Raw genomic sequence first — 56,932 nt, forward strand, 5'->3', positions numbered from 1 at the left:
ACCATTCAGCACCAACTCATGGCCCCTTCCAAGGTCGTATTTGAATTGGACCAAGCCTTCAGAAAGATGCAGATCGGCTGCGGCAGGGAATTTGACAAAATAGGCATAGCCGCTGGGCAATGCGACAAATGCGGTATATAGCAGGGCCATCCAGAGGAATACCGCGTTCCGTCTGTACGTTCGCAGAACCACACGCCAAATTTTCTGCACTATTTCCCTTTTTTTCACGGCATTGGAGGACAAATGAATGCGGATCAAGAAACTTGTGCAGTTGGCATGGGAATGGCGTGGTGAAGCGGGCCAGGAACGAACCCACGGCCTTCACGGCGACTCTAATCGGGTCCGCTCCCATTTCTTCTCCTCACCCTATCTACCCACTCGCAAAACAGGAGTCCGAACAGCATCAGAACGGACGCAAATAGCGCGTCGTTCTTTGCGCTCTCCCTTTCCGATTGAAGCCTTTTCTCCAAATATCCGGCTGGCAATTGACTGGCCCCTTCGTACCGTATGTCAACCACCCTTCTAACGGAGTCAAACAAATGGGCGGACTGCTGGAACCAGAGAACAGTGACTATCTTCCCTTCCAAAAATTCGCGCCGTTCGACACCTTCGGCGAGATAAAAACAACTGGGATCGGCATTTAGATACAGCCCGCCGCAGGTGTAGTCATCTCCATTTATCAGAAGCATGTAGCCCTGCTTCATCCGGTATTGAAAATGTGCCACCCCTTCCGACTCAAGCACTTGCTCGTGGCTCGGGGGCTTGCCAAAATAGGAATATCCGAAAGGGATGCCAAAGGCGAAGAGATATCCGAAAAGAAACATCAGCCGCAAGCCATTCCTGCCGCCGATTCTCTTTGGAATTTTTTTCAGTCTTGGCAACGCGTCGCCTCTCGCAATCGCTAACACGCACAAGCCAGCGCGTAAGGTCGGAGAGGATACGAAAGGCAATTGAAGGAATAATGACAAGATCCAACGTGACAAGGAAAACGCTGTCACAATCGGACAACTCGCGCGCATTACGAACTTGGCACGATCACATGCGAAAAAGCTGGTGTGCTTGGCACACTGCGGCTCTCACCCAACGTCCGTCTCGCAGATTATCTAGCTAGATATCGGCACGATGCCTATTCAGATCTTTCCCGCAGCCGATCAAGCCCGCAGCTTGGCCTGGCCGGTTTGGAATGAATGTGAACGATTCCCGGTATTTAAGGCGCGGTGACGAAACCTTGGCAACGACGCCGCGCCCGCAGTCCGTCCGGGCGGAAACCGTCCGACACACGCGGCACACCGTTCCATTTCCTGATTGCCGCGCGCCAATGGCGTGCGCCGGCAGGGCAATCCCGCATTCCTTCGGCCGGCGCCGCTCCTCTATCCTGGGACTCTGTCCCTGGTGTCGCCCCGGCCTTCGCGCCCGCGCCGGCCGGGACGCGCCGCCACTACAAGGAGCCGCCATGTCCAGCCAGGCCTCGATGCTCAAGCCTGTGTTGTGGGAACGCCTGTTCGAACGGGAAAGCGCCCCCAACCTCAGCCTGCAGGGCCGTGTGCGGCAGATGCTGGTGTCGGCGATCCTCAGCGGTCACCTGCCGCCGGGCGCGCCGGTGCCGTCCAGCCGCTATCTGGCGGACCAGTTGCGCATCGCCCGCAACACCGTCGTGTTCGCCTACCAGCAGCTGGTCAGCGAGGGTTACCTGGAATCGCGCGAGCGCAGCGGCCACTTCGTCCATGACGGCGTGCTGGAAGGCCGCGCCGCGCCGCCCGCGGCGCAAGCGGATGCGGCGCCATCCGCCGACCACGTGCGCTGGGACGAGCGGCTGCGCTTTCGCCCCAGCCGCCAGCGCAACATCGTCAAGCCGCGCGACTGGCAGAAACAGCCCTACCCGTTCGTCTACGGCCAATTCGACCAGGACCTGTTCCCCACCGCCGAATGGCGCGAATGCTGCATCAAGGCCCTGTCGGTGCTGGATATCCGCAGCTGGGCGCCCGACCTCATCACGCATGACGATCCCGCGCTGATCGAGCAGATCCGCACCCAGGTGCTGCCGCGCCGCGGCGTCTGGGCCGATGCCGAGGAAATCGTCATCACCGTCGGCGCCCAGCATGCGCTCTATCTGCTGGCGGACCTGCTGGTCAACGAGGACACCGTGGTCGGCATGGAAGACCCCGGCTACCCCGATGCGCGCAACATCTTCGCCAGCCACACGCGCCACCTGCTGCCGCTGCCGGTGGACGACCAGGGCCTGCGCACCGGCACCCACCTGCTGGGCTGCGACTACGTGTTCGTCACGCCCGGCCACCAGTGCCCCACCACCGTAACCCTGTCGCCGGCGCGGCGCGAGGAACTGCTGACGCTGGCGCGCCAGGCCGACAGTCTCATCATCGAAGACGATTTCGAAAGCGAAAGCCGCTGGGGCGACGGCGCCATCCCGGCGCTCAAGAGCCTGGACCGCGACGGCCGCGTGATCTACGTCGGCAGCCTGGCCAAATCATTCGCGCCCGGCCTGCGCATCGGCTATATCGTCGCGCCGCGCGAACTCACCGCCGAGCTGCGTGCGCTGCGCCGCCTGATGCTGCGCCATCCGTCCGCCTACATCCAGCGCGCGTTCTCGTTGTTCATCTCGCTGGGCCACCACCATTCGCTGCTGCGGCGGCAATCGCAGGCCTATCAAAAGCGCGGCGCGGAACTGGCGCAGGCGCTGGCGCGCTCGCTGCCCGACTTCACCGCCGTGCCCATCACGGGCTCGTCCTCCTGCTGGCTCGAAGGCCCGGCATGGCTGGACGCCACCGAGCTGGCGCAGGCCGCGCTGGCCGAAGGCGTGGTGGTCGAACCGGGGCAGGTGTTCTTCATGGACGCCGGCGGCGCGCCGCGCAACTTCCTGCGGGTCGGCTTCACTTCGATCCGCGCCGAACAGATCGGGCCGGGCATCGAACGGCTGGCGCAGGTGGTGCGCCGTTTCCGCTTGCGCGCGGCCGCGTGAGACCGCTGTTCGCGGCGGCATCGCCGTGATGCGTGGCCGGCGTCGCCGCCACCGGCCGCGGCGCCATGGCCTCGCATGCCACCATACGAGTCATCGTATGGAAAATAATATTTTTTCATTGGAACTCGCATGGCCGGGTCCAGATAATGGCTCCACATAAGAAAACCATACGGAGACATCAAGATGACCAAGCCATGCATGGCGAGGCGCTTGCGGCTGGGCGCCGCCATCGCACTCGCCCTGGGCTTTTCCCCTGCCTGGGCCCAGGCCCCCTATCCCGCCAAACCCATCACGCTGGTCGTCCCCTTCGCCGCGGGCGGCGGCGCGGACGTCGTGGCCCGCCTGGTGGCGGCGAAATTGCCGCAGCAGCTGGGCGGCCAATCCGTCATCGTCGACAACAAGCCGGGCGCCTCGGGCAACATCGGCGCGCAGCAGGTGGCGCGCGCGGCGCCTGACGGCTATACCTTCCTGTTGACCAACAGCACCCTGACGATCAACGCCGCCCTGCAGATGCGCGGCACGCCGGACGTGAAGAAGAGCCTGGCGCCGATTTCGCTGCTGGTCTCGGCGCCCGTCGCGCTGGGCGTGAACCCGGCCATTCCCGCCAGGACGGTGCCGGAACTGGTCGCCTACATCCAGCAGAACAAGGACAAGCTGAGCTATTCGTCCTGCGGCAACGGCACGCCCCAGCATTTCGTGGGCGAATCGGTCAAGCAGATGGCGAAGCTGGACATCGTCCACGTGCCCTACAAGGGTTGCGCGCCCGCCATCAACGACGGGCTGGGCAACCAGGTGCCGGTGCTGTTCAGCACCATTCCCAACCTGGCGCCGCACGCGGACGCCGGCAAGCTGCGGATGATCGCGGTGGCGTCCAGGCAGCGGGTCTCGTTCCTGCCGAACGTGCCCGCCATCGCCGAGACCGCGCCCTTCGGCGACCTCGACATCTCCGTCTGGTTCGGCATCCTCGGCCCGCGCGATCTGCCGGCGGACGTGAAAGCGAAGTTCGAGCAGGCCGTTGCCGAGACGATGAAGAATCCCGCGGTGCAACAGGAATTCCGCGACCGCTACTACGAGGTGGTCCAGACCGGCCCGGCCGCGATGGCGCGGCAGCTTGACGGCGATCTCGGCCTGTACAGCGCGCTGGCCAGCAAATCGGGCATCTCGCTGGACCAGCAGTAGCCATCACACAACATAAGGGAAGAATCTCGTGAGCCCCCCCATCCAGCACCAACAGGTCATCGACGACCTGGTCACCGCCAACCGCATCCTGGCGCGTTTCGGCGTTCTCGACGGCTTCGGCCATGTCAGCGTCCGCCACCCGGGCAATCCCGCGCACTTCCTGCTGTCGCGCTCGCTCGCGCCGGAACTGGTGACCGCGCAGGACATCATGGAATTCGACGAATCCTCCGAACCCGCCAACGCGGACGCGCGCAAGCCCTATCTGGAACGCTACATCCACGGCGAGATCTACCGCGCGCGCCCCGACGTGCAGGCGATCGTCCACAGCCATTCGCCGTCGGTCATCCCCTATGCCGGATCGAATGTGCGGCTGCGCCCGATCTACCACATGGCCGGATTCCTTGGCGCCGGCGCGCCGGTGTTCGACATCCGTTGCTGCTTCGGCCACACCGACATGCTCGTCAGGAACCGCGACCATGGCCGCGAACTGGCGCAAACGCTGGGGCAGAGCAAGGTCTCGCTGATGCGCGGACATGGTTTCGTCGCGGTCGGCGGCGACATTCCGGTGGCAGTCTACCGCGCCATCTACACGGAGATGAACGCCGCGCTCCAGCAGAAAGCCATCGGCCTGAACGGCGAGATCACATATCTGTCGGACGAGGAAGCCGCCATGGCCGACGACATGATGGCGGGCGTCATGAACCGTCCCTGGGAGCTGTGGAAGAAGCAGGTATCCGCGCAGGCGTGATCGCCCCCTGGCGACGGGCTCGCCGGCGGCGCGGAGCCCGCGCGCCGGCCGTTCGCCGCCACCGCTACAGCACTTCGTCGCGCAGGTAGTACCAGCGATACAGCAGCGCCTGCCCCAGCCGGCGGAACGGCGCGAACAGATGGCCGGGCAGCGGCGAGCCGTAGATCGGCAGGTTCCACGACAGGCCGTCCTGGCCCATCATGCGCTGCGCCAGGCGGCGGCCGGCATGGGCCGAGAACGACACGCCATTGCCGCCATAGCCGAAGGCGTAGTACACCTGCCGCGCCGGGTCCGGCTGGGTGATGCGCGGCATCATGTCGTGGCTGACGTCGACCCAGCCCGTCCATGCATAGTCCAGCTCGATGCCGCGCAGCGACGGGAACTTGCGCGCCAGGCCTTCGCGCAACAGCGCCAGGTGGCGCGGGTGCTGCGCGTCGGCGCCGCGCAAGGCGCTGCGGCTGCCGATCTGCATGCGGCCATCCGGCAGCAGCCGGTAGTAGAACCTCAAGGTGCGCGTGTCGGTGATGAATACCGTGCTCTTGATGCCGGCGCGGGCGCGTTCGTCCGGCGTCAACACGCGCGTCACCATGGAATTGGACAAGATCGGCATGATGCGGTTGTCCAGCAACCGATTCACGCCCTGCGCGGTATAACCGCCAGTGGCAAAGCCAACCCGCTTGGCGCGCACCGTGCCGCCGGGCGTTTGCAGGCGGTAGCCGCCGCCCTCCTCGGTCCAGCCCAGCACCGGGCTGCCCGGATGCAGGCGCGCGCCCAGCGCCCGGGCCTGGCGCATGTAGCCATAGGCGAGCTTCAAGGGATGCACGCCGATGCCGTCCGGCTCGTGCAGGGCGCCGACCGCCTCGTGGTCATCGACGTAGCGCTCGCGCAGTTCCTCCTTGGTCAGCATGCGCGTGTCGTAGCCGAACAGCTCGCGCATGACCCGCGCTTCGTTGCGCAGGAACGCCATCTTCTTCTCGCGATGCGCGGTGTACAGATGGCCGCCGGGTTGCGCGTCGCAGTCGATCTGCGCCACCAGGCTCTTCCAGTAATCGAAGCCTTCGTGGATCTCGGCATCCAGGCGCCGCGCGGTGTCCAGCCCCCAACGTTCGATCCATTGCGAGCGGTACAGGCGTCCCGACGCGTTCTGCCCTTGCCCGCCATTGCGGCTGGTGCAGCCCCATACGGCGCGGTTGGCCTCCAGCACCACCGCGCGCACGCCGTAGTCGCGCGCCAGCGCCAACGCCGCCGACAGGCCCGTGAACCCCGAGCCGACGATGACAACGTCGGCCTCGATGTCGCCCCGGATCGGGCCGTCGTCCGCGGGCGGCGGCCCGGCCGTGGCGACCCAGTAGGTCGGCGCGTACTCCTGCCCGCGTCCCGGCGCCGACACCAGCGGATCGTAGAGCGGGTCGTAGGCGCTGACGGCCGGGCTGGCGGCCGCCGGCGCGGCCGGCATGCCGGCGGGGTCGATGAGGGTACCGGCGGTATTCGACGGATCGGAAGACATAGCGGCATCCATGGGGCGGTATCCGGTGGCGGCGTCGGCTCAGGCGCGGGCCGGCAAGGCCGGGCGTTGCTTGCGGAAGGCGTTCTTGACGCGGATCTTGCCGTCCTGGAACGTGAAGACGTCGACCATGTCGGCCTCGACTCGCGAGCCGTCCGCGGCCGTGCCGGTAAAGGTGCTTTCCGACACGCCGCGCTCGCCCGCCACCCAGTGGCGGCCGTTGTTCCACTGCGCATCCGGGAAGTTCTTCCAGGCCGCCTCGAAGGCGGCGCGGACCGCCTCGCGGCCGCTGTGCCGGGCGCCCCAGCGCTCGGGGCCGCCCACCGTTTCGAAGACGCAGTCCTCGCTCATGAAAGACATCAGGGCGTCGATATCGTGGCGGTTCCAGGCGGCCGCGAACTCGGCCAGCATGTCCACGGTGACGGTCTTTTGCATTGCCTACCCTCCTCGATCGCCGGGCGCGACGTGCGCCCAGGCTCCATGCCCAAGGTACGCGGGGGGCTGGGCACGGTCTAGAACCAGACGCGGCAAATCGCTTGCACCAGAACGGCCCCGCCGGCGCGGCGCCTGCTTTCACGACGCCTCACGTAGCGCCTGACGTAGCGCCTGACGTAGCGCCTGACGTGGCGGCGGGCGTGGCGGCGGGCGCCAGCCGCGCGCGCAATTCACTGCCTTGCGCCATGCCGCGCATGCCGATGAAGACCAGCGATGGCGACCGCGCCCCGGCGGGGCGCGCCGCCCGCGTATCGAAGCGCACCCGGCGTCCGGCCAGCTGCACCAGCACCCAGCCATGGCGTTCGGTGCGCACCCAGCCCTTGGCCCGCAGCCAATGGCGCGGCAACTGCCGCAGCGCATCGGCCAGGCGGTCGGCATGCAGCATGGCGGGCGCGGGCCAGAGCCAGCTCTGGAACGGATGTTGCGGCTCGTCGGCGTCCATGGCGTGCGCCGGTCCGGCCGCCGCGTGGCGGTGCGCCGGATCGCAGCAATGCGCCGCGCAGGTTTCATGGCCGCGATCGCCCGCGCCAAGCAATGCGCCCAGGTCCACCCGCGCCTCGCGCGTCGTTACGACCGGCGCCTCGCCGGCCTGCGTCCGCAGCCAGTCGCGCAGCGCCGGCAACGCGGCGGCGGGCAACAGGTCCGTCTTGTTCAGCACCAGCAGGTCGGCGGCGCGCAATTGGCGTTGCGCCGTGTCGGCCAGCAGCGGATCGGCAAGCGTCTCGCGGATGGCGCCAGCGTCCACCAGCACCACCACCGCCTCCAGTTGCAGCAGCGGATCCGACAGCCCCACCTGCGCGATGCGGCCCGGGTCGGACACGCCGCTGGCCTCGATCACGATCCACCCGGGCGCCGGATCCAGCGCCAGCACCCGCGCCAGCGCGTCGTCCAGGCCGCCCGCCATCGAACAACAGACGCAACCGTTGGCCAGCCGGATCACGTTGTCGGCGCGCTCGGCCAGCAGGCCGGCGTCGATATCGACCGGTCCGAAATCGTTGACCAGCACCGCGGCGCGGCGGGCGCCGTGCGCCAGCACATGGTTCAGCAAGGTGGTCTTGCCCGCGCCCAGGAAGCCGCCCACCACGGTCAGCGGAATGCGCGCCATCTCAGGCGGCCCGCGGCGCCAGCGGGCGGCCGCCGATGACGGTGCCCAGCACTTCGATGTCCTTGAGCCGTGACGGCGGCACGTCCAGCGGATCGTCGCGCAGCACGCAGAAATCGGCGTGCTTGCCGACCTCGATCGAGCCGACCAGATGGTCCATGTGGAGCGTGTAGGCGGCCCCCAGGGTGATGGCATGCAACGCTGCTTCGACGCTGATGCGCTCGGACTCGCCCAGCACGCGGCCGGAGGCGGTCTGGCGGTTGACCGCGCACCAGGCGGTGAACAGCGGCCCCAGCGGCGTGATGGGCGCATCCGAGTGAATGGCGAACGGCACGCCCGCGCGCGCGGCCGAGGCGCAGGCATCCATGCGGTTGGCGCGATCCGGCCCCATGGTCAGCGCGTAGTGGGCGTCGCCCCAGTAGAAAATGTGGTTGGCGAACAGGTTCACGCACATGCCCAGGCTGGCCATGCGGCGAAACTGCGCCGCGTCCGCCATCTGGCAATGCTGCAGGGTGTGGCGGTGATCGCGTCGCGGGCTGCGGCGCAGCGCGCGGTCGATGGCGTCGATGGCCAGTTCGGTGGCCTCGTCGCCATTGGTGTGGATGTGCAACTGCGCGCCGGCGTCGTGATAGGCCTGCACCAGCCCGTCCAGCTCGCCCGGCGCGATCACCCAGATGCCGTTGGGCGCGCCGTTGTAATAGCCCGGCCAGCGCACCCTGGCGGTGAAGCCCTGGATGGAGCCGTCCACCACCAGCTTGACCATGCCCAGGCGCAGCTTGCCATGATTGAGCCGGCCCGCCTCGCGCAGCTTCGCCAGGCAGGCGGCCGGGTCGCCGGCGTAGGTCAGCGCCGACGCCGCCGGCACGATGCGCACCGGATAGTCGGGCTCGGCCGTGACCCGCGCCAGCGTCGCCAGGCCCTCGTCGCCCAGCTCGTTGACGAGATCCGTGGCGGTGGTGACGCCGGCCCACTGCGCCACCTTGCCGAACATGCGCAGGCCGCTTTCCGACAGGCCCACGGTGCGGAACGGATTGCCGATCAGCCGCATCACCGGAAACATGGCGGCGAACTCGCACAACTCGCCGCTGGGCTGGCCGTCGGCGAAACGGCTGATGCCTTCGATATCCGTATCGCGGTCGATGCCGGCGCGGGACAGCATCGGCGTGTTCACATTCATCAGATGCATGCTGGCGTGCATCACCACCACCGGCCGGTCGGCCGACACCGCGTCCAGGTCGCGCACGCTCATGCGCTGGCCGCCGAAGAAGATGGGATCGAAGCCCCAGCCGATCAGCGTCTGGTCCGGCGCGAGGCCGGCGGCGAATTCACGCAGGCGCGCCGCCACCGCCTCGAAGCTTTGCAGGCCCGGCCACATACGGCCGTCGGGCCCGCGGCGGTCGTAGTAGCCGACGTAGGCGAACTGCCACATGCCGCCTTCCGGCAGATGGCAGTGGCCCTCCACCAGCCCCGGCATCAGGATGTGGTCGGCGTAGCGCTCGTCCAGCTCGGCCGGTCCCCAGCCGGCCAGGTCTTCGCGGCTGCCCACGCCCAGGATGCGGCCATCGCGCACCGCCACGTGCGTGGCGCGCGGCTGGGCCGGGTTCATCGTCAGGATGGCGCGGGCGGCAAAAATGGTGGTGCCGGCGGCTTGGGGCGGTCCCGGATGCGGGGTGTCATGCATGCTGCTTGCTCCTGGTTGTGATGTCCGACAGCGCCTGAAGGTCGGGCTTATCCCAGGCCTTGCCCGGCACCGAATCGATCAGGCGGCGCGTGTATTCGTGTCGCGGGTGGTAGAAAATCGTGGCGGCGCGGTCCAGCTCCACCAGTTGCCCGTGCCGCATCACGGCGATGCGGTCGCAGATCTGCGCCGCGACGCGCAGGTCGTGCGTGATGAACAGCACCGACAGGTCGAACTGGCCGCTGATGGTCTTGAGCAGATCCAGCACCTGCGCCTGGATCGACACATCCAGCGCCGAGACCGCCTCGTCAGCCACCAGCAGTCGCGGCTTGAGCGCCAGCGCGCGGGCGATGCCGACCCGCTGGCGCTGCCCGCCCGAAAACTGGTGCGGATAGCGCTCGCCCGCGTCGCCACCCAGTCCCACCAGGGCCAGCAGTTCGCGGGCCTCGCGCAGCGCGGTCTGGCGGCTCTCGCCAAAGCCGATGGGGCCCTGCGCGACCGAATCGACCACGCGCTGGCGCGGGTTGAGCGAAGCGTAAGGGTCCTGGAACACCATCTGGATCTGACGCCGGTAGGGCCGGAAATCCCTTGGCCTCATGCCGACCAGTTCGCGGCCGTCCAGGCGCACGCTGCCGCTATCGGGCGCCACCAGGCCGATCAGCGCGCTGCCCAGCGTGGACTTGCCCGAGCCCGATTCGCCGACCAGTCCCAGGGTTTCGCCCTGGCGGATCTCCAGCGAAATATCCCGCAATGCCTCGACCCGGCGGCCGCCGGTGACGTAGGTCTTGCACAGCTTGGCCACCGTCATCAGCGGCGGCGTGGCGGCGGCCTCGTCCTTGCCCTCGGGCTTGTGCGGCACCGCCGCGATCAATTGACGGGTGTAGGGATGTTGCGGCCGGTTCAGGATCTCGGCGGCCGCGCCCGCCTCCACCACCGCGCCGTGGCGCATCACCACGATGCGGTCGGCAATGTCGGCCACCACGCCGAAATCATGGGTAATGAAAATGACGCCGATCCCCATGCGCCGCTGGATGTCCTTGATCAGCGCCAGGATCTGCGCTTGCGTGGTGACGTCCAGCGCGGTGGTGGGCTCATCGGCGATCAACACGTCCGGCTCCAGCGCCAGCGCCATCGCGATCACCACGCGCTGGCGCTGGCCGCCGGACAACTGGAACGGATAGGCCGCGTACATGGCGGGGGGATCGGGCAGCAGCACCTGGCCGAACAGCTCCAGCACCCGCTGCCTGCGCGCGTCGGCGTCCATGTCCGTGTGCCAGGCCAGCACCTCCTCCACCTGCCGGCCCACGCGCATGACGGGATTGAGCGCGGTCATGGGCTCCTGAAACACCATGCCGAACTTGCGGCCGCGCAGCCCCTGCCATTCGGCCGCCGACAGGCCCACCAGGTCACGCCCGTCGTACAAGATACGGCCCTGGGTCACGCGCAACTGATCCGGCGGCAGCAGGCCCATGATGGCCTGCGCGGTGACCGACTTGCCCGATCCCGATTCCCCCACCACGCACAGGATTTCGTTGCGGTTGACGGTGTAGGACACGCCGCGCACCACCGCCGGGCCGCCGTGGGCGGCGGACACGCCGAGATCGCGGACTTCAAGCAAGGCGCTCATCAGCTTCTCCGTTTGCTGGCCAGCTTGGGATTGAGGGCATCGTTCAGGCCGTCGCCGATCAGGCTGACCGCCAGCACCGTCAGGAAAATGGCCGCGCCCGGCAAGGTCACCGCCCACCAGGCGGTCAGGATGTAGGGCCGGTTGCTGCCGATCATCAGGCCCCAGCTCATCACGTTGGGATCGCCCAGCCCCAGGAACGACAGGCCGGCCTCGAACAGGATGGCGGTGCCGATGGCCAGCGTGGCCGAGACGATCAGCGGCGCCAGCGCGTTGGGCAGGATCACGCGCCAGATGATGCGCGCGTTGCTGGAGCCGATCACCCTTTCGGCCAGCACGTATTCGCGCCGCTTCAGGCTCAGGAATTCCCCGCGCGCCAGGCGCGCGGTGGCGGTCCAGCTGACCACGCCGATGGCCACGGCGATGGTGCCGAGCGACGGCGAAAACAGCGTCACCAGCACCATCGCGAACAACAGCGCCGGCAGCACCTGGAAGAACTCGGTGATGCGCATCAGCGTTTCATCGACCCAGCCGCCGTAGTAGCCGGCCAGCGCGCCCACGGTGATGCCGATGGCCATCGACAGCACCGCCGCCACCACGCCGACCAGCAAGGTGGCGCGGCCGCCATAGATCATGCCGGTCAGCACGTCGCGGCCCAGGTAGTCCGAGCCCAGCAACAGTTCGCCGCCGGGCGGCTCCATGGGCGCGCTGGCGATCTCGAACGGATCGGCCTGCATCACCAGGGGGCCGAACAGCGCCACCGCCAGGATGGCGGCTAGCAACAGCAAGCCGATCAGCGCGCCCGGATTGCGGGCGAAAGCGCGCAGCGCTTCGTACGATGGCCGCGCCGCACGGGCGGCCGCCGGCGCGGGCGCGCCGGACAAGGCGGGAGGAACGTGGCTCATGAGGTCTTTATCCTGGGATCGATCAGCCGGTAGGCCAGGTCGGTAAGCTGGTTCATCACCACCACCAGCAGGGACGCGAACAGCAGGATGCCGAGCAGGGTCGGATAGTCGCGCCGCAGCACGGAATCGAACGCCAGCCTGCCCAGCCCCGGCCAGTTGAAGACCGTTTCCACCAGGATGGCGCCGGCCAGCACGTTGCCGAATTGCAGGCCGAGCATGGTCACCACCGGCAGCACGCCGTTGCGCAGCGCGTGCCGGTATAGCACGGTGCGCTCGGGCAGGCCCTTGGCGCGGGCGGTGCGGATGTAGTCGGCCGCCAGCGCATCCATGACGCTGGCGCGCGCCAGCCGGCTGTACTGCGCCAGGTACACGAAGGCCAGCGTGAAGGCCGGCAGCACCAGGTGGTGCAGCACGTCCAGCGCGCCGGCCCAGCCGCCCTCGGGCCCGCCCGCCGAACGCATGTCCGACACCGGGAACCACGGCAGCAGCGACGCGAACAGGATGATCAGGATGATGCCGGTCCAGAACACCGGCGCGGAATAGCCCACGATCGACAGCAGCGTGATGCCCTGCGACAGAGGCCCGTTGGGCTTGCGCGCCGCCAGCGTGCCCAGCGCCGTGCCCGCCACGAAGGCGCTGGATACCGCGGTCACCACCAGCAGCAGCGTGGCCGGCACCCGCTCCCAGATCAACTGGGCCACCGGCAGGTTGAAGAAGTACGAATAACCCAGGTCGCCGCGCAGCACCTGCGACAGGTACAGCCCCAGCTGCACCAGGAACGGCCGGTCCAGCCCGTACTGGGCGCGCAACTGGGCCCGCAGGTCCTCGCTGATGCCGCCCATGGAGCCGGCGATGGTCTCGACCGGATCGCCGGGCGAGATGTGGATCAACAGGAAGTTCAGCGTCACCACGGCCAGCAGCAGCACCGCGGCATAGCCGGTCCGACGCGCGAGATAGCGCAACATGGCACCCTCCCGCTATTGCAGATACGTGTCGTCCAGCGGCGACAGCAGGCCCCAGATCCCATCGGGCAGGCCGTGCACCTTCTTGGACGACAGCGTGTGGTACGGAATGACCGTCAGGAAATCGATGGGCAGGTCCTCGGTGACGATCTGCTGGAACTGCGCATACAGCGCGCGCCGTTTGGTCTCGTCGGTCTCGGTGCCGGCCTGCGCCAGCAATTCATCGACCTTGGGGTTGCGGTACGACTGCGTGTTGGTCCAGATGATGTCGCGGATATTGCTCGACAGATAGGTGCGGTGCACGCCGATCACCGGATCGCCCCAGTTGAAGACGATATCGGTGGTCATGTCGAAATCATGGCTGGCGATGCGCTTGGCCCAGGTCGGAAAATCGGGCGAGGCGCGCACCTGCACCGCGATGCCGACCTTCTTCAACTGGCTGCGCAGGTATTCCGCCACGTTCTTGCCCTGCACGTCGCTGCCGGGCATGTAGTCGACCGTCAGGGTCATGCGCTCGCCCTTGCCGTCCTTCTTGAGGCCGGCGTCGTCCAGCAGCTGTTCGGCTTTTTTCAGGTCCAGCGGATACTTCTTCAGGTCCTGGGTCGCATAGGGGCTGGAGGCGACGATGGGTCCGTCCGCCGGCTTGGCGAAACCGGCATTCAGCGCCCTGGTGATGAAGCCCTTGTCGATGGCGTAGGCGATCGCCTGCCGCACGCGCGCGTCGTCCAGCGGCTTGCGGGCGGTGTTGAACGCCAGCCAGCTGAGCGCGCCGATGCCTTCGTAGCCGCGATCGGTCATGACGATCTGCGGATTGTCCTTGGCGCGGCGCAGGATGGTCGGCTCGGTCATGTACGGCAGCGCGCCGATGTCGCCACGCTCCAGCCCGATCAGCAGGTTGGTGGCGTCGGGGTTGATCTTGACCACCACCCGGTCCAGGTAGGGCTTGCCCTTTTCGAAGAACTTGTCGAAGCGCTCCAGCACGATCTCCTGGCCCGGCTTGAAATCCTTGAGCGTGAACGGGCCCGAGCCGACCACGTTGGCCGAGTTGCGCGGATGGTTCTTCAGGTCCTGGCCGTCGCCGTAGATGTGCTTGGGCAGCACCGGCATCAGCGCCGGCGACAGCGCCAGCAGGATCGCCGGATGCGGCTTGCTCATGCGCAGCACGGCGGTATAGGGATCGGGCGTGTCGACGCTTTCGACGGGCGCCAGCATGCTCTGGAACGGATGATTCTGCTTGACCGCCATCACCGAGAACGCCACGTCCTCGGACGTCACCGGCTTGCCGTCGTGGAACAGCGCGTCGTGGCGCAGGTGCAGGGTCAGCGATTTGGCGTCCGGCGCCAGCTCCCACGACTGCGCCAGGTAGGGTTGCGGCTTCCAGTTGGCGTCGTAGCGCAGCGGACTGGCGAACAGCTGGGCGCTGGGCAGCGCCGTGGCGATGCCCGATTGCACCGCGCCATTCAGGTGTCGCGGCACCTGGGTCGAACCGATGACCAGCGTGCCGCCCGGCTTGGGCGTATCGGCGGCCGGCGCCGCGTGCGTGCCGGCCATCAAGGCCCATGCTGTCAGTATTGCGGCAAAGCCGCGTGTCGCGCTGCGCATCATCCACCCCTTGGCATTGTTGGCATGAGCCATTCAAACGATGGCTATGGCGCTAGCCTAGTCAACCCGGGGGTCCCGGCTTAGTACCAAACCGCCGGACTTGATGGTGCCAGGCCGGCGGGCGACCCGCTTCAACGCGCGCCGGCCGCCAGCGCCCGCGCATACAGCGCCGCCACCGCGCAACTGTCGACCCGCGCCTGCACCGCGTCCGAACGGCTGGTCAGCAGCACCGGCACGCGCGTGCCCAGCACCAGCCCGGCGGTGGCCGCGCCAGCCAGCCAGGTCAGTTCCTTGTAGAGCATGTTGCCGGCCTCGATATCGGGCACCAGCAGGATGTCGGCATCGCCCGCCACCGGCGAGACGATGCCCTTCTGCTCGGCCGCCTGGCGCGAGATGGCGTTGTCGAACGCCAGCGGACCGTCGATCTGGCCGCCGCGGATCTGCTGGCGGTCGGCCATCTTCGACAGCGCCGCCGCGTCCAGCGTGGCCGGCATGGCCGGGTTGACCGATTCGGTGGCGCACAGCACCGCCACCTTGGGCCGCGCCACGCCCAGCGCATGCGCCAGGTCGATGGCGTTCTGCGCGATGTCGGCCTTCTCCTGCAGGGTCGGGGCGATGTTGACGGCGGCGTCGGTCAGGATGAACAGCTTGGGATACGCGGCCGCCGCCATCACGAAGGCATGGCTGATGCGCCGGGCCGTGCGCAGCCCGGATTCGCGCGCCACCACCGCCGACATGAAATGATCGGTGTGCAGGCTGCCCTTCATCAGCATGCCGACCGCGCCGTCGCGCGCCAGGCCGGCCGCGGCGCGCGCGGCCAGCGCCTCGTCGTCGGGCGTGTCGACGATCTCCAGCGAGCCAGCGCGCAGGCCCAGCTCGGCCATCAAGCCGGCCAGCCGGGCCGCCGGCCCGACCAGCAGCGGCTCGATGTAGCCGGCTTCGCGCGCCTGCACCGCGGCGCCCAGGCTGGACGCGCACAGCGGATAGGCCACCGCCGTGCGCACCCGCCCGGCCGACAGCGCCGCGGCCCGCAGCGGCTCGAACAAGCGGTCGCTGGCCATGGCGTCAGCCGCGCACCGGGTCGATCGGCAGCGGCACCTCGCCCGGCTGGAACGGCTGGTTGACGTAGCGCTTGTACTTGTCCAGCAGGCGCAGCGGCTGCTTGAGCGCGTCGCGGCGGAACGGATCGCCCAGCTCCTGGCTCACCATCATCTCCAGCACCGTGGTCTTGCCCTCGGACTGCGCCTTGCACGCGGCCTGCAGCGCCGCTCCCACCTGGTCGGCATGCTCGACCCGGATGCCCTCGGCGCCCATGGCCCGCGCCAGTTCCGCGAAGTTGGGGTTCTGCAGGTTGCTGCCGACGAAGCGGCGGCCGTAGAAGTCCACCTGGTTCTTCTTTTCCGCGCCCCACTGGCCGTTGTGGAACACCACCGCCGTCACCGGGATGCGCTCGCGCACGCAGGTCAGCAGTTCCTGGAAGCTCATGCACCAGGCGCCATCGCCAACGTAGGCCACCGCCGGCCGGTCCGGGCGCCCAAGCTTGGCGCCGATCAGCGCGGGCAACGCGTAGCCGCAGTTGCCGAAGCTCATGGCGGCCAGCATCGAATCCGGTTCGTCGAAGCGCAGGTAGCTGTTGGACACCGAGCAGATGTTGCCGATGTCGGTGGACACCATCACGTGCTTGGGCATGGCGCGCTCCAGCTCGCGCAGCATGCGGCGCGGATGCATGCGGCCGCCGCCGTGCTCGATGATGTCCAGGCTCCAGTCGTCGCGCTCGTGCGACCAGCCGTCCAGTTCCTTTTCCCAGGCGCTTTTCTGCGCCGCGATCTCGTCGCCGCGCGCCGCCTTGGTGGCCACGCAGGCGACCTCGCGATCGCGCAGCTTGGCCGCGAGTGCCGCCGCCGCCGGCTTGGCATCGCCGCAGATGCCCACCGACACCGGCCGCACCAGGCCCAGCATGCGGTGGTCGGCATCGACCTGGATGATGCGCGCGTTCTGCGGCCAGTAGTCCAGCCCGTGCTGCGGCAAGGTGCCGAAAGGCCCCAGGCGCGTGCCCAGCGCCAGCACCACGTCGGCCTGCGACAGCAGCTTCATGCCGGCCTTGGAGCCCTGGTAGCCCAGCGGCCCGCACCACAGCGGATGGCTGGCCGGAAAGGCGTCGTTGTGCAGGTAGCTGGTGACCACCGGCGCGCCCAGCAGTTCGGCCAGCGCCACGCATTCGGCCTGGCCGGCCGAGAACAGCACCCCGCCGCCGGCGACGATCACCGGGAACTTCGCCCCGGCCAGCAGGCGGGCGGCCGCTTCCAGGTCTTCTTCCGAACCGGGGCCGCGGCGGATGCGGCGCGGCTCCGGAATCGCCACGTCGATCTCGCCGTAGAAATAGTCGCGCGGGATGTTCAGCTGGGTCGGGCCGCGCTCGGCCAGCGCGTTGTCGAAGGCCTTGGCGGTGAATTCAGCCATGCGGTCGGGCCGGTTGACGTGGGCCTGGTACTTGGTGATGCGCGAGAAGATCGGCAACTGCTCGGTTTCCTGGAAGCCGCCCAGGCCCATGCCGGAGGTGCCGGTCTCGGGCGTGATGGCCACCACCGGGCTGTGGGCCCAGTAGGCCGCGGCCACGCCGGTGACGAAGTTGGTGATGCCGGGGCCGTTCTGCGCGATGCAGACGCCGTGGCGGCCGGTGACGCGCGAATAGCCGTCGGCCATGTGGGCGGCGCCCTGCTCGTGCACCGTCGGCACGAAGCGGATGCCGGCGGCGGGGAACAGGTCCAGCGCGTCCATGAAGGCCGAACCGACGATGCCGAAAACGTCCTTGACGCCCTGCGCCACCAGCGTCTCGACGAACGCTTCGCTGGGGGTCATGTGTTGTTTGCTGCTCATGGTCTCTCTCCTGGCGGGCCGGCGCGGCTTGGATTGCATATTGGCCGGGGTGAACCGATACTGCAGCAGAACTCCCGCATTTCCCACCCTGCAGCGTTCCATTTTCTGCAGAATCCGCACCAACCTGGCGGCCTTTCGCCAAATCTTCAAATATTGAAAGATGAAAGACGAATCCTCCGCGGCGCTGCGCGCGCTGACCCTGCTGGAACAGGTCGCCGGTTCCGAGGCGCCGGTATCGCTGGCGGCGCTGACCGACGCCACCGGCCTGCCCAAGCCCTCGGTGCTGCGCATCCTGTCGCGGCTGGTGGACGCCGGCATGCTGCTGCGCGAACCGGCAGGCAAGCGCTACATCACCGGCCCGCGCCTGGCGCTGCTGGCGCGCGACACCCTGCTCAATTCGCCCCTGCGGGCCGAGCGCCATCGCATCCTCGACAGCCTGGTCGACGAGATCGGCGAAACCTGCAACTGCACCATGCTGGACGGCGACGAGGTCATCTACCTGGACCGGGTCGAGACCGCCTGGCCGCTGCGCGTCAACCTGCAGCCCGGCTCGCGCGTGCCGCTGCACTGCAGCGCCAGCGGCAAGCTGTTCCTGGCGCACATGCGGCGCGAGGCGCGCGCGCGGCTGCTGGCGGCGGCGCCGCTGCCGCGCTACACGCCCAACACGCTATGCGACGCGGCCGCGCTGGAACGCGAACTGCTGGCGATCCGCAAGGAAGGCGCCAGCTTCGACCGCGAGGAATTCCTGCTGGGCATCGTCTGCATGGCGGTGCCCATCATGCGCGGACGCCGCGCCATTGCCGCGGTGGCGCTGCACGCGCCGGTGGCGCGGCTGTCGATCGACGGCGCGCGCGCCTGGCTGCCGCGCATGCAGGAAGCGGCGCGGGCGCTGGCGGGCACCTACGAACCCTCGGCCGGATAGCGCCACGCGCCCCCGAATTGACGCGCGCCCGGCGGCCGGTGCGTGCGCCAGTCCGGGCGCCCTGGGGACCCGCAGGCCTTACACTGTCGGCCGTATCCGTATTTATCGCAGTTCCTGCGAGAGCCCCTGCCGTGACCCAGACGCCCTTTACTTCCCTGCCCCTTTTGCCCGCCCTGCTCGATAACCTGCAAAGCCTGGGGTTCGAGCAGATGACGCCGATCCAGGCGCAGAGCCTGCCGCTGATCCTGGAAGGCCGCGACCTGATCGCGCAGGCCAAGACCGGCAGCGGCAAGACCGCTGCCTTTGGCCTGGGCGTGTTGCAAAAGCTCGATCCCGCCCGCCTGACGCCGCAGGCGCTGCTGCTCTGTCCGACCCGCGAGCTGGCCGACCAGGTGGCGCAGGAGCTGCGCCGGCTGGCGCGCCAGATCGCCAACGTCAAGATCCTGACGCTGTGCGGCGGCGCCGCGGCCCGCCCGCAGGCCGAATCGCTGGCGCGCGGCACCCACATCGTGGTCGGCACGCCCGGCCGCATCCAGGACCACCTGGAACGCGGCAGCCTGGACCTGTCCGGCCTGACCACGCTGGTGCTGGACGAGGCCGACCGCATGGTCGACATGGGCTTCTACGACGATATCGTGGCCATCGCCTCGCATTGCCCCGCCAAGCGCCAGACCCTGCTGTTCTCGGCCACCTACCCCGACAACATCCGCAAGCTGAGCGCGCGCTTCCTGCGCAACCCGGCCGAAGTCAAGGTCGAGGCCCAGCACGACGCCAGCCGCATCGAACAGATCTTCTACGAGATCGACCCCGAAGAGCGCCTGGACGCGGTGGCCAGGCTGCTGGCGCATTTCCGCCCGGTCTCGACGCTGGCCTTCTGCAACACCAAGATCCGCAGCCACGATCTGGTCGAACGCTTGCAGGCCGACGGCATCAGCGCCCTGGCGCTGAACGGCGACCTGGAACAGCGCGAACGCGACGAGATCCTGATCCAGTTCGCCAACCAGAGCTGCGCCGTGCTGGTGGCCACCGACGTGGCCGCGCGCGGCCTGGACATCCAGAACCTGGGCGCGGTCATCAACGTCGACGTCACCAAGGACACCGAAGTCCACGTGCACCGCATCGGCCGCAGCGGCCGCGGCGACCAGAAAGGCCTGGCCCTGAGCCTGTGCTCGCCCGACGAAATGCGCTGGGCCAACCTGATCGAGCAATACCAGGGCGCGCCCCTGACCTGGGGCGACCTGAAATCGCTGCGCCCCAAGGCCGACCGGCCCCTGCGCGCGCCCATGGTGACCCTGTGCATCCAGGGCGGCAAGAAGGACAAGCTGCGCCCCGGCGACCTGCTGGGCGCCCTGACCGGCGACGGCGGCCTGGCCTTCGAGCAGGTCGGCAAGATCAACATCACCGAGTTCAACGCCTACGTGGCGCTGGACCGCAAGATCGCCAAGCAGGCCTTCTCGCGCCTGTCCAACAGCAACATCAAGGGCCGGCGCTTCCGCATGCGCTACCTCGAGGAACTGTAACGACTAAAATAGTTCTGTTTTTGCTCATTCCCGGCGCCGCCTGCCCCGGCGCCCCCCGTCATGACCTACACCGCCAAAGAAATCTTCAAGACCCTGCAAGGCGAAGGCGCCCACGCGGGCCGCGCGGCGGTCTTCTGCCGGTTCGCGGGCTGTAATCTCTGGACCGGCCGCGAGAGCGACCGCGCCAGCGCCGCCTGCACCTTCTGCGACACCGACTTCATCGGCACCGACGGCGACGGCGGCGGCAAATTCGCCAGCCCCGAACTGCTCGCCGATGCCATCGAGGCCGCCTGGGGTCCCGACACCGCCAACCGCTACATCGTCTTCACCGGCGGCGAACCGCTGCTGCAACTGGACGAAGCGCTGCTGGCCGTCGTCCACGCGCGCGGCTTCACCGTCGCCATCGAAACCAACGGCACCGTCCAGCCGCCCCCCGGCATCGACTGGATCTGCGTCAGCCCCAAGGGCACCGCCCCCGTCGTCATCGAACGCGGCAATGAACTCAAGCTGGTCTACCCCCAGGCCAACGCCCTGCCCCCGCGCTTCGAACACCTGGACTTCGACCACTTCTTCCTGCAACCCATGGACGGCCCCGCCCGCCTGGCCAACACCGAACAGGCCGTCCAATACTGCATGCAGCACCCGCAATGGCGCCTGAGCCTGCAGACCCATAAATACATAGGCATTCCATGATTTCCGTGACCCGCAGGCTTGAATTCGACGCCGGCCACCGCATTCCCGACCACCGCAGCCAGTGCCGCAACCTGCACGGCCACCGCTATGTGCTCGAAATCACCCTGACCGGCGACATCGTCCAGGCCCCGGGCGAGTCCGACAACGGCATGCTGATGGACTTCGCCGACATCAAGCGCATCGCCAAGGCCCACATCGTCGACGTCTGGGACCATGCCTTCCTGGTCTACGAAGGCGACACCGCCGTGCGCGGCTTCCTGGACTCGATGCCCGGCCACAAGACCGTGGTGCTGGACCGCATCCCCACCGCCGAGAACCTGGCCGCCATCATCTTCGAGATCCTGGCCCCGCACTACCACGGCCACTACGGCGCCGACCTGCGCCTGACCCGCGTGCGCCTGTACGAAACGCCCAATTGCTGGGCCGATTGCAACGGCTGATGCCCCTATGGGCGGCCGGCATGGCCACCCGTAAATCGACGTGACAGCATGCGCCTGCCGCCTGGCGCGGCAACGCTTGCCGGGCGCTCGTTGCCCATGGCAGGCACGGATGATTGCCGGCGTTGGCTGACGCCAGGCTCGCGGCAGCCCGGCCGCCCTGCATCACGCGCCCCGCCGCGCCAAAGCCGCCCGTTCGCCCCCTCACCTTTTCACCCACGGAAAACCCGCCCCTGATTTTCCCGATTGAAAAAATCAATGGAGATCTTCGCCATTTTCAATTAATAGTAAGCTAATAGATAGGATACAATCGATTTCCATGAACACCCCCACCGACTCCCAACTCATGGCCACCACCGCCAACCTGATGGTGCTGTCGCGCGCCTATCGCGGCGCCGCCGACAAGGCCCTGGCCGACTACGGCCTGTCGCAAGCCACCGCCTGGCCCGTGATCCTGGCCGGCCGGCTGGGCGACGGCGTGCGCCAGGGCGCGCTGGCCGAGGCCCTGGGGGTCGAAGGTCCGTCGCTGGTGCGCGTGCTGGACCAGTTGGTCGCCGCCGGCCTCATGGAACGGCGCGAAGACCCGCACGACCGCCGCGCCAAGACCCTGCACCTGACCGACGCCGGCCACGCCCTGCGCAAGCAGGTCGAGGACGTGCTGGTGGAACTGCGCCGGCGCCTGTTCGACGGCGTCAGCGAAGCCGACCTGCAAGCCTGCCTGCGGGTGTTCGATGCGCTCAAGGCCGCGCTGGGCCGCAGCGCCGCCGGGGCCCAGGAGGACCCGCGGCCATGAAACTGCCCAACGTCCGCGAGACGATCTTCTCCCTCAAGAGCTACCTGAGCGCCATCATGGCGCTCTATCTTTCGTACAGCATCGGCCTGCCACGCCCGTTCTGGGCCATGACCACCGCCTACATCGTGGCCCAGCCCTGGTCGGGCGCGGTGCGCTCCAAGGCGCTATACCGCCTGGTCGGCACCTTCTGCGGCTCGGCCATGACCGTCTACATGGTGCCGCGCCTGTCCAATTCGCCCGTCGTCATGACCGCCGCCATGGTGGCCTGGGTCGGCTTCTGCCTGTACCTGTCGGTGCTGGACCGCACGCCGCGCTCATACCTGTTCATGCTGGCCGGCTACACCGCCGCCATGATCGGCTTTCCCAGCGTCACCGACCCGTCGCAGGTGTTCGACACCGCCCTGGCGCGGGTCGAGGAAATCAGCCTGGGCATCGTCTGCGCCACGCTGGTCCACAGCATCGTGCTGCCGCGCGGCCTGGCGCCGGCGCTGACGCTGCAGCTGGACAAGGCGGTGCGCGACGCCAAGCTCTGGATCCACGACACCCTGAGCGGCAAGACCGCCGAACAGAAAGACCGCGACCGCCGCGAACTGGCCAACGACATCACCCAGCTGCGCCTGCTGTCGACCCACGTGCCGTTCGACACCGGCAACCTGCGCTGGACCGCCGGCGCGGTGCGCGCCATGCAGGACCAGATCGCCGCGCTCACGCCCGCCGTGTCCGCCGTCGAAGACCGCATGCGCGCATTGCAGGCCGACGGCCAGACGCTGCCCGAGCCTGTCTCGCAGGTGCTGGCCGACATCTCCGAATGGATCAACGCGGGCGCCCAGGCCACCCATGAAACCGCCGTGCACCTGCGCGCCGCCGTTTCCCGCCTGACGCCCGCCATCGACAGCCATTCCGGCTGGCGCGACGCGCTGCTGGCCAGCCTGATGACGCGGCTGCGCGAGCTGATCGACACCTATGACGAATGCCTGGCGCTGCGCCGCGAGATCCGCGCCGGCCTGGCCGGCGCGCCGCTGCGCACCACGCGCGCTCCCGCCCGCACCGCGCCCAACCGCGCCCTGCACCGCGACCGCGGCATGGCGCTGCTGTCGGCCGCCGCCGCCGGCGTCGCCATCTCGGTCGTCTGCCTGTTCTGGATCGGCACGGCCTGGAGCAACGGCGCCACCGCCGCCCTGATGGCCGCCATCTTCAGCTGCTTCTTCGCCTCGCAGGACAACCCGGTGCCGGGCATCATGCAGTTCCTGACCTACACGGTGTATTCGATCCCGCTGTCGGCGCTGTACCTGCTGGGCATCATGCCGGCCATCCATTCGTTCGAGATGCTGGCGCTGGCGATGCTGCCCACCGCCTTCGTGCTCGGCATCTTCATCGCGCGGCCGGCGTCCACCGGCAAGGCCATGGCGGTGCTGTTCGGCTTCCTGGGCACCATGGCGCTGCAGGACACCCATACCGCCGACCTGGTGTCGTTCATCGACACGCAGGTGGCGCAATGCATGGGCGTGGCCACCGCCGCCATCATCGCCGCCATCTTCCGCACCGTCAGCGCCGACTGGAGCGCGCGCCGCATCCAGGCCGCCAACTGGAACGAACTGGCCACGCTGGCCAGCTCGCCGCGCGCCCCGGCCCGCCACACCTACGCCGCCCGCATGCTAGACCGCATCGGCCTGCTGCAACCGCGCCTGGCGATGGCCAAGCGCCCCGACGACCTGGTCGCCGCCGATGCGCTCAAGGACCTGCGCGTGGGCCGCGACATCACCGAACTGCAACGCGCCCGCCGCCACCTGCCCATGGCCGACGCCACCATCGTGCCCGTGCTCGACAGCCTGGCGCGTTTCTTCCGCGAGCGCTCGAACTGGCGCGGCGGCGACAAGGCGCCGGAGATGCTGGCGCAGATCGATCGCGCCCTGGCCAGCGTCAGCGCCACGCCCGGCACCGTCGCCGCGCGCGATCGCGCCGTGGTGGCCCTGGTCGGCCTGCGCCGCGCCTTCTTCCCCGAGGCGGCCGATTACCAACCCGCCCATCCCACGCTGGAAACACCATGATCGGCGAATTCAACCTCTATGGCATCTACTTCCCCTGGCTGCTGGTGCTGGGCGTGGTCACCCTGGGCGTGGCCTGGGCCGTGCGCCGCGTGCTGGCGCGCGCCGGGCTGTATCGCCTGGTGTGGCACCCGGCGCTGTTCGACCTGGCGCTGTTCATCGTGCTGCTGTATGGCGTCTCCCTGATTTCCCCTTATTTTCTGCAGAGATAGGTATGAAACTTCCCAATGCCCTGCGCCCCGCCGCCATCGGCAAATTCGCGCTGACCGCCGCCGTGGTCGCGGCCGCCGTCTACGCCGGCTGGCAACTATGGGTGCACTATGAAGTCGAACCCTGGACCCGCGATGGCCGCGTCAAGGCCTACGTGGTGCAGGTGGCGCCCGACGTGTCCGGACTGGTCACCGCCGTGCCGGTGCACGACAACCAGGACGTGAAGGCCGGCGACGTGCTGTTCGAGATCGACCGCGCCCGCTTCCAGCTGGCCTACGACCAGGCCCAGGCCTCGGTCCGTTCGCAACAGGTGGCGCGCGAACAGGCGCTGCGCGACGCCAAGCGCAACCGCTCGCTGGGCCAGCTGGTGGCCGCCGAGGCGCTGGAACAGAGCCAGACCAAGCTGCAACAGACCGAGGCCGCGCTGGCCCAGGCCGAGGTGCAATTGAACACCGCCCGCCTGAACCTGGAACGCAGCCGCGTGCTGGCCGTGACCGACGGCCGCGTCACCAACCTCGACCTGCGCGCCGGCTCGTACGCCAGCGCCGGCCGCGGCGTGATGGCGCTGGTCGACGCCAGCTCGTTCTACGTCGAAGGCTACTTCGAGGAAACCAAGCTGCCCGGCATCCACGAGGGCGACCCGGCCACCGTCACGCTGATGGGCGACAACCGCCAGATCCGCGGCCATGTCGAGAGCATCGCGCTGGGCATCGCCGACCGCGACCGCAGCACCGGCGCCAACCTGCTGCCCAACGTCAACCCGACCTTCAACTGGGTGCGCCTGGCGCAACGCATCCCGGTGCGCGTGAAGATCGACGAGGTGCCCGCCGGCGTGCGCCTGGTGGCCGGCCAGACCGCCACCGTGGCGGTCGGCGCCGCCGCCGCGCCCGCGCAGACGCGGACCGACGCGCGCCAGCCCTCTTGAGCGCGCGCTTTCACCAACCCGCCAACCTCTTAGACAACGCCAAGCCGTAACCGCCATGAACACCAGATTCTTCCTGCCGCTGATGCTGTCCGCCGTGCTGGCCGGCTGCGCCGCCGTGGGCCCTGACTACCAGGTGCCCGCCGACGCGGCCGCCGCCCGGCCAGACGCGCAGGCGCCATTCGCCGAGGCGCGGGAGGGCGTGTTCCAGCGCGACCAGGTGCCCGGCCACTGGTGGCGGCTGTACAACGATCCGGTGCTGGACGGCCTGGTGGAAAAGGCCCTGGCCGCCAACACCGACCTGCGCGTGGCCAGCGCCAACCTCGAACGCGCCCAGGCCGCCGTGCGCGAGACCGAGGCGCAGCAGCAGCCCAGCCTGGGCGTGAACGCCTCGCCCACCTTCGGCCACGTCTCCGGCCTGCAGGAGATGGCGCCGGGCATCGACCCGCCCAATCGCTGGTCGTACTCGGCCGGCGCCAGCATGTCGTACCAGGTGGACCTGTTCGGCCAGATCCGGCGCGCCGTGGAAGCGGCCGGCGCCGACGCCCAGGCGGCCCAGGCCGCCTACGACGCCACCCGCGTCACGGTGGCGGCCGAAACCGCCCGCGCCTACGCCAACCTGTGTTCGGCCGGCATGCAGCTGGCCTCGGCCGAGCATTCGGTGAAGGTGCAGCAGGAATCGCTGGACGCCGTCAGCCGTCTGCAACGCGCCGGCCGCGGCACCGCGCTGGACGTCACCCGCGCCCGCAGCCAGCTGGAGCAACTGCGCGCCGGCCTGCCGCCGTTCCAGGCGCAGCAGCGCACCGCGCTGTACCGGCTGGCGGCGCTCACCGGCCAGACCCCCGCCGAGATTCCGACCACACTGCTGCAATGCGCCGCCGCGCCGCAATTGAGCGAAACCATTCCGGTGGGCGACGGCGCCGCGCTGCTGCGCCGCCGTCCCGACATCCGCCAGGCCGAACGCGCGCTGGCCGCCGCCACCGCGCGCATCGGCGTGGCCACGGCTGACCTGTATCCGAAGATCACGCTGGGCCTGTCGGGCGCCTCGGGCGGCCCGGCCGCCATGTTCGGCGACCGCGGCACCTTCAGCTGGAGCGTCGGTCCGCTGATCTCGTGGACGCTGCCCAACACCGGCGCGGTGCAGGCGCGCATCGCCGAGGCCGAGGCCAACACCAAGGCCGCCGTGGCGCGCTTTGACGCCTCGGTGCTGAACGCGCTGCGCGAAACCGAGAGCGCGCTGGTGGTGTATGCGCGCCAGCTCGATCGCCAGGCCGCGCTGCAAGCGGCGCGCGACCAGGCGGCGCAGGCCGCCTCGCAGGCGCGCCAGTTGTTCCAGTACGGCAAGACCGATTACCTGACGGTGCTGGACGCCGAGCGCACGCTGGCCAGCAATGAAAGCGCGCTGGCCGCCGGCCAGGCCGAACTCAGCAACGACCAGATCGCCGTGTTCCTGGCGCTGGGCGGCGGCTGGGAAAAGTAGGCGCGGCGGGCCATACCCGGGCGGCCAGGTCGCCGCCCGCCTTGTGTTTCCCTCCGGCGCGTGGCGCCGACCACCCCGAACGGGCCAAACGCGCCCGCTTCAGCGGATCTCGCGTCCTTCCCCTCCCTCTTTCGCATGGATCGCGCCGCGCCCGGTACGCGCGATCGTGCCGCGCTCCTTGTGCCAGCCCGCATCGGCGCGCCAGCGTCCCGGGTGATGCCCGCCCCCTCATCTCCAAATAGTTTCCACAATATGGAGATAGCATTGTTGGCGTCGCGCATGGCCTCTTAGAATCAGTCCCACATCATTATTCCAATTCAAGCCGAGACAGATCGATTCACCCGAGGCATCCCGGGACGCCTCCAGGAATCAAAGCACATATCCATAATATGGAAAAACAAACCAACACCGAACCTGCCCGCGTCATGGACAGCATCACCAAGCTGCGCGCCGAAGACGCCGGCCGCGTGGTGATCGCCGGCTCCCATGGCGGCAGCTACGCGGCCTATTGCGCCGCCCGCGGCCGGGTGCGCGCGGTGGTGCTGAACGACGCCGGCGTCGGCTGGCAGCGGGCCGGCATCGCCGGGCTGGACGAACTGCAGCAATGGGGCGTGGCCGCCGCCACCGCCGACTACCGCAGCTGCCGCATCGGCGACGGCGCCGACATGGCGCGCCACGGCATCATCAGCCACGTCAACGATCTGGCCTACGCGCTTGGTCGCCGCCCCGGCATGGCCGTGGCGCAGGCCGCGCAGCGGCTGGCCGGGGCCGACATGGCGCCGACCTGGCCGGCGCCGCGCCACGAAGCGCGCACGGTCCTGGCCGCAGGCGCCGACGGCGCGCCGCGGGTGATCGGCGCCGATTCGGTGTCGCTGCTGGAAGCGGCCGACGACGGCCTGATCGCCGTCACCGCCTCGCACGGCGAACGGCTGGCCGGCCTGGCCACCGACGGCGTGCGCCCCCGCCCCTGGCTGGTGACCTTCAACGACGCCGGCATCGGCAAGGACAGCGCCGGCATCGGCCGCCTGCCCCTGTTGCAGCAGCGCGGCATCGCGGCGCTGACGGTGTCGGCCCACAGCGCCCGCATCGGCGATGCCCGCTCCTGCTACGAGGACGGCGTGGTGTCGTGCGCCAACACCCAGGCCCGCGAACTCGGCTGCCGCGTCGGCTCTCCCCTGAAATCCTTCATCGACGCCCTGCTGGCGGGGCGCGCAACCCACCTGGAGCATTCTCCGCATGTCGGAAACCCTTGAAATCACCGGCGGCGAAGCCATCGCCCGCATGTTCGCCGCGCATGACGTCGGCCTGATGTTCGGCATGGGCGGCTTCCAGCTGCTGCCGTTCTACGACGCGGTGCGGCGCCTGAAGCTGAACCACAACCTGATCAACGACGAACGCTGCGCGGTGTTCGCCGCCGACGCCTACACCAAGGTCAGCGGCCGCCCCGCCGTGTGCGACGCCACGCTCGGCCCCGGCGCCACCAACCTGGTCACCGGCCTGGCCGAAGCCTACAACGCCGGCACCGCCATGGTGGCGCTGGTGGGCGACTCGCACCGCATGCATTCGTGGAAGAACATGACGCAGGAGGCGCGCCAGCTGGAAGTGCTGCGCCCGGTGGTCAAGGACGTGCTGCGGGTCGAGAAGATCGAGCGCATTCCCGAACTGGTGCGGCGCGCCTTCGCGGTCGCCACCAGCGGCCGGCCCGGCCCGGTGGTGCTGGACGTGCCCGAGGACATCGCGCATGAAGTCCACGCCTTCGACGCCGATGCCTTCCACGCCAGCGAGACCTACCGCCGCGCGCCCGCGCTGCGCTGCCGCCCGGATGCCGACGCGCTGGCGCAGGCCGCCGCCATGCTGGCCGGCGCCGACCGCCCGCTGATGCTGTGCGGCGGCGGCGTGCACATCAGCGAGGCCGCCGAAGCGGTGCAGGATTTCGCGCGGCGCTACAACATCCCGGTGGCCCACACCATGAGCGGCAAGGGCGCCATCGCCTGCGGCGATCCACTGAACGCGGGGCTGTTCGGCCGCTACAGCCGCATCGCCAACGACCTGATCGCCAAGTCCGACTGCCTGTTCGTGGTCGGCTGCAAGCTGGGCGAAGTGGCCACGCGCCGCTACGACCTGCTGGCCACCGGCGCGCCCATCATCCACCTGGACATCGTGGCCGAGGAATTCGACCGCACCACCACGCCGACGCTGCGGCTGTGGGGCGACGCCCGCGCCACGCTGGCCGAGCTGGACCAGGCCCTGGCCGCCCAGCCCGACAACGGCGGCGCCCGCCGGCAAGGCTACGCCGCTGAAGTCGGCCAGGCCATGCATACCTGGCGCGAATCGGTGCGCGCCAAGCTGACCTCGGCCGACCGGCCCATCGGCATGGCGCGCCTGATGCACGAGATCAACGCCAGCCTGCCCGCAGACGGCGTGCTGGTGGCCGACGGCGGCTTCGCCGCGCACTGGGGCGGCCTGCTGTTCGACACCAAGCGCGCCGGACGCGGCTTCGTGCCGGACCGGGGCTTCGCGTCGATCGGCTACGGCATCCCCGGCGCCATCGGCGCGGCCGCCGCCGCCCCCGGCCGGCAGGTGGTCAGCCTGACCGGCGACGGCGGCTGCAACATGTCGCTGGGCGAACTGGAAACCGCCGTGCGCATGGGCCTGGCCTTCACCCTGGTGGTGGTCAACAATGCCGCCTCGGGCTATATCAAGGCCTTGCAGCACCTGATGTACGGCAGCGGCAGCTACCAGTCGTCCGACCTGGCCGAGACCAACTACGCCAACGTGGCGCGGGCGCTGGGCTGCAACGGCATCCGGGTGGAGGACCCGGCCGAGATTCCCGCCGCGCTGGCCGCCGCCTACGCCTGCAAGGACCGCCCCACCGTGCTGGACGTGGTGGTGACGCGCGACCCCGCGCACATGCTGCCCGGCGTGGATAGTCGCGCCGCCAAGATCAAGCCGGGCGACCGCATCGCCTGAGCCTGAATAACTACACAGACATTCCAAGCGAGGAGACAACCCCATGAAGATCCGTACCTGGCTGACCGTGGCGGCCGCCGCCCTGGCCACCGTGCTGGCGCCGTCGGCCGGCGCCCAGAGCAACTACCCCGACCGCCCGATCCGCCTGATCGTGCCCTTCCCGCCCGGCGGCACCTCCGACGTGGTCGGCCGCATCTTCGCCGAGGCGCTGGGCAAGCAGATCGGCCAGCCCGTGGTGGTGGAAAACCGCGGCGGCGCCGGCGGCACGGTCGGCTCGCGCGCGGTGGCCAGCGCGCCAGCCGACGGCTACACGCTGCTGCTGGGCACCTCCAGCACCAACGGCACCAACTCGGCGGTCTACAAGAACCTGCCGTACGACGCCGTCAAGGACTTCACCCCGGTCACGCAGATCATCCGCGTGCCGGGCGTGATCGTGGTCAACAAGGACTTCCCGGCCAAGGACTACGCCTCGTTCGTGGCGCTGATCAAGGGCGCGCCGGGCAAGTACTCGTATGCCTCGTCGGGCAACGGCGGCGCCACCCACATGGCGATGGAATACTACAAATCGCTGTCGGGGCTGGACATGATGCACGTGCCGTATCGCGGCACCGGCCCGGCGCTCAATGACGTCATCGCCGGCCAGGTGCCGATCCTGTGGGACACGGCGGCCTCGTCGATGGCGCACATCCAGTCCGGCAGCCTGCGCGCCATCGTGGTGGCCGCGCGCAAGCGCCTGCCGCAACTGCCCGATGTGCCCACCTTCGCCGAAGTCGGGCTGCCTGATTACGACGCGGAGATGTGGAACGGCCTGCTGGCGCCGGCCGGGCTGCCCGCGCCGATCCTGGCCAAGCTGGGCGAGGCCTCGCGCCGCGCGCTGGCCGACCCCGAGGTGCAGGCCAAGTACGCCGGCGTGGGCGCCTACGTGGTGGCCGACAAGCCGGAAGCCTTCGCCGCGATGATCAAGGAAGACGTGGTCAAGTGGAAGAAGGTGGCCGAGTTCGCGCACATCTCGGTGGACTGACATGGGCCAGCGCATGCAAGGCAAGACCGCGCTGGTGTTCGGCGCGGGCTCGTCCGGACCGGGCTGGAGCAACGGCCGCGCCGCCGCCGCGCTCTATGCCCGCGAAGGCGCCCACGTGTTCGCGGTGGACCTGCGGGTGGAATCGGCCGAGGAAACCCGCCGCATCATCCTGGACGAAGGCGGCCGCTGCACCGCGCTGGCGGCCGACGTGACCGACAGCGCGCAGATCCTGGCGGCGGTGCGGGCCATGCAGGCCGAGGCTGGCCGCATCGACGTGCTGCACAACAACGTCGGCATCACCGAGATGGGCGACCCGATCGAAGCCAGCGAGGAGAGTTGGCACCGCGTCATGGACACCAACCTGACCGGCGTGTTCCTGACCTGCAAGCACGTGCTGCCGGTGATGCTGGCCCAGGGCGGCGGCAGCATCGTCAACATCTCGTCGCTGGCCTCGATCCAGGTCAACACCTACCCGTATACCTCGTACTACGCCGCCAAGGCCGGCTTGAACCACCTGACCCGCGCCCTGGCGGTGCGCTATGCGCCCGACAACATCCGCGTCAACGCGGTGCTGCCGGGCGTGATGGACACACCGCTGATCTACACGCAGATCGCGGGCCAGTTCGAGGACGTGGAGGAAATGCGCCGGCGCCGCAACGCCGCCAGCCCGATGGGCCGCATGGGCGACGCCTGGGACGTGGCGCACGCGGCGCTGTTCCTGGCGAGCGACGAAGCGAAGTACATCACCGGCGTGTGCCTGCCGGTGGACGGCGGCAAGTCCTGCGCGGGGCGATAGCCGGCATGGCGGGCCGGCCGGCGCCGCGCGTCAGGCCGGCCGCGGCGCCAGTTCCGCGCCCAGTTCCGTGGCGGCGCGCTGCAGCGCCGCCACCACTTCCTGCAGCCGCGCCCCCGACAGCCGCGAGCGGATCGCGGCCACGCTGAGCGCGGCCACCACGTGCTGCTCGCGGTCGTACACCGGCACGCCCACCCCCAGCATGTCCGGGATGATGCGCCCCGGGTTCAGCGCATAGCCATTCTTGCGGGCCGCGGCGATGTCCTCGCGCAGCATCGCGGTGGACGGCAGGTCGGGCGCGGCCGAGGCGTCGTAGCGCGCCAGCACCCGCTCGATATCGTCATTGGGCAGGAACGCCAGCAGCGCCAGGCTGCCCGCCCCCACGCCCAGCGGCCGGCGGTGGCCGACCTCCAGCGTCAGGATCTTGATGGGGAAATCGCCCGTCTTGCGGTCGACGCAGACCGCCTCGTGGCCCGAACGCACCGACAGGAAGCTGGTGTCGCCGGTCGATTGCGCCAGCCGCAGCACCGCCGATTCGGCGATCGCCTTGATGCCATGGCGGCTTTCGGCCGCCAGCCCCAGGATGTACGACTCGCGCCCCAGGCTGTAGGTCTTGAGCTTGGGATTGAGCGCCAGGAAGCCCTCCTGCAGCAGGGCCGACAGCATGCGGTGCGCCGTGGGCGGCGTCAGGCCCAGGTCGCGCGCCACGTCGGTCAGGCCGACCCCGCGCGCGGGCGCGGCCCCCACGTACTTGAGGATGCGCAGCACGCGGAAGATGCTCTGCGCGCCGCCGACCGGATCGGCGTCGCGCGCGGCGGCGGAGGATTTGGCGGGACTCACCGGCGCGCCTTCAATGCAGCGTGGTGCCATCGGGCGGCGACTGGTTCAGGCCCAGCGCCGCCTCCCAGCTGCGCAGCGGCACGCAAGTCTGCAGGCGCACGATGGCGCGCTGGATCAGGGCCGGATGCAGTTCGTGGCCGACGTGCGTGGCCACGTCGATGGTGGAATCCCCGTGCAGCTCGTCCAGCCGCGCCTGCGCCGCCTGGATCAAGGCCACCGGCATGACCGGGTCGTCGGCGCCATGCAGCAGGTGCAGCGTGGTGTACTGCGGCGCGGCCTTGGGCAGCTGCGCATAGCGGCCCGAAAAGGCGATCACGCGGCCGGCCATGCCGTCGTGCGCCTGCACCAGTTCCAGCGCCATGATGGCGCCCTGCGAAAAACCGGCCAGCGCGGTGTCGGACTGCAACAGGCCGAAGCGGGCCTGGGCCGCCTTCACGTAGGCCTCCAGCGGCGGCAGGGCCTGGGCCACGCGCTCGGGCCGGTTGTCCTCGGACACGCCGCGCACCGAGAACCACTGGCGGCCCGCGCCGCCGCCGTCAAAGGGCTCGAAGCCCTCGGGAATCAGCACCGCCGACGCGGGAAAGGCGGCGCGCACCGCCTCGGCCAGCGGCACCAGGTTGGCGGGCGTGCCGCCCACGCCATGCAGCAGGATGAACAACTGCCGCACCTCGGTGCCGGGTTCGGGCAGGAATTCGATTTCGTGGGGGGACGCGGGGGAAGAAGTGGCCATGCTACGGCTCCGGACAGGCACTGGATAGCGCCATTGTAAAATGCCCGTCATACGCAATCCTAGGCAAAGCGCCCCCCGGGCCGGCTCCTGCCCCCGGTGTCCACAAGGCGCTCAGGGGCGTTCGCGGTCGGCGCGGGGCTTTGCATCAACCTGTGCATTCCATGAAAACACCGACGACAGACTCGGGAACCCCGCCGGCCGGCAAGAACCAGTTGCACCGCGTGCTCAAGGCGCGCCACCTGACCATGATAGCCCTGGGCGGCGCCATCGGCACCGGCCTGTTCATCGCCTCGGGCGCGGCCATCGCCCAGGCCGGCCCGGGCGGCGCGCTCACGGTCTACCTGCTGATCGGCCTGATGGTCTATTTCATCATGACCAGCCTGGGCGAACTGGCCACCTTCATGCCCGTGTCGGGCTCGTTCTGCACCTACGCCTCGCGCTACGTAGACGGCGGCTTCGGCTTCGCGCTGGGCTGGAACTTCTGGCTCAGCTGGGCCACGGTGGTGGCGGTGGACGTGGTGGCCGCCCAACTGGTGATGGCGTACTGGTTCCCCGATACCCCCGGCTGGATCTGGAGCGTCGCCTTCCTGGCGCTGACCTTCGGTCTGAACGCCTTCTCGGCGCGCAGCTTCGGCGAGGCCGAATACTGGTTCGCCATCATCAAGGTGGTGGCGGTGCTGTGCTTCATCGTGCTGGGCCTGGCGATGCTGGTGGGCATCATCCACAGCGACGCGCCGGTCGGCGTGCGCAACTGGACCGTGGGCGAGGCGCCGTTCGTCGGCAACGTCGCCACCTGGGTCGGGGTGGCCATGGTGGTGGCCTATTCGTTCCAGGGCACCGAACTGGTGGGCGTGGCCGCCGGCGAATCCGAGAACCCGCGCCGCAACGTGCCGCGCGCCATCAACCATGTGTTCTGGCGCATCCTGCTGTTCTACGTGCTGGCGATCCTGATCATCGGCCTGCTGATTCCCTATACCGACCCGCAGCTGCTGCGCAACGAGGTCGAGGACATCGCCGTCAGCCCCTTCACGCTGGTGTTCCAGCACGCCGGGCTGCTGTCGGCGGCCACCATCATGAACGCGGTGATCCTGACCTCGGTGCTGTCGGCCGGCAATTCGGGCATGTACGCGGCCACGCGGATGCTGTTCAACATGGCCGTCGAGGGCCAGGCCCCGGCCGTGTTCAAGCGCCTGACCGGCAACGGCGTGCCGCTGTACGCGCTGCTGGCCACCACCGCGCTGGCCTGCCTGTGCATGTTCAGCGTGGTCTACAGCCCCAAGGCGGTCTACATCTGGCTGCTGAACTTCGCCGGCATGACCGAGTTCATCGTCTGGCTCAGCATCGCGGTCAGCCACTACCGCTTCCGCCAGGGCTACGTGAAGCACGGCTACGACACCGCCAACCTGCCCTACAAGGCCGGCCTGTTCCCGTTCGGCCCGCTGCTGGCCTTCGTGCTGTGCCTGCTGGTCACGCTGGGCCAGAACTACCAGGCCTTCCTGGACGAGCGCATCGACTGGATCGGCGTGGTCTCGACCTACCTGGCGATCCCTCTGTTCCTGGCGTTCTGGATCGGCCACCGGCTGGTGAAGAAGTCGCGCTGGATCCGCTACCAGGACATGCAGTTCTACGGCTTCGAGGCCGACCGCGCGGCGGGCGTGCCGCAGGACGAACCGATAGCCGCCGGCCAGGCCGCGCGGACCTGACCCGCGTGCGGGCCGGGAGGCCTCCTGGGCCACGCGCCCGGACGCCGCCCGGCTCGCGCCGCCGCCTATTCGAAGCTGTCGCGCGGACGCTGCGTGATGACGCCGTACCAGCCCAGGCCGGCATAGGTTTCATAGCCCGGCGTCAGCGCGAACCCCACCAGGCCGCGATCGGCGTTTTCGTAGTAGCCGCGCGGCCGCTCGTCGTGGCGCAGCACGTAGCGCTCTTTCAGCGATACCGCGCCATCCGAGGCGGCGATGACGCGCTGACGGCTGTCGACCAGCAGGCAGCGGGTGCGCGCCCATTCCTCTTCCGACAGCCCCACCGACTTGACGATGCTGGCGGCCTGCTGGCTCCAGTCGAAGAACACCCCCAGCACCCCCAGGGGCTCGCCGTGCTTGTCGGCGTCGCGCCGGATCGCGGTGGCGTAGGTGGCGACGTGGGCGCCGTCCAGCAGGCGCTCGCTGTCGATGTCCATGGCCACGTACTCGCCGCCGTCGGCCGCGGCCATCCCGCGCCGGAACCACTCGGCATGGCTGACATCGGCGCCGCGCGCCTGCGGATAGCGGTCCGGGCGGCCATTGGCCACCACCCGGCCCTGCGCGTCGGCCACCCACAGGTCCAGGTAGACCGTGTAGCTGTCCAGGATCACGCCCAGCCGCCCGCTGGCGTGGCGGGCACTGTCGGCGCCGGGTTCCTGCAAGGCCCGCACCACCGACGAATCGGTCGCCCACCAGCGCACGTCGCAGGAACGCTCGTACAGGTTGCGGTCCATGGTCTCGATCATGTTCAGCGCCAGGTCGCCCAGGCGGCGGCCCTCGTAGCCGCGGATCTCGTGCAGGGTGTTTTCGCCGATGCGGATCAGGTCGGCGATGGAACCGGCCAGTTCCTCCTTGAGCGCGTCGGCGATGCCGGTGATCTGCTCGGACACGTACTGCACCTGGTTGGCCACCACCGCGAACCCGCGCCCTGCCTCGCCCGAGCGCGCGGCCTCGATGCGCGCGTTCAGCGACAGGTATTTGGCCTGCTGGTTGATATCGACGATGCTCTCGATCTTCTCGTTCGAAATGCGCTCGACGCGGCGCGACAGTTCGACGATTCTTTCCGGTTGATGGGCCATGTTCAGCACTCCTTTTGTTGGACGTTGTTGCGTGAGGAGACGGTGACATGGGGACACAAGCAGGAAGCGTGCCAAGTCGTGCATGGGTTAATGACCGGCCCCTTCCATGGGCGGGGCGGGGGTGACGACGGCGCATCGCGCCTCGAAGCGGGCCTTGCGGCGCGCACCAATACGGTGCAAGCGACTGATACATCCGGTGCCTTCCGGGTCAGGTAAAATACTGTATATTCATACAGCAATAAGCGATTCCGGCCAGGCGTTCCCCGCCCGGCCGTCCGCCGCCCACCAAGTCTTCACCCAGGAAAACCGGGTCGCCCGCCCGCCATGCCGTCGCCAGAACAGATCCATCCCGCGTTGTGGCGCGCCACCCAGTTGGCGCGCGGCGCCGCCCGCAGCCTGCCCACCGGCCACCCCGCCCTGTCGGCCGAGCTGCCGGACGGCGGCTGGCCGCTGGGTTCGCTGATCGAGCTGCTGGCCCCCCAACCCGGCATCGGCGAAATCCGCCTGCTGCGCCCAGCCCTGGCGCAACTGGAAACGCGCCGCCCCATCGCCCTGGTGCAGCCGCCCCACGCGCCGCACATCGCCAGCTGGATGAGCTGGCGGCTCGATCCGCGCCAACTGCTCTGGGTCGCCCCCGAAAAACCCCTGGACGCCCTGTGGGCCGCCGAGCAGATCCTGAAAAACGGCAGCTGCGGCGCCCTGCTCTGCTGGCTGCCGCACGTGCGCCCCGAATCGCTGCGCCGGCTGCACCTGGCGGCCCAGGCCAGCGACCTGCTGTTCGTCGCCCTGCGCCCGGCCAGCGCCGCGCAGCACGCCACCCCCGCCCCCTTGCGCCTGGCGCTCGCGCCCGCGCCGGGCGGGTTGTCCGTCCATATCCTCAAGCGCCGCGGACCGGTCTGCGAGGCCCCGCTGTACGTGGGCCTGGAGCCCGGCGTCCTGGCGCCCACCCGCCATGCGCCTCTGGATCGCCGCCTGCCTGCGCTGCCTGCCGCTGGACGCCCTGCGCCCGCACTGGCCGCTTGAGGCGCAGGCCTACGCGGTCCTTGACCAGGAACGCGTCGCCGCCCTCACGCCCGCCGCGCGCCAGGCCGGGGTGCGCCCGGGCATGCGCCGCGGCGGCGCGGCCGCCATCGCGCCCACGGTCGAGCTGCTGACGCGCGACCCGCTGGCCGAGGCCGACGCCCTGCAAGGCGCGGCGCTGGCGCTGCTGCAATACACCCCCGAGGTCGCGCTGGCGGGCGACGACACCGTGCTGCTCAACGTCGGCGCCAGCCTGCTGTTCTTCCGCGGGCCGCGCGCGCTGCACCGGCGCGTGGCCGCCACGCTGGCCGCGCTGGACCTGCGCGTGTCGCTGGGCATGGCGCCCACCGCCGCCGGCGCCTGGCTGCTGGCGCACCGCGGCGGACGCCGGCCGCCGCGCCGGGTGCTCACCCCGCGCACCCTGGCGCGCCGGCTCGACGCCCTGCCCGTGGCCCTGCTGCCCCAGGCCCGGCCGCGCCTGGACTGGCTCAACGACATCGGCTGCCACACCCTGGCCGACCTGCGCGCCCTGCCGCGCGCCGGCCTGCAACGGCGCAGCGCGCCCGATCTGCTGCAAGCGCTGGACGCGGCCTATGGCCAGTCGCCCGAGCTGCATCGCTGGATCGAGCCGCCGCCGCGCTTCGAGCGCCGCATCGAGCTGATGGAATACCTCGAGCACACCGACGCGGTGCTGGCCGTGGCGCGGCGCCTGGCCGAGCAACTGGGCGGCTGGCTGGCGGCGCGGCAACTGGCGGTGCGGCGCGTGCTGCTGCGCCTGGACCACGAACGCGGCCGCCATGCGCGCCCGCCCACCGACCTGGAACTGGCGCTGGCCCAGCCCGTGTGGCAGGCGCAGCAGATCCTCAACCTGCTGCGCGAAAAGCTCGGCCGCCTGACGCTCGAAGCCCCGGTGATCGCGGTGACGCTGCTGGCGCCCGACACCACCGAACAGCCCGCCGCCAGCACCACGCTGTTCCCCGAACCCGGCGGCACCGCCGCCGACCACGCCCGCCTGCTGGACCTGCTGACCGCGCGGCTGGGCCGCGACCAGGTGCGCCACGCCTGCCCCATCCCCGACCACCGGCCCGAAGCCGCCAATGCCTGGGGCGACGCGCTGGAACCGTCACCGCGCCCCGAACCGCTGCCCGAACCCCTGGACCGCCCCTTCTGGCTGCTGGACCCGCCGCTGCCGCTCAAACTCGCCGGCCACCGGCCGCAATACGCCGGCCAGGCGCTGCGGCTGATGCGCGGCCCCGAACGCATCGAAAGCGGCTGGTGGGACCCGGCCCTGACCGTGCGCGACTACTTCGTGGCCGAGGACGCCGCCGGCGCGCGCTACTGGATCTACCGCGAGCGCGACGACGCGCACGCGCGCTGGCACCTGCACGGGCTGTACGCCTGACTCCGCCATGCAAGCGCCCGACGATCCGCATGACGACGCCCCCGCTCCGCCTGTCGGACTGCCCGGCTACGCCGAACTGCAATGCCAGTCGAACTTCTCATTCCTGCAGGGCGCCTCGCACCCCGAGGAACTGGCCGCCCGCGCCGCCGAACTGGGCTACGCCGCCCTGGCCATCACCGACGAATGCAGCCTGGCCGGCGTGGTGCGCGCCCACATGGAAGCCAAGACCCAGAAACTGCCGCTCATCATCGGCGCCACCTTCCGGCTGCGCGCCGGCCCCGAGGCCGCGCCACTGGACCTGACCTTGCTGGCGCAGACCCGCGAGGGCTACGGCAACCTGTCCGAACTCATCACCCTGGCCCGCACCCGCGCCCCCAAGGGCGAATACCGGCTGGCGCCCGAAGACTTCACTCATCCGCCGCCGGGCTACGAACACCTGCGCCACCTGCCCGAATGCCTGGCGATCCTGTCGCCCGTCTACGGCGACGACCCCGACCGCATGGCGCAGCAGGCGCGCTGGCTGGCCGCCACCTTCCCGCGCCGCGCCTGGGTCGGCCTGACCCTGCTGTACCGCTCGCGCGACGACCTGCACCGCGCCGCCGTCGACCACGCCGCCCGCGCCGCCGACCTGCCGGTGGTGGCGCTGGGCCAGGTGCAGATGCACGTGCGCTCGCGCAAGCCGCTGCACGACACCCTGACCGGCATCCGCACCCACCAGTGCGTGTCGCAATGCGGCTACGCGCTGTCGGGCAACGCCGAACAGCACCTGCGCACCCGCATGCGGCTGGCCAACCTGTATCCGCCCGAAGCGCTGGCGCAGACCCTGGTGGTGGCGCGGCGCTGCGCCTTCTCGCTGGACGAGCTGCGCTACGAATACCCCGACGAGATCATCCCGCGCGGCCACACCCCCGCCACCTACCTGCGCCAGGAGACCCTGGCCGGCGCCGCGCGGCGCTTTCCGGACGGGACGCCGGACTACGTCACCGAGCAGATCGAAAAGGAACTGGCGCTGATCGCCGACCTGCACTACGAGGCCTACTTCCTCACGGTCTACGACATCGTGCTGTACGCCCGCAACAACGGCATCCTGTGCCAGGGCCGCGGCTCGGCCGCCAACTCGGTCGTGTGCTACTGCCTGGGCATCACCGAGGTCGATCCGCGCCGCGGCAACAACCTGTTCGAACGCTTCATCAGCAAGGAACGCAACGAGCCGCCCGACATCGACGTCGACTTCGAACACCAGCGGCGCGAGGACGTGATCCAGTACATCTACCGCAAGTACGGCCGCCAGCGCGCCGCCCTGACCGCCGTGGTGATCTCCTACCGCCCGCGCAGCGTGCTGCGCGACACCGGCCGCGCGCTGGGCGTGGACCCGGGCGTGATCGACGCCGTGGCGCGCGCCCACCAGTGGTGGGACGGCAAGAAGGAAATGCTGCGCACGCTGGGCGCCTTCGGGCTCGATCCGGAATCGCAGGTGGCGCGGCAATGGGCCGCGCTGGCCCAGACCCTGATGGGCTTTCCGCGCCACCTGTCGCAGCACCCGGGCGGCTTCGTCATCTCGCGCGGCAAGCTGTCGCGGCTGGTGCCGATCGAAAACGCCGCCATGGCCGACCGCAGCGTGGTGCAGTGGGACAAGGACGACCTGGACGCGCTCAATCTGCTCAAGGTCGACGTGCTGGCCCTGGGCATGCTGTCGGCGCTGCGCCGCACCCTGGAACTGGCCGGCCAGCGCCGCGGCCAGCCGCTGCGGCTGCAGGACATTCCCGAAGGCGACGACCCCACCTACGACATGATCTGCGATGCCGACACCATCGGCGTGTTCCAGATCGAATCGCGCGCCCAGATGAGCATGCTGCCGCGCCTGCAGCCGCGCGAATACTACGACCTGGTGGTGCAGGTGGCGATCGTGCGGCCCGGCCCGATCCAGGGTGGCATGGTGCATCCTTACCTGCGCCGCCGGCAAAAGAAGGAAAAGGTGAAATATCCCAGCGACAAGGTGGAAAGCGTGCTCCGCCGCACCATGGGCGTGCCCATCTTCCAGGAACAGGTGATGCAGATCGCGGTGGTCGCGGCCGGCTTCTCTCCGGGCGATGCCGACCAGTTGCGCCGCTCCATGGCCGCCTGGCGCCGCAAGGGCGGCGTCGACAAATACCGCGCCCAACTGATCGGCGGCCTGCTGGCCCGCGACTACACGCTGGAATTCGCCGAGGCGCTGTTCCGCCAGATCGAAGGCTTCGGCGAATACGGCTTCCCCGAAAGCCACGCCGCCAGCTTCGCGCTGCTGGCCTACGCCAGCTCCTGGCTCAAGCGCCACGAGCCCGAGGCCTTCCTGGCCGCGCTGCTCAATTCCCAGCCCATGGGCTTTTACGCCCCGGCGCAACTGGTGCAGGACGCGCGCCGCCACGGCGTGCGGGTGCTGCCGGTGGACGTGACCGTCAGCGGCTGGGACGCGGCGCTGGAGCCCGCGCCCGCCGACGCGCCGCCGCGCCGGCCGCATCCTCACGCGCCCTCGCCGGACGAAATCCGCCCCGCCGTGCGCCTCGGCCTGAGCCTGATCCAGGGCCTGCACCAAGACAGCGCCCGCCGCATCGAGGCGGCCCGCGCCGAGGCCCCCTTCACCAGCACCGGCGACCTGGCCCGCCGCGCCGCCCTGACCCGCCACGACCTGAACGCCCTTGCTGCCGGCGACGCCCTGCGCACCCTGGCCGGCCACCGCCGCCAGGCCAGTTGGGAGGCCGCCGCCAGCGTCCACAGCCGCGACCTGCTGCGCGACGCCGCCATCCACGAAACCGAGATGCCGCAACTGGCCGCGCCCAGCGAGAGCCAGACCGTGGCGGCCGATTACCGCAGCGTCGGCCTGACCCTGCGGCGCCACCCCGTCGAACTCTTGCGGCCGCAACTGGCGGCGCGCAATTTCCAGCCCGCCAGCGCGCTCAACGGCTACCCCGACAAGCGCGTGGCCCGCGCCTGCGGCATCGTCACCGTGCGCCAGCGGCCGCAGACCTCCAAGGGCGTGATCTTCGTCACCCTCGAAGACGAAACCGGTCCGGTCAACGTGGTGGTGCGCCCCGAACTGATCGAGCGCCAGCGCCGCGAACTGCTCGGTTCCACCCTGCTGGGTGTCTACGGCACCTGGCAGAGCGTGGACGGCGTGCGCCACCTGATCGCGCAGCGGCTGGTGGACCTGTCCGAATTGCTGGGCGGTTTGAGCATGCCCAGCCGCAATTTCCACTGACGGCAGTGCGCGGCGGCCTGCGACGCTCCGGGAATCGACCGGACGCCACGCCCAAGCGCCGCGCGGGCGGCTGGTCTATGATGGATTTTCCGCGCCGCCCGCCCGCCCCCGCGCCGGCCGCGCCGTGGAAACGTTTTCTTTTTCAGGAGTGATCATGATCCGCAAGCTGATTCCCGTTCTGCTGGTAGCCACGCTGAGCGCCTGCGCCAACACCGGAGCCCCGCGTTCCTCATCCTCATCCGCCGCCTCCAGTTCCGCCAGCTCGCCCGCCACGTCCGACAGCTCCTCCGGCGCGTCGTACGGATCGCCCTCCACCCAGGCCGGCGCCCGCAAGACCTGCGACGCCGCCTCGCTGCAATCCCAGATCGGCCAGAAAGCCACCCAGTCCGTCCTGGAAGACCTGCGCACCCGCAGCGGCGCCGCCACCGCCCGCATCCTGCGTCCGGGCCAGTTGGTCACCATGGAATACAACGACACCCGCCTGAACCTGATCGTCGACGACAAGGACGTGATGACGGCGATCCGCTGCGGCTGAAATCCCGCCATTCACGGCGCGACGGGCGCAACGGGCACACCCGCCCCGCGCCCGTTTTTTTCCAGACGGCGCGGCGGCCCGCGTCGTCCGCGGAATTCTCCCCGCGGCCGCCCCGCCCGCGGACATCCATCCCCCGGAGAACGACCGGCCGGCTCGGCAGCCAGGACCGGCCTGGCGCGCAACACTTTCCCTGTCGCGATCGCCTTCCTGCAAGCCCGATCCACAAATCGTTCCGCCAACGCTTGACCCTTACGTAACGTCATGCCCAAAAGTTCGGCCTGCGCCATCAATGAAGGAACCCCATGCGACTGAAAGTAGGAGAACTGGCCAAGCGCAGCGGACTGACCGTCCGCACGCTGCACCACTATCACGCGATCGGCCTGCTGACGCCTTCGGCGCGCGCCGACAACGGCTACCGGCTCTACGGCCGCGACGACATCGCCCGACTGCACCAGATCCAGGCATTGCGTCGCTTCGGATTGCCGCTGGCCGAGATCGGCGCCTACCTGGACCAGCCCGGCACGCCGCTGGACGAGATCATCGCCAGACAGATCGCGATGCTCGACAGCCAGATCCAACACGCCACCCGGCTGCGCGAACGCCTCGCGCAGTTGCAAGGCCAGTTGGCGATGGGAGCGGAGCCGGAACTGGCCGATTGGCTGACCACTCTGGAACTGATGAACATGTACGACAAATATTTCTCCCAGGAAGAACTGGCGCGTCTGCCCATGTACCGCCGAGGCCCGAACGACGACGCCGGCTGGCTTGCGCTGATCGCCGACGTGCGCCGGCAGATGGACGACGGCGCCCCGCCCGAGGACCCGCGTTCGCAGGCGCTGGCCCTGCGCTGGATGACGCTGCTGCTGCGCGACACCAACGGCGATCCGCGCCTGCTCGTGAAGCTGAACCAGATGCACGAACGGGAACCGGCCATGCAGGAACACATCGGTATCTCGCCGGCCATGCGCGACTACGTCGTGCGGGCGTTCTCCGAAAGCAAGCTGCGGCTCTACGAAAAACACCTGACGCCGGACGAGGCCCGGTTCATGCGGGCGCATTATCACGACCGCGCCGGCGAATGGCCGGCCCTGATGGCGCGGGTGCGCGACGCGATCGATGCCGGGCAGGCCCCCGACTCGGCCACCGGCCGCGAACTCGCGCGGCAATGGCTGGAACTGTTTTGCAGCTACGCCGGCAACGACCCCGCGACCCACGCGAAATTCCGCCACGCCCTGATGACCGAGCCCGAACTGACCGCCGGCACCTGGGCCGATGACGCCACGCTGGCTTTCATGCGCCAGGCGATGGGCGCATTGACGGCGGCGCGCTAAGCGGCGTCGGCGTCCGCGGACACGGACGCCGACGCCGACGCCGACGCGGTTACGGTCGAGGTCGCGGCGACAGTCGCGGCCACGACCGCGCTACCAGCGCGCCGCCTGGACGAAATCCACGAAGGCGCGCAGCGGCGCCGGCAGATAATGCCGGCCCGGAAAATACAGCAGGGGGCCGGTGAAGCTTGGCCACCAATCCGCCAGCACCGGCTCCAGTTCGCCCCGATCCAGATAAGGCTGCAGCCAGTCCTCGAACAGATAGACCACCCCGGCGCCCGCCACCGCCGCATCGACGGCCAGGTCCACCGCCGCCCCCAGGCTGACGATCAGCGGACCATCCACCTCCACCGTGACGGACTGGCCCTCGCGTTCAAACGCCCACGCCGGCATCGCGCCGCTGGTGAAACGGCCGCGCAGGCACAGGTGCCGGCGCAGGTCTTCAGGATGCCGCGGCTGTCCATGCCGGGCCAGGTAGGCCGGCGCGGCGGCCACCGCCATCCGCTGGCGCCGCGGCCCGATCGGGATGGCCACCATGTCCTGGTCCATGCTTTCCTCGTAGCGGATGCCCGCATCGCAGCCCGACTGCAGCAGCTCGACAAAACGATCGTCGACGATGACCTCCAGCCGGATCTCCGGATACTGCGCCAGGAACGGCGGCACGATGCGCGGCAGCACCAGCCGGGATGCCGCCAGCGGCACATTCAGCCGCAGCCGGCCCGCCGGCCGGTCACGGAAACTGTTGGCCACGTCCAGTGCCGACTCGACCGCGTCCAGCGCGGGCGTCAGTTGCTCCAGCAGGCGCTGCCCGGCCGCCGTGGTCGCCACGCTGCGCGTGGTGCGGTTCAGCAGCCGCAGGCCCAGCCGGGCTTCCAGCCGGCGCACCGCTTCACTCAACTGCGACGCGCTGGTCCCCGTCTGGCGCGCCGCGCCGCGAAAGCCCCCATGCGTGGCCACCGCCACAAAGGCACTGATGTCTTGAAGGTTGGACATGGCGGGTCCCGATTGTTCGCTATTCCGCACAAGCTGTGCGATTACCAGGGATTGTCGCACGCAGCGCGCCGCCCTAGACTCGCTTCATTCCCCCTGCCTCGGAGCAAGTCATGACCTCGATTCAACAAGCCGGCGCCTACCCGCTGGGAGACCTGACCGTCAACCGCCTGGGCTACGGCGCCATGCAACTGGCCGGCCCGCACGTATTCGGCCCGCCCAAGGACAAGGCGCAGGCCCTGGCGGTCCTGCGGGAAGCGCTCGAACTCGGCATCAACCACATCGACACCAGCGACTTCTACGGCCCGCACATCACCAACCAGCTGATCCGCGAAGCGCTGCACCCCTACCGCGACGATCTGGTCATCGTCACCAAGGTCGGCGCGCGCCGGGGCGACGATGCCTCGTGGCTACTGGCCAATTCCCCCGCCGAACTCGAATCTGCCGTACACGACAACCTGCGCAACCTGGGCCTGGACGTGCTGGACGTGGTCAACCTGCGCCTCATGTTCGACGTGGCCGGCCCCGCCGAAGGCGACATCGAACCGTCCTTCACCACCCTCGCGGAATTGCAGCGCAAGGGCCTGATACGCCACCTGGGCCTGAGCAACGCCACCGCGCGCCAGGTGGCGCAGGCGCGCGGCATCGCCGACATCGTCTGCGTGCAGAACCAGTACAACATCGCGCACCGCGCCGACGATGCGCTGATCGGGCAACTGGCGCAAGACGGCATCGCCTATGTGCCGTTCTTCCCGCTGGGTGGCTTCTCGCCGCTGCAATCGGCCACGCTGGAGCGCGTGGCCGCCGAGTGCCAGGCCACGCCGATGCAGACCGCGCTGGCCTGGCTGCTGCAACGCTCGCCCAACATCCTGCTGATCCCGGGCACCTCGTCGGTCGAGCACCTGCGGCAGAACGCCGCCGCGGCCAGCCTGGCGCTGCCGCCGCGGGCCGTGGCCGAGCTGGACGGGATCGGCGCCGCGGGTTAGTTCAATGGGCGCGGTTGACCAATCCGCCGCATAGTGGCACCTTACCCCGAAGTGCCACGCCCGGAACCCCCACTTGGACCACCCACAGCCCCTCGTCACCGTCGACGCCGTCCTGCTCACCCTGCGCGAGACCGGCCTGGAAATCGCCCTGCACCCGCGCGACCGCGCGCCGTTCAAGGGCGCCATGGCCTTGCCCGGCGGCGTGGTGCACGTGGATGAAGACGCCAGCACCGAAGCCAGCATCCGCCGCGTGCTGCGCGACAAGACCGGCTTCGAGCCGCGCTACCTGGAGCAGTTGCAGGTGTTCTCCGGCCCCGGCCGCGACCCGCGCAAGTGGTCGCTGTCGGTGTCCTACGTGGCGCTGGTGCCGGCCGCCGAACTGGAGGCGGCCCCGGCGGGCTTCCGGTTCGTCAGCGTGGATGCGCTGCCGCCGCTGGCCTTCGACCACGCCGACATCGTCGCCGCCGCCGTGGCCCGCCTGCGCGGCAAATCCAGCTACTCCACCCTGCCGTTCTTCCTGCTGCCCGAACGCTTCACCCTGACCGAGCTGCAGCGCACCTACGAAGCCATCCTCCAGACCACCCTCGAGAAATCGAACTTCCGCCGCAAGATGGAAGCCTGGGATGTGCTGGAAGCCACCGACGACTACGCGCTGGGCGCGCAGCGTCCCGCCCGCCTGTACCGCCTGAAAGACTTCGCCCTGTTCGACCGCAGCGTCGGTTGACCTCGCGCCGACCCCCCGCTTAGTTGCAAATAAACAATAAGTAGACTTATACTTGCCTCACTTAGTTTTAATTTGCCACTAAGGCCAAATCATGTTCACCCTCACCGCGGTAGTAGAAGGACAACGCCACACCGATACGCCCAGCGCGTTCGTGTTCCCCGGCGGCGAAAGCCAGGTCACCGTGCCCGCTGCCTTGCAGGCCCGCGCCGACGCGGCCAGCGAATTCCGCATCCACGCCCTGCTGAAATCGGCCGACGACGTCATGCAACTGCTGATGCTGACCGACGCCCTGCGCCGCCTGAACCCGGCCGCGCCGGTGCACCTGGACATGCCCTACGTGCCCTACGCCCGCCAGGACCGCATCTGCAATCCCGGCGAGGCGCTGGGCGCGGCCGTGTTCTGCAAGCTGATCAACGACCAGCAATACGCCACCGTCAGCGTGGTCGAACCGCACAGCGACGTCACCCCCGCCCTGCTGCAACGCGTCCGCGTCATCGACGCCGCCGCCTTCCTGAAGAACGCGCTGGCCAACCCCGCCTTTGCCAACGGAGTCACCCTGATGGCGCCCGACGCCGGCGCCCGCAAGCGCGTGCAGGCCCTGGCCAAAAAGCTGGGCGTGGCCGACGTGCGCTACGCCGAAAAAGTCCGCGACCCGCAAACCGGCCGCATCACCGAAACCCGGGTGCCCGACGACATCCCCGCGCAACCGGTGCTGGTGGTGGACGACATCTGCGACGGCGGCCGCACCTTCCTGGAACTGGCCGCCGCCTTGCGCGACAAGACCGACCAGCCGCTCTACCTGTACGTCACCCACGGCATTTTCAGCAAGGGCCTGGCCGAGCTGAACGCCCGCTACGCCGGCCTGTACACCGCCTACGACTGGACCGCCGCCGAAGGCCCGGGCGCGCCCGTCATCGTCAACCCGATCGAAGCCGCCGACGCGCTCGCCACCGCGGCCAACTGAACATCAAGCAGGAGTCCACACCATGAATGCCCCCGCCCCCGTCGCCACCAAGAACGGCATCAACCCTTTGCTGCAAGCCGACTTCTACAAGACCGGCCACCCCTTCCAGTACCCCAAGGGCACCAACAGGATCCTGGCCAACTTCACCCCGCGCTCGGCCCGGCTGGCGCCGGTGCTGCCCGAACTGTTCGACAACAAGATCGTCTGGTTCGGCCTGCAAGGCTTCATCAAGGAAATCCTGATCGACCTGTTCAACCGCGAATTCTTCGGCAAGCCCGCCGGCGCGGCCGTGCGCCAGTACCAGCGCCGCGTCGACAACGCGCTGGGCAAGGGCGCGGTCACCGTCGATCACCTGCAGGCGCTGTACGAACTGGGCTATCTGCCGCTGGGGATCCGTTCCCTGCCCGAAGGCGCCCGCGTCGACATCCGCGTGCCGCCCGTCACCTTCGTCAACACCAGGCCGGAATTCGCCTGGCTGGTCACCTACATCGAAACGCTGTTCAGTTGCGAATCGTGGAAGCCGTCCACCGTGGCCACCATCGCCTTCGAATACCGCAAGCTCCTGACCTACTTCGCCCGCCTGACCGGCAGCCCGATGGACTTCGTCAACTGGCAAGGCCACGACTTCTCGATGCGCGGCATGGCCGGCCTGTACGACGCCCGCAAGAGCGGTGCCGGCCACCTGCTGTCGTTCACCGGCACCGACACCATTCCCGCCATCGACTACCTGGAAGACCTGTACGGCGCCGATTCCGACCGCGAACTGGTCGGCGGCTCGGTGCCCGCCACCGAACACTCGGTCATGTGCCTGGGCAGCAAGGAAGGCGAAATCGAAACCATCCGCCGCCTGGTCACGCAGGTCTATCCGGCCGGCATCGTGTCGGTGGTGTCCGACACCTGGGACTTCTGGCAAGTGGTCACCGACTTCGCCGCCGCGTTGAAGCCGGAGATCCTGGCGCGCCAGCCCGATCCCTTCGGCAACGCCAAGGTCGTGTTCCGCCCGGACTCCGGCGATCCCGTGAAGATCCTGACTGGCTACTTCTGCACCGACGTGCCCAGTGTGGAAGACGCCGCAGCCCTGGCCGCCGCCCGCCGCGACGGATTCGAAGCCGTGCGGGATATCGAGACTGGCCGCTACTGGCGCCTGGACGACGACGCCCGCGCCAGCCAGGCGCTGCGCGAGGCCGAAGTCAACGGCGCGGTGCAATGCCTGTGGGACATCTTCGGCGGCGTCGTGACCGACCGCGGCTACAAGCTGCTGGATCCGCACGTCGGCCTGATCTACGGCGACTCCATCACCCTGGCGCGCGGCCGCGACATCCTGGCGCGGCTGGAAAGAAAGGGTTTCGCGTCGGGCAACGTGGTCCTGGGCATCGGCTCCTACACCTATCAATACCTGACCCGCGACAGCTTCGGCTGGGCATTGAAGGCAACGTATGCCGAGGTCAATGGCGAACCGCAGGAACTGGTCAAGGACCCGGTCACCGACTCCGGCGTGAAGCGGTCGGCCAAGGGCTTGCTGCGGGTCGATGAGACAGCGACGGGGTATGTGTTGCGCGACCAGCAGACGCCGGAGCAGGCGGCTGGCGGCGCGCTGGTGCCGGTGTTCCGGGATGGGGTTCTGCTGGTGGAGCAGGATCTGGCGCAGATCCGGGAACGGTTGCAGGCGTCCTGGGTTTGTCCGGAGCCGGGGAGCATTGATTGGGGACGGCGTTGAAAGGATAGCCGGCGGCGCGTTCGCTGCGGCGCGCCGCATCGGCAATCCCGATACCCCCATCAAACATTCCTGCTGGCGACCCGCCCGGCGCCGCGCCACCATCGCGCCTTCCAGACACATTCATCAAGGAAGCAAGCATGGACAACAACCTGACGGGGCAGCGGGTCATGGTGGTGGGCGGCAGTTCGGGCATGGGCCTGGCCGTCAGCGCGCGGTTGATGCGGATGGGGTGCCAGGTGCTGATCGTGGGCCGGTCGCGCGACAAGCTCGACGCCGCGCGCGAGCCGCTGCGCCCCTTTGGCGAACCGCAACTGCACCCCGCAGACGTGACAGACGAAGCGCAGGTGCGGCGGCTTTTCGAGGAAGCCGGCGCGGTCGACCACCTGGTCTGCACCGCCGCCGACATCCGCGGCGCCTACGAGCTGCTGCCACAACTGGGCCTGGATGCGCTGGACCGCGCCATCCGCTCCAAGGTCGTCGCGCCCATTCTGCTGGCCAAGCATGGCGCGGCGCGCATGCCATCGCGCGGCTCCATCACCCTGACATCCGGCATCGCCGCCTATCGCCCCCGGCCCAAGGGCGTCGCGGTGGCGGCCATCAACGCCGCGCTCGAAGGCATCGTCCGCGCCATGGCGGTCGAACTGGCGCCGCTGCGCGTCAACGCCGTCTCGCCCGGCTGGGTGCGCACACCCATCTGGAACCACGTGGCCGGCGCCGACAGCGAAACGCTGCTGGCGGCGATGGCCGAACGGCTGCCGGTGGGCCGGGTGGGCGACGGCGACGACATCGCCGATGCCATCGTCTTTCTACTCGGCAACGGCTACACGACCGGCACCGTGCTGCATGTCGATGGCGGCCACCGGCTGGTCTGACGGAGCCGTCGCCAACCGGATCATCGCGATGAACGCCGCCACCTGGCGGGCCGGAGTCCGATGCGGGGTGAGCAAGCAGATGGGCAGCCCTTCCCCGCTGTCCGACAAGGGCTTCCACTCGACGCGCGGCGCCGCCCCGGCCGGCGCCAGCGCCATCCTCGGCAGGATCGACACCCCCAGGCCCGCGGCCACCATCTGGATCAAGGCCGGCACGCTGTCGGCCACACCGCGAATACGCGGCCGGGCGGGGCCGTGCTGCAACAAGGCGTCCAGGTACTGGCGGTAGCGGCAGCCTTCCATCGTGACAATCAGCGGCAGCGCCAACAGCGCGTCCGACGGGATGTCGGCCACCTGGCCGAGGGGATGGCCCGGCGGCAGCACCACCACCGGCATGTCCCTCGCAAGGACTTCCGTCCGCAGCTCGGCGCCATTGGCCGGCCACCCATGCACTAGCCCCAGGTCGGCCGTCCCATCGCGCACCGCCTGGGCCGTCGCGGAAGAGTTACGTTCCTGGACTTCGACCTGCATTGCGGGGTGCTGCTGCACAAAGCCCAGCCACTGCGGAATCAGCAGGCTGGTGCAAAGCGTAGGCGGCGCCGCCACGCGGATCGCGCCGGCCGTGCCGGCGACATCGTCGCGAACCTCGCGCAAGGCATCGTCGGCCATGGCAAGCAGTTCGCGGGCGCGGCAGGCCAGTCTTTCCCCGGCCGGCGTCAGCTGCAGGCGGTTGTTATGGCGGATAAACAGCGGCTGACCAACGGCCTCCTCGAGCGCCCTCACCTGTTCCGTCACGCTGGGCTGGGACAGGTGCACTCGCCTGGCGGCTTGCGTGAAACTCAACGTTTCCGCCGCCGCGACGAAGGTTTTCAGTTGTCGGAGTTGGAACATGGAGTATGCGAAGAAGGATCTGTAGCATCGACAGGCGGAACGCGGGTATGGATCGGTAACGTCATAATGCTCGTGAACACCAAGACCAACAACATCGCGTAGCGGATCTGACTCTAACAGTCGAGTCAGGCTGCGCTCCGCCCATTCTTTTCATCCGACGAAAACTTAACGTTCGGATAATCCTACCTATGCAAACTCGCGTGGCACCCGTGCCATGGCGGCCCCTGATGGGAAGCCAACTGGCCGGCATCCGTCCACCCGAGGAGAAACTGCATGATCAAGCGAAAGACTGGTGCCTTTCTGGCCTGGCGCGCCGCGCTGGCAGCCGTGTGCGCCGTCGCCGGCCTGCTGGGCCCAGCCGGGCACGCCTTGGGGCAAGAGGTCACGTCGGGATGCCAGTTCAACAGGAACCCATCACAAGGGTTCGACCCCACCAGAACCGGCGCCGACTCCTATTTGACCACTTTCACGCCATTGCAGATCAATCTGGATAAGACCATCCCCGTGGGAGAGGTCGTCTACGAAACCTCGCTTCCCGTGATCCCGTGGGTCTGCATCACGAACATTCCAGACCGTCTGCCCTACATGGGCTCGGGGGGATACATGCAAACGATGATAAAGGACCTGGCTTCGGCCGGGTTGAAACTCGTTTTGCAGATCAACAACTATCCCGAGTGGACGCCATCCAGTTCAACCACCGACAATCGACTCGTCCTTTCCGACGTGACTTACGCAGCGAAGTCACCTTCCGATCCCACCATGACGGCATCCGGCATCTTGCACGGCAAGCTGAAACTCGTCATGGTAACGCCCCCCAACAAGCCGACGAGAGCGTATATTCCCGCCATGGGAAACCTGGTCGTCCTAAGTTCCGGGGTTTCCACCATGAATGTCATCTCGATCGGGTCCAACAGCAGCACGACCATTGCGCTCATACCCAAATGCATCGCGAAAATATCCACGCCAGGCCCGATCAATCTGGGAAAAGCCTACGCCGTAAACCACCTTCCGCTACCGCCGCCCGTGGATTTCACAATCACTGCGGATTACGATGAGAGCTGCGATGGCGGCTTCCGGATCGTAGACCTGGGCAATTTGGTCGTGCCGCTTCAGTTAAGGTTTCAGCCGGAAGGTAATCAAGAACTGACGCCTGGCAACCAGGAAATCCTCCTGAAGAACAACGACGGCACACCCAACGGATTCGCGCTGGGAATCAACGAACTGGGCGTTCACCCCGTCATCTTCAACCAGTGGCAGGATTCCCGCCAGCCATCATTGACTACCAGCAAGCGGCCACTCCCGCTGCGATACTCGGCGCAATTGACGAAATCCGGAACGCCGCTGATAACGGGAGAATTCAGCCAGCAAGTCACCGTACAGGTTACCTTCCGATAAGAGGGGAAACGGCGTCACAGGTCGCCTGTTCCAAGACAAGAAGGTAGCGGGAAGCCACCGCACGAGAGCCAATGGCGCCGGCTCTTTATTACGCCAGGCATCTGTCCGCCCCCCGCGTCCAGGGCAAAACCCATGGGCCCAAGGGGCGGTACTGCCCAGGAGCGAATACGCCCAGCTTCAGGCATCACCATGTGTACTTCGCGCCGATCCGCCCCACATACTGGTGATCTCGCCCGGACCATCCTTGTACGGCCCCTTGTGCGACACCGCGCGCGCAAAGCAGCCGAACTGCCCCTGCGCGAACACATCCAGGTCACGCACCGCGCCGTCGATCACGAACCCGGCGATGCCGCGCCCCTGCGCGTCCATCATCATCAACTCGCCGACCAGCGCATTGCTGGTATCGCCAGCGCCATCGACCACGATCACATCGCCCGCGCCACCCAGCGAAATCGCCTTGTGGATCATCAGGTTATCGCCCGGCCGCGTCTTCACGGTCAGCGCCAGGCCGACCGTGCGCTGGTTGCCGGCGTGCAGCGGACGCAGCCCGCTGACGCCGTACAGGCGGTTCATGCAATCGCTGATCTGGGCCGAGCCGATAGCGGCAAAACCGGCCAGCACGTCAGCGGCGACGGCCGGCGCGGGCCGGGGAAGAATGCGGTATCCGATGGGATTCATAGCGAGGAATTTTCTTGAAGGCGTGAACGGCAATAAGCGAACACGCATTACAAGGCCTCGCGGGGCGATCCTCAAAACGATATAAATTCCCGGTTATGTAGGAATTATTTTCGTGGATGTTATTGGATCGAGGGGGGAGCGTTGTGGGTGGGGTTGGGGGCTTCCCTTTCGTCGTCCGGTCGCAGGGCCTGGTCGAGCATGGCTTCGGCCAGGGTGCCGAGGTGCTCGCAGAGGCTTTCGACGCCGCCCATCAGAGCGGTGATTGCCCAGGGGTCCAGCGGTGGGGAGCCGGTGGCGTCGGGTTCGGACGCGCTGTTGCCTACCATGCGGGCGATGGTCTGGATGGCGTAGCGGGTGCGGTCTAGTTGGTGCAGGTGGGATAGGGAGACGGGGCCGGATTCGCGGTCGGTGTCGATTTGCCAGGGGTTTTGGGTTAGGGGGTGCAGCATGGGGACTGCCTCCTATAGCGAGTAAAGAACCCGCCTCCCCGCTTCCAAACGAGGCGGGCGGGCACAAGACAGGGTTGGAAGACCGGAGCTATAGGACCCGGCGTGCGCAAGCGCACCCCCGCCCAGGCCCGCCCATAGGGACGTGCGTAGACGCTGGACATGAAAATGCCGCCTGAGCGGCGGCTGTCCCGCCTATAGCTTACCCGGCTTCCATTCCGGGACTACCGTTGGTGCGGTAGTGGGGGGAGTATACGGGAGGGAGTGGTGGAGTCAGAAATAGGCGGGACAATTCTGCCACTGCGATACGCACCGAGTCATATAGACTACCCCCTATAGGTCAGAAGCAAGCTTAGTCAAAATGACGGCTGCCGGGCTTAATGAGCAGGTCTTGCTGGGCCAATACATCACTGCCGATATGCCCTGCCCGATATAGAGAGAAGCAGCAAGTTACATCAGGATTTCTCTCCATCCACTATTCGGACAGTGGAGCGGTCTCGCCACCCGTTGCCACTTAACACCAGATGCAGTAACGTAATACGTATTACAAAAAATATCTAAACGGAACAAAAGAATGGCGACCAAGCGATCACAGAACAAGTGCCGTACCTGCAAATACACGTGGTATCCGAAGGGAAAGAATTTGTCGCTCAAGTGTCCCGGTTGCGGCGGATCGGACGTCGGATACGCTGGCATGGGGCTGTTCGGGCAGTTAGGCCTTGGCGCGCTCGTGATCGGCGGATTCCTAGTTTTCTCGGGCGGAGAGAAATCTGTTCCACCCCCAGGCCGGGACGTGAATGCGTCATCAGGACTCGCACCTTCAACACGGCTGGTGCCGCCCAACCCGCAGACATCGCCAACACCGCCGAACCGGGAGATTCAACGGGCACCGAATTTGACACTGGGGCCGGTGGAGTACCGCAACCCGGTTGCGGGTGTTGTCGTACAGCAAGGTATTGAAATGTCAGAAACGCCTACTGCTCTCCCAGCTTCCACCGGCGGTGTGATCCGAATTTATTCCTCAGAAGAAATTTCGGCACTGGAGAAAACCAAAGGGTATAGCGGCAATGATCCAATTGTGCGGCGTCGTCTTGGATTACCTTCCCGGGAAACGGGACAGCTCTTTCCTTGAGCCTAGTCCAGCGACCGTCTAGCCAATCGCCTGCGACTGTGGAGGTCGACGATCCACCGCAGGCAGCCATTGCACCGACGCGACTAACAGCTGGCTTTCATGTGAGAGAGCTGCAATTCTAAAATTAATGGCAAGTGCGAGTGGCATATCCTCCTGTCGGAATCACGAGTGATGCGTGGGGATCGAGTAAGCAATCACGAATGGCCGTTTTCGACCCATACGCGACATTTGCGGCGTTGCTACGCAATTTCCGGTCACAAACGCACAGCGGCCATGTCGTGGGTCAGCATTTCTCGGCATCGCCGGCTATGGTTACTGAGGACATGGACTTACTCTGCGCTTTGGGGTTCAGAGAAAATGTTACTGGCCATCTCGCGCATAATCGCCAGCGTACACCGTCGAGCTCCAGTCGATCACTTAAATTACCGTCCATGACTAACCGCTATATTACTTCCTGATCAAAACATTCTGCGGAAAGCGAAACTGCCGGATATGCTCGCTACAGCAAGCTAAACACTCCGCTACATTGGCATACCTAAACATCGTGCTACTCGATCCTCACAGAACACTCAGTACGGAGACGTTAGCTTTGAACAACAACGATACCAAGACGTTACGCGTCGACTATAACAATCAGTGGCCAGCAACGTTCAAGTTTCCAGTCGAACAAAGACTGCTCGAACATCTCAAAACGTTGAACAGAGCATCGCCGCTTGTTCCAGCCCATCTCCGGCACTCTGTCGACAACGATTTCCATATGATGCTGTCCGCGCTTCTGGACGCACTCGACATGCTACCTTTGAGACCTGATCGAGCATTTGAGTCCGTCTGGACTGCACTCGATGCTGAGATGTTTGATTTAGTAGAACGCTTGCGACCGCCAAACTCTCCGTCCCGGTTCCAGGTTCTTATGCAACATATTGAGCAGAAATCTGCTGGAAATACGAGCCTTGCCTCCATGACTGCATTTATGGACCAAGTTCCCATGCAAAGCTGCGAATATGTGGCTACGCGGATTCTCGAGGCGATGCATCAGCCCGGCGACCACTCAGATTTTTTTCTGAAGAAGGTTAAGCCAGCCATGGGTTCCGTGCTTTTAGATGCATTCGACAGTAAGTACGGGTCGCAATGGGTGGCTGCTGCCGATGGGCATAAGCGGGCTAGAATTCAGCGAAAGGCGGGCGCGTTCCTCAAGCTGGTGTTGACCGGGGCAGCGGTCAACATTGGTTCTCTGACAAATCACATTTTGCAGCCGGAGGAACGGCTTCGATTCTTTGTGTATGCGGTCCTTCCCAACGTGAGAAACGAGAGATTTCACGGTCTTAACTTCTCTTCTTACAGAAGCAGCGCGGCAAGAATGAAAACCTATGCAGCAGGTTATTTTCTCCTGCTGATTGCATACTTTCTGCTGCTGCACGTCTTCCTATATAGAGGCTTCAATGTAATTGACCCCGCTGAAGTCAACTCGTCAGTCCTTGCTAACACGCAACTCTACGCGGAGATTTTCGGGAGCTTTTCAGGAGACTGAGAAGTGTAGTGCTGCACATAGGAGAGAGCTCCTTGCCGCGCTCTATAGTCGAGTGTAGCAATCTAGATTTGCACTTCAGTGCTTCGCACCACGTTAGATTGGATCAGGCATGGATATTATTGCCATCTTGCGACAGAAGATTCACCTCCTTGATTCTGGGGAGCACTCGTCCGGACTTAAGGCAACGCTTTCTCACATTGAGACAGCATATCGGCACCTACTGCGGGGGCAAAAAGATGCGGACCAAACAGCATTCACCGATGCCGTTTACAGAACGAATCAAGCATTCGAGGGCGCCATCAAGGAAGCATATCGAGTCCTTACGAAGAAAAATCCAGATAATGTTCGCCCATATGACATTGAATCGCATTTCTCAAAATCCGAAAAATTCAGGCGACGTGTCTTAGATCAATTTACTAACTATAGAAAGGAATGGAGAAATCCATCGACTCACGACTACAAGCTGGATTTTAATGATAGCGAGGCGTTCCTTGCGATAGTCTCGGTTACCGCATTTTCTTGTCTACTTCTCGATGAAATAATCCAACAACTTGCGCACGACAAAGAAATTGCTGCAGTTCGAGAAATAGCAGAAAATGTAAGATGCGAGGTTGGTGCTGTCGATGCGGATCTATTAACGAAAGTTGGAGAAACGCTAAAAATTTATTTTCAGCGGCATACTAATGAACAAGTCGAGAAGGGTACGGCTGCTCAATGGCTCGGATCTGTTAGTGGATTTTTGGCTGCAATCATTCCAGACGCCACAATTACGGCCGATGCGCCGCTGGGAGCAGAAAAGCTCCATGTAACCGCCGATCTATTAGTTGAGCGTGGCAGTGAAAGGGTAATTGTTGAAATAAAGAACAGGATGAACATCCTGACTTATAAAAACGTTATTGATCAAGTGGAGCACTTGATGATCACATCCGGAATAAGTGATGGGGTGATATTCTTTCTTCCGACAATGATAAGTGCGGAAAAAATCCATGAGACCGAAAAAATTCTATTCGATGGAAATGGGCGGCTGCGCACAATTAGCCCAGTAGCAATTTCATACGGTGCTCAGAATGACTCCCGTCGGTCGCCGGACGTTTCGCAATAAAGCGTCCCAGCGCCAGTTAGCTTTACGGCGTGTGTTTGCTTTTCAAACCTACAGACGACTGCTATTGACTATACGGGAGACGTTCAAATGTGATGCCGACGTTTCCTACGAACGACGCTTTATGGCCGATTGCAGGCTTT

The 56,932-nt window shown here is 67.6% G+C and carries 49 protein-coding genes and 1 pseudogene (1 of these 50 running past the window's edge); 31 read left to right on the top strand and 19 right to left on the bottom strand.

Going from position 1 to position 56,932, the window contains the following annotated elements; genetic code table 11:
- Both ACUTAG_RS31165 and ACUTAG_RS31170 read right to left on the bottom strand, forming a co-directional pair.
- Positions 1-150, bottom strand: the beginning of a protein-coding gene (locus tag ACUTAG_RS31165; RefSeq protein WP_446650448.1) for a hypothetical protein. It extends 291 nt beyond the left edge of the window; only the first 150 of its 441 coding nucleotides appear in the window; the start codon lies at positions 148-150; its stop codon lies beyond the left edge, outside the window.
- 182 nt (positions 151-332) lie between these two features.
- Complete coding sequence (locus ACUTAG_RS31170) at positions 333-908, bottom strand: hypothetical protein (RefSeq protein WP_241117724.1); 576 nt, start codon at positions 906-908, stop codon at positions 333-335.
- A 545-nt stretch (positions 909-1,453) separates the two neighbouring features.
- Between ACUTAG_RS31170 and pdxR the strand changes: the two genes are divergently transcribed.
- The 3 genes from pdxR to ACUTAG_RS31185 all read left to right on the top strand — a co-directional run bounded on the left by pdxR (position 1,454) and on the right by ACUTAG_RS31185 (position 4,904).
- A complete protein-coding gene (pdxR, locus tag ACUTAG_RS31175; protein WP_058664558.1) occupies positions 1,454-2,977 on the top strand; it encodes a MocR-like pyridoxine biosynthesis transcription factor PdxR in 1,524 nt (507 codons plus the stop codon).
- Positions 2,978-3,160: 183 nt separating this feature from the next.
- A complete protein-coding gene (locus ACUTAG_RS31180; protein WP_006387218.1) occupies positions 3,161-4,156 on the top strand; it encodes a tripartite tricarboxylate transporter substrate binding protein in 996 nt (331 codons plus the stop codon).
- Between the two features lie 28 nt (positions 4,157-4,184).
- Entirely contained in the window at positions 4,185-4,904 is a 720-nt protein-coding gene (locus tag ACUTAG_RS31185) for a class II aldolase/adducin family protein (protein ID WP_081322352.1), read from the top strand.
- Positions 4,905-4,968: 64 nt separating this feature from the next.
- Here the strand turns inward: ACUTAG_RS31185 and ACUTAG_RS31190 are convergent, their stop codons facing one another.
- The 10 genes from ACUTAG_RS31190 to xsc form a co-directional block, all read right to left on the bottom strand.
- A complete protein-coding gene (locus ACUTAG_RS31190; protein ID WP_148319037.1) occupies positions 4,969-6,360 on the bottom strand; it encodes an NAD(P)/FAD-dependent oxidoreductase in 1,392 nt (463 codons plus the stop codon).
- Positions 6,361-6,450: 90 nt separating this feature from the next.
- Positions 6,451-6,843: a nuclear transport factor 2 family protein gene (locus ACUTAG_RS31195; protein WP_024069017.1), complete on the bottom strand. Its 393-nt coding sequence runs from the start codon at positions 6,841-6,843 to the stop codon at positions 6,451-6,453.
- A gap of 148 nt (positions 6,844-6,991) precedes the next feature.
- The gene (locus ACUTAG_RS31200; RefSeq protein ID WP_446650449.1) at positions 6,992-8,008 is read right to left on the bottom strand and encodes a CobW family GTP-binding protein; all 1,017 of its coding nucleotides are present in this window, start codon (positions 8,006-8,008) and stop codon (positions 6,992-6,994) included.
- A gap of 1 nt (position 8,009) precedes the next feature.
- Positions 8,010-9,686, bottom strand: a complete 1,677-nt coding sequence (locus ACUTAG_RS31205; protein ID WP_148318811.1) for an amidohydrolase — start codon at positions 9,684-9,686, stop codon at positions 8,010-8,012.
- Entirely contained in the window at positions 9,679-11,310 is a 1,632-nt protein-coding gene (locus ACUTAG_RS31210; RefSeq protein WP_148318809.1) for a dipeptide ABC transporter ATP-binding protein, read from the bottom strand. The genes ACUTAG_RS31205 and ACUTAG_RS31210 overlap by 8 nt, the downstream gene beginning before the upstream one ends.
- A complete protein-coding gene (locus ACUTAG_RS31215; protein WP_054517771.1) occupies positions 11,310-12,212 on the bottom strand; it encodes an ABC transporter permease in 903 nt (300 codons plus the stop codon). The genes ACUTAG_RS31210 and ACUTAG_RS31215 overlap by 1 nt, the downstream gene beginning before the upstream one ends.
- A complete protein-coding gene (locus ACUTAG_RS31220) occupies positions 12,209-13,177 on the bottom strand; it encodes an ABC transporter permease (RefSeq protein WP_054481530.1) in 969 nt (322 codons plus the stop codon). Before ACUTAG_RS31220 ends, ACUTAG_RS31215 begins: the two co-directional genes overlap by 4 nt.
- A gap of 12 nt (positions 13,178-13,189) precedes the next feature.
- Positions 13,190-14,809, bottom strand: coding sequence for an ABC transporter substrate-binding protein (locus tag ACUTAG_RS31225; RefSeq protein WP_392388261.1), 1,620 nt, complete (start codon positions 14,807-14,809; stop codon positions 13,190-13,192).
- Between the two features lie 98 nt (positions 14,810-14,907).
- A complete protein-coding gene (locus tag ACUTAG_RS31230; protein WP_054447483.1) occupies positions 14,908-15,837 on the bottom strand; it encodes a bifunctional enoyl-CoA hydratase/phosphate acetyltransferase in 930 nt (309 codons plus the stop codon).
- A 4-nt stretch (positions 15,838-15,841) separates the two neighbouring features.
- Complete coding sequence (gene xsc / locus ACUTAG_RS31235; RefSeq protein ID WP_026383777.1) at positions 15,842-17,653, bottom strand: sulfoacetaldehyde acetyltransferase; 1,812 nt, start codon at positions 17,651-17,653, stop codon at positions 15,842-15,844.
- A 160-nt stretch (positions 17,654-17,813) separates the two neighbouring features.
- On the opposite strand from xsc, the gene ACUTAG_RS31240 reads away from it, so the two are divergent.
- The 13 genes from ACUTAG_RS31240 (at position 17,814) to ACUTAG_RS31300 (ending at position 31,462) form a co-directional block, all read left to right on the top strand.
- Positions 17,814-18,575, top strand: coding sequence for an IclR family transcriptional regulator (locus ACUTAG_RS31240; RefSeq protein WP_148318807.1), 762 nt, complete (start codon positions 17,814-17,816; stop codon positions 18,573-18,575).
- Between the two features lie 131 nt (positions 18,576-18,706).
- The gene (gene dbpA / locus ACUTAG_RS31245) at positions 18,707-20,095 is read left to right on the top strand and encodes an ATP-dependent RNA helicase DbpA (protein WP_045953171.1); all 1,389 of its coding nucleotides are present in this window, start codon (positions 18,707-18,709) and stop codon (positions 20,093-20,095) included.
- 60 nt (positions 20,096-20,155) lie between these two features.
- On the top strand, positions 20,156-20,788 hold the full coding sequence (gene queE / locus ACUTAG_RS31250; RefSeq protein ID WP_006387235.1) for a 7-carboxy-7-deazaguanine synthase: 633 nt from the start codon (positions 20,156-20,158) through the stop codon (positions 20,786-20,788).
- The gene (gene queD, locus ACUTAG_RS31255; RefSeq protein WP_006387236.1) at positions 20,785-21,228 is read left to right on the top strand and encodes a 6-carboxytetrahydropterin synthase QueD; all 444 of its coding nucleotides are present in this window, start codon (positions 20,785-20,787) and stop codon (positions 21,226-21,228) included. The genes queE and queD overlap by 4 nt, the downstream gene beginning before the upstream one ends.
- A gap of 316 nt (positions 21,229-21,544) precedes the next feature.
- Positions 21,545-22,018 (top strand): MarR family winged helix-turn-helix transcriptional regulator, encoded by a 474-nt coding sequence (locus ACUTAG_RS31260; protein ID WP_054481537.1) that lies wholly within the window; start codon positions 21,545-21,547, stop codon positions 22,016-22,018.
- Positions 22,015-24,066 (top strand): FUSC family protein, encoded by a 2,052-nt coding sequence (locus tag ACUTAG_RS31265; protein ID WP_024069025.1) that lies wholly within the window; start codon positions 22,015-22,017, stop codon positions 24,064-24,066. Before ACUTAG_RS31260 ends, ACUTAG_RS31265 begins: the two co-directional genes overlap by 4 nt.
- Positions 24,063-24,275 (top strand): DUF1656 domain-containing protein, encoded by a 213-nt coding sequence (locus ACUTAG_RS31270; protein ID WP_020927916.1) that lies wholly within the window; start codon positions 24,063-24,065, stop codon positions 24,273-24,275. Before ACUTAG_RS31265 ends, ACUTAG_RS31270 begins: the two co-directional genes overlap by 4 nt.
- A 2-nt stretch (positions 24,276-24,277) precedes the next feature.
- On the top strand, positions 24,278-25,198 hold the full coding sequence (locus tag ACUTAG_RS31275) for an efflux RND transporter periplasmic adaptor subunit (protein ID WP_024069026.1): 921 nt from the start codon (positions 24,278-24,280) through the stop codon (positions 25,196-25,198).
- A 55-nt stretch (positions 25,199-25,253) separates the two neighbouring features.
- Positions 25,254-26,675 carry an efflux transporter outer membrane subunit gene (locus ACUTAG_RS31280; protein ID WP_054438098.1) on the top strand — a complete coding sequence of 474 codons (1,422 nt, stop codon included), beginning with the start codon at positions 25,254-25,256 and terminating at the stop codon, positions 26,673-26,675.
- A 389-nt stretch (positions 26,676-27,064) separates the two neighbouring features.
- On the top strand, positions 27,065-27,928 hold the full coding sequence (locus ACUTAG_RS31285) for a hypothetical protein (RefSeq protein WP_446650450.1): 864 nt from the start codon (positions 27,065-27,067) through the stop codon (positions 27,926-27,928).
- Entirely contained in the window at positions 27,912-29,645 is a 1,734-nt protein-coding gene (locus ACUTAG_RS31290; RefSeq protein WP_006385004.1) for a thiamine pyrophosphate-binding protein, read from the top strand. The genes ACUTAG_RS31285 and ACUTAG_RS31290 overlap by 17 nt, the downstream gene beginning before the upstream one ends.
- Positions 29,646-29,688: 43 nt before the next feature.
- A complete protein-coding gene (locus ACUTAG_RS31295) occupies positions 29,689-30,666 on the top strand; it encodes a Bug family tripartite tricarboxylate transporter substrate binding protein (RefSeq protein ID WP_148318803.1) in 978 nt (325 codons plus the stop codon).
- Position 30,667: 1 nt separating this feature from the next.
- Positions 30,668-31,462: an SDR family NAD(P)-dependent oxidoreductase gene (locus tag ACUTAG_RS31300; RefSeq protein WP_006385002.1), complete on the top strand. Its 795-nt coding sequence runs from the start codon at positions 30,668-30,670 to the stop codon at positions 31,460-31,462.
- Between the two features lie 30 nt (positions 31,463-31,492).
- Here ACUTAG_RS31300 and ACUTAG_RS31305 read toward each other — a convergent pair whose 3' ends face one another.
- A complete protein-coding gene (locus tag ACUTAG_RS31305) occupies positions 31,493-32,299 on the bottom strand; it encodes an IclR family transcriptional regulator (RefSeq protein WP_020927921.1) in 807 nt (268 codons plus the stop codon).
- Positions 32,300-32,309: 10 nt separating this feature from the next.
- Positions 32,310-33,029 carry an esterase gene (ypfH, locus tag ACUTAG_RS31310; protein WP_006385000.1) on the bottom strand — a complete coding sequence of 240 codons (720 nt, stop codon included), beginning with the start codon at positions 33,027-33,029 and terminating at the stop codon, positions 32,310-32,312.
- A 161-nt stretch (positions 33,030-33,190) separates the two neighbouring features.
- Here ypfH and ACUTAG_RS31315 point away from each other — a divergent pair, with 161 nt between their 5' ends.
- On the top strand, positions 33,191-34,732 hold the full coding sequence (locus ACUTAG_RS31315) for an amino acid permease (protein WP_045953172.1): 1,542 nt from the start codon (positions 33,191-33,193) through the stop codon (positions 34,730-34,732).
- Positions 34,733-34,797: 65 nt separating this feature from the next.
- On the opposite strand, the gene ACUTAG_RS31320 is transcribed toward ACUTAG_RS31315, so the two are convergent.
- Positions 34,798-35,859: a methyl-accepting chemotaxis protein gene (locus ACUTAG_RS31320; protein WP_329610232.1), complete on the bottom strand. Its 1,062-nt coding sequence runs from the start codon at positions 35,857-35,859 to the stop codon at positions 34,798-34,800.
- A gap of 315 nt (positions 35,860-36,174) precedes the next feature.
- Between ACUTAG_RS31320 and imuA the strand changes: the two genes are divergently transcribed.
- The 5 genes from imuA to ACUTAG_RS31345 all read left to right on the top strand — a co-directional run bounded on the left by imuA (position 36,175) and on the right by ACUTAG_RS31345 (position 43,373).
- Positions 36,175-36,873 carry a translesion DNA synthesis-associated protein ImuA gene (imuA, locus tag ACUTAG_RS31325; RefSeq protein WP_054438108.1) on the top strand — a complete coding sequence of 233 codons (699 nt, stop codon included), beginning with the start codon at positions 36,175-36,177 and terminating at the stop codon, positions 36,871-36,873.
- Positions 36,803-38,272: a Y-family DNA polymerase gene (locus ACUTAG_RS31330; protein ID WP_148318801.1), complete on the top strand. Its 1,470-nt coding sequence runs from the start codon at positions 36,803-36,805 to the stop codon at positions 38,270-38,272. Before imuA ends, ACUTAG_RS31330 begins: the two co-directional genes overlap by 71 nt.
- 7 nt (positions 38,273-38,279) lie before the next feature.
- Positions 38,280-41,507 carry an error-prone DNA polymerase gene (locus ACUTAG_RS31335; RefSeq protein WP_148318799.1) on the top strand — a complete coding sequence of 1,076 codons (3,228 nt, stop codon included), beginning with the start codon at positions 38,280-38,282 and terminating at the stop codon, positions 41,505-41,507.
- 154 nt (positions 41,508-41,661) lie between these two features.
- Entirely contained in the window at positions 41,662-42,042 is a 381-nt protein-coding gene (locus tag ACUTAG_RS31340) for an I78 family peptidase inhibitor (RefSeq protein ID WP_026384344.1), read from the top strand.
- Positions 42,043-42,344: 302 nt separating this feature from the next.
- The gene (locus tag ACUTAG_RS31345) at positions 42,345-43,373 is read left to right on the top strand and encodes a MerR family transcriptional regulator (protein ID WP_148318798.1); all 1,029 of its coding nucleotides are present in this window, start codon (positions 42,345-42,347) and stop codon (positions 43,371-43,373) included.
- 90 nt (positions 43,374-43,463) lie between these two features.
- Here ACUTAG_RS31345 and ACUTAG_RS31350 read toward each other — a convergent pair whose 3' ends face one another.
- Complete coding sequence (locus ACUTAG_RS31350; protein ID WP_148318796.1) at positions 43,464-44,363, bottom strand: LysR family transcriptional regulator; 900 nt, start codon at positions 44,361-44,363, stop codon at positions 43,464-43,466.
- Between the two features lie 110 nt (positions 44,364-44,473).
- Between ACUTAG_RS31350 and ACUTAG_RS31355 the strand changes: the two genes are divergently transcribed.
- The 5 genes from ACUTAG_RS31355 to ACUTAG_RS31375 all read left to right on the top strand — a co-directional run bounded on the left by ACUTAG_RS31355 (position 44,474) and on the right by ACUTAG_RS31375 (position 49,623).
- Positions 44,474-45,346 (top strand): aldo/keto reductase family oxidoreductase, encoded by an 873-nt coding sequence (locus ACUTAG_RS31355; protein ID WP_148318794.1) that lies wholly within the window; start codon positions 44,474-44,476, stop codon positions 45,344-45,346.
- A 73-nt stretch (positions 45,347-45,419) separates the two neighbouring features.
- Positions 45,420-46,070 (top strand): NUDIX hydrolase, encoded by a 651-nt coding sequence (locus tag ACUTAG_RS31360; RefSeq protein WP_148318792.1) that lies wholly within the window; start codon positions 45,420-45,422, stop codon positions 46,068-46,070.
- A 91-nt stretch (positions 46,071-46,161) separates the two neighbouring features.
- Positions 46,162-47,034, top strand: coding sequence for a ribose-phosphate diphosphokinase (gene prs, locus ACUTAG_RS31365; protein ID WP_148318790.1), 873 nt, complete (start codon positions 46,162-46,164; stop codon positions 47,032-47,034).
- A gap of 22 nt (positions 47,035-47,056) precedes the next feature.
- On the top strand, positions 47,057-48,751 hold the full coding sequence (locus tag ACUTAG_RS31370; RefSeq protein ID WP_148318788.1) for a nicotinate phosphoribosyltransferase: 1,695 nt from the start codon (positions 47,057-47,059) through the stop codon (positions 48,749-48,751).
- Positions 48,752-48,888: 137 nt separating this feature from the next.
- Positions 48,889-49,623, top strand: a complete 735-nt coding sequence (locus tag ACUTAG_RS31375; protein ID WP_148318786.1) for an SDR family oxidoreductase — start codon at positions 48,889-48,891, stop codon at positions 49,621-49,623.
- Here the strand turns inward: ACUTAG_RS31375 and ACUTAG_RS31380 are convergent.
- A complete protein-coding gene (locus ACUTAG_RS31380) occupies positions 49,558-50,511 on the bottom strand; it encodes a LysR family transcriptional regulator (RefSeq protein ID WP_148318785.1) in 954 nt (317 codons plus the stop codon). The genes ACUTAG_RS31375 and ACUTAG_RS31380 overlap by 66 nt on opposite strands.
- Positions 50,512-50,784: 273 nt before the next feature.
- On the opposite strand from ACUTAG_RS31380, the gene ACUTAG_RS31385 reads away from it, so the two are divergent.
- Positions 50,785-51,906, top strand: a complete 1,122-nt coding sequence (locus ACUTAG_RS31385) for a hypothetical protein (protein ID WP_262352278.1) — start codon at positions 50,785-50,787, stop codon at positions 51,904-51,906.
- A 225-nt stretch (positions 51,907-52,131) separates the two neighbouring features.
- Here ACUTAG_RS31385 and ACUTAG_RS31390 read toward each other — a convergent pair.
- Together ACUTAG_RS31390 and ACUTAG_RS31395 are read right to left on the bottom strand one after the other, a co-directional pair.
- Positions 52,132-52,584: pseudogene (locus tag ACUTAG_RS31390) on the bottom strand (RraA family protein); the annotation flags it as partial.
- 119 nt (positions 52,585-52,703) lie between these two features.
- Positions 52,704-53,033 carry a hypothetical protein gene (locus tag ACUTAG_RS31395; RefSeq protein WP_148318783.1) on the bottom strand — a complete coding sequence of 110 codons (330 nt, stop codon included), beginning with the start codon at positions 53,031-53,033 and terminating at the stop codon, positions 52,704-52,706.
- 571 nt (positions 53,034-53,604) lie between these two features.
- On the opposite strand from ACUTAG_RS31395, the gene ACUTAG_RS31400 reads away from it, so the two are divergent.
- From ACUTAG_RS31400 to ACUTAG_RS31410, 3 genes are all read left to right on the top strand, one after another.
- Positions 53,605-54,162, top strand: coding sequence for a hypothetical protein (locus tag ACUTAG_RS31400; RefSeq protein WP_131726739.1), 558 nt, complete (start codon positions 53,605-53,607; stop codon positions 54,160-54,162).
- Between the two features lie 589 nt (positions 54,163-54,751).
- Entirely contained in the window at positions 54,752-55,690 is a 939-nt protein-coding gene (locus ACUTAG_RS31405) for a hypothetical protein (protein WP_131726738.1), read from the top strand.
- 109 nt (positions 55,691-55,799) lie between these two features.
- Entirely contained in the window at positions 55,800-56,792 is a 993-nt protein-coding gene (locus ACUTAG_RS31410) for a hypothetical protein (RefSeq protein ID WP_131726737.1), read from the top strand.
- The last annotated feature ends 140 nt before the right edge of the window (positions 56,793-56,932 follow it).

The organism is Achromobacter sp. CSND-B12 (genome assembly GCF_052906545.1).

Excerpts from the sequence above, each read along its gene's own strand:
- pdxR (WP_058664558.1), top strand. The coding sequence starts at position 1,454 with ATGTCCAGCCAGGCCTCGATGCTCAAGCCTGTGTTGTGGGAACGCCTG.
- ACUTAG_RS31180 (WP_006387218.1), top strand. The coding sequence starts at position 3,161 with ATGACCAAGCCATGCATGGCGAGGCGCTTGCGGCTGGGCGCCGCCATC.
- ACUTAG_RS31190 (WP_148319037.1), bottom strand. The coding sequence starts at position 6,360 with ATGCCGGCCGCGCCGGCGGCCGCCAGCCCGGCCGTCAGCGCCTACGAC.
- ACUTAG_RS31195 (WP_024069017.1), bottom strand. The coding sequence starts at position 6,843 with ATGCAAAAGACCGTCACCGTGGACATGCTGGCCGAGTTCGCGGCCGCC.
- ACUTAG_RS31200 (WP_446650449.1), bottom strand. The coding sequence starts at position 8,008 with ATGGCGCGCATTCCGCTGACCGTGGTGGGCGGCTTCCTGGGCGCGGGC.
- ACUTAG_RS31205 (WP_148318811.1), bottom strand. The coding sequence starts at position 9,686 with ATGCATGACACCCCGCATCCGGGACCGCCCCAAGCCGCCGGCACCACC.
- ACUTAG_RS31210 (WP_148318809.1), bottom strand. The coding sequence starts at position 11,310 with ATGAGCGCCTTGCTTGAAGTCCGCGATCTCGGCGTGTCCGCCGCCCAC.
- ACUTAG_RS31215 (WP_054517771.1), bottom strand. The coding sequence starts at position 12,212 with ATGAGCCACGTTCCTCCCGCCTTGTCCGGCGCGCCCGCGCCGGCGGCC.
- ACUTAG_RS31220 (WP_054481530.1), bottom strand. The coding sequence starts at position 13,177 with ATGTTGCGCTATCTCGCGCGTCGGACCGGCTATGCCGCGGTGCTGCTG.
- ACUTAG_RS31225 (WP_392388261.1), bottom strand. The coding sequence starts at position 14,809 with ATGGCTCATGCCAACAATGCCAAGGGGTGGATGATGCGCAGCGCGACA.
- ACUTAG_RS31230 (WP_054447483.1), bottom strand. The coding sequence starts at position 15,837 with ATGGCCAGCGACCGCTTGTTCGAGCCGCTGCGGGCCGCGGCGCTGTCG.
- xsc (WP_026383777.1), bottom strand. The coding sequence starts at position 17,653 with ATGAGCAGCAAACAACACATGACCCCCAGCGAAGCGTTCGTCGAGACG.
- ACUTAG_RS31240 (WP_148318807.1), top strand. The coding sequence starts at position 17,814 with ATGAAAGACGAATCCTCCGCGGCGCTGCGCGCGCTGACCCTGCTGGAA.
- queE (WP_006387235.1), top strand. The coding sequence starts at position 20,156 with ATGACCTACACCGCCAAAGAAATCTTCAAGACCCTGCAAGGCGAAGGC.
- queD (WP_006387236.1), top strand. The coding sequence starts at position 20,785 with ATGATTTCCGTGACCCGCAGGCTTGAATTCGACGCCGGCCACCGCATT.
- ACUTAG_RS31260 (WP_054481537.1), top strand. The coding sequence starts at position 21,545 with ATGAACACCCCCACCGACTCCCAACTCATGGCCACCACCGCCAACCTG.
- ACUTAG_RS31265 (WP_024069025.1), top strand. The coding sequence starts at position 22,015 with ATGAAACTGCCCAACGTCCGCGAGACGATCTTCTCCCTCAAGAGCTAC.
- ACUTAG_RS31270 (WP_020927916.1), top strand. The coding sequence starts at position 24,063 with ATGATCGGCGAATTCAACCTCTATGGCATCTACTTCCCCTGGCTGCTG.
- ACUTAG_RS31275 (WP_024069026.1), top strand. The coding sequence starts at position 24,278 with ATGAAACTTCCCAATGCCCTGCGCCCCGCCGCCATCGGCAAATTCGCG.
- ACUTAG_RS31280 (WP_054438098.1), top strand. The coding sequence starts at position 25,254 with ATGAACACCAGATTCTTCCTGCCGCTGATGCTGTCCGCCGTGCTGGCC.
- ACUTAG_RS31285 (WP_446650450.1), top strand. The coding sequence starts at position 27,065 with ATGGAAAAACAAACCAACACCGAACCTGCCCGCGTCATGGACAGCATC.
- ACUTAG_RS31290 (WP_006385004.1), top strand. The coding sequence starts at position 27,912 with ATGTCGGAAACCCTTGAAATCACCGGCGGCGAAGCCATCGCCCGCATG.
- ACUTAG_RS31295 (WP_148318803.1), top strand. The coding sequence starts at position 29,689 with ATGAAGATCCGTACCTGGCTGACCGTGGCGGCCGCCGCCCTGGCCACC.
- ACUTAG_RS31300 (WP_006385002.1), top strand. The coding sequence starts at position 30,668 with ATGGGCCAGCGCATGCAAGGCAAGACCGCGCTGGTGTTCGGCGCGGGC.
- ypfH (WP_006385000.1), bottom strand. The coding sequence starts at position 33,029 with ATGGCCACTTCTTCCCCCGCGTCCCCCCACGAAATCGAATTCCTGCCC.
- ACUTAG_RS31315 (WP_045953172.1), top strand. The coding sequence starts at position 33,191 with ATGAAAACACCGACGACAGACTCGGGAACCCCGCCGGCCGGCAAGAAC.
- imuA (WP_054438108.1), top strand. The coding sequence starts at position 36,175 with ATGCCGTCGCCAGAACAGATCCATCCCGCGTTGTGGCGCGCCACCCAG.
- ACUTAG_RS31330 (WP_148318801.1), top strand. The coding sequence starts at position 36,803 with ATGCGCCTCTGGATCGCCGCCTGCCTGCGCTGCCTGCCGCTGGACGCC.
- ACUTAG_RS31335 (WP_148318799.1), top strand. The coding sequence starts at position 38,280 with ATGCAAGCGCCCGACGATCCGCATGACGACGCCCCCGCTCCGCCTGTC.
- ACUTAG_RS31340 (WP_026384344.1), top strand. The coding sequence starts at position 41,662 with ATGATCCGCAAGCTGATTCCCGTTCTGCTGGTAGCCACGCTGAGCGCC.
- ACUTAG_RS31345 (WP_148318798.1), top strand. The coding sequence starts at position 42,345 with ATGCGACTGAAAGTAGGAGAACTGGCCAAGCGCAGCGGACTGACCGTC.
- ACUTAG_RS31350 (WP_148318796.1), bottom strand. The coding sequence starts at position 44,363 with ATGTCCAACCTTCAAGACATCAGTGCCTTTGTGGCGGTGGCCACGCAT.
- ACUTAG_RS31355 (WP_148318794.1), top strand. The coding sequence starts at position 44,474 with ATGACCTCGATTCAACAAGCCGGCGCCTACCCGCTGGGAGACCTGACC.
- prs (WP_148318790.1), top strand. The coding sequence starts at position 46,162 with ATGTTCACCCTCACCGCGGTAGTAGAAGGACAACGCCACACCGATACG.
- ACUTAG_RS31370 (WP_148318788.1), top strand. The coding sequence starts at position 47,057 with ATGAATGCCCCCGCCCCCGTCGCCACCAAGAACGGCATCAACCCTTTG.
- ACUTAG_RS31375 (WP_148318786.1), top strand. The coding sequence starts at position 48,889 with ATGGACAACAACCTGACGGGGCAGCGGGTCATGGTGGTGGGCGGCAGT.
- ACUTAG_RS31380 (WP_148318785.1), bottom strand. The coding sequence starts at position 50,511 with ATGTTCCAACTCCGACAACTGAAAACCTTCGTCGCGGCGGCGGAAACG.
- ACUTAG_RS31385 (WP_262352278.1), top strand. The coding sequence starts at position 50,785 with ATGATCAAGCGAAAGACTGGTGCCTTTCTGGCCTGGCGCGCCGCGCTG.
- ACUTAG_RS31395 (WP_148318783.1), bottom strand. The coding sequence starts at position 53,033 with ATGCTGCACCCCCTAACCCAAAACCCCTGGCAAATCGACACCGACCGC.
- ACUTAG_RS31400 (WP_131726739.1), top strand. The coding sequence starts at position 53,605 with ATGGCGACCAAGCGATCACAGAACAAGTGCCGTACCTGCAAATACACG.
- ACUTAG_RS31410 (WP_131726737.1), top strand. The coding sequence starts at position 55,800 with ATGGATATTATTGCCATCTTGCGACAGAAGATTCACCTCCTTGATTCT.